Raw genomic sequence first — 53,389 nt, 5'->3', positions numbered from 1 at the left:
TTGGCGGCCGCGACGATGCGCCGTGCCGCGCGCCACCGCAGGTAGGCGGTGCGCAGTGGGCGTGCGTCGGTGCTCATGCCGGGTTCTCCGCTTGCTCCCGGGCGGCGCACTCGGCCGCCAGCGCGACGTAACCGACGTCGTCGACGTAGTCGTCCGCGTGGTAGGCGCCCTGAGCCGCGCGGGATTTTTTGAGCAGGCTTTGCAGCTCCCACCCGTGGGTCTCGCTGAGCGGCGGCAGGCCCGACATGAGGCGGTGCTCGATCTGGCCGTGGTACAGGGCGTTGAACGCCCGCACCGCGCCGGCCATCGAGCGCTCGCCCTCGGGGGTGTCGCGCTGCTTGGCGCGGGAATCCATCTCGAATGCGGCGGCCTGCAGGTAGTCGATGGCGTTCATCGGAGGTGTTTTCTTCGCTTCCGCGCGAAGTCCACCCAGATGACCGTCGGGCGGCGTCCAGCCGGCCTGCTGCAGGGCGTGCAGTAGGGCAGCGGCATCCACATTCGGCTCGCCCATGTCAGCCAGCAGCTGGATAACGCCAGCGAGGCGCGCACTGCGTTGTTGGTCGCGTGTGTCCATGTGGTGATCAGCTCCTTATCCGTTGACCAGGGCAGCATTGAGGTCGAGCATCTTGTGGATGCCCCTGGTGGTGGGGTTGTCGATCTCGATCAGCTGGCCGTCTACCCACAGCAGCAGGCAGCCCTCGTGGCTGACGGCGAGGCGGTCGATGCCGTTGGTGACCGGCTCGACGCGGGCCGGTGGCATCGCGGCGTTGAGTTCGCGCTGCTGGTCGGCGGTCAGCGGTGCGAAGGCGGCTACGTCCGCGATCTCCTCCCGCTCCTGGACGGCCTCGTCATCGAGGTATTGATCTCGGGCGGCGCGCGGTGTCTTCCGGCTGCGGTCGTCGGGCTGCGCCTCGGTCGCTTCTGCAAGCTGGCCCGTGGCGTCGCAGGTTGGGCACGGCACGCACGCACCGGCGAGCGAGCGCGGGGCCTCGCCCTCACCCTTGCAATCAGGGCAGGTGCGTTCCGCTTCCGTGGGTTTCTCGTCGGCGGGCGGGCTATCCGCGGCCGGTGCGGCGGCATCCCGGTTCACCGGGTTCACGCCGCGCGTTTCGGCGAGGCGCGCGCTCAGGTAGCGAAGCCCATTGTTGAACACGGTTTGCGTCACCACGGTGCCGTCGGCCCGCAGCTGCGCGAGGGCGTTGTCGACGGTCTTCGCGTGGGCCGCGTTTAACTCCGTAACCAGCTCGCCCCGGCTGTAGGCCTTCGTGTCGACCTTCTGCACGATCAGCGCGCGCCGATCGGTTGGGCTCAGTGCTTCAAGGGTGCCTTTCTTCGCCATGTCGTCCTCATAGCTATGCGGCATGTGGCTGTGATCGCTGCCCGGGCGGATGTAGGGCTGCGGCGGCTTGTAGTCGCCCGGCGGGTGTCGCCACCGCGCGGGTTTGGCTTCGTAGTCGCCCATCAGTACGGGAAAACCGCCTGGGGCATGCCGGTGTAGTCGCTGCGCCGGTCCAGGTGGACGAATGCGGCGTGCAGCCCCACAGACCAACCGGTGTCGAGCGCCAGGCGGATAAGCCGGGCCCGATACGCGGCGTCCCGCGTGCCAATATCGATCGCGCAGCAGCCTCCGGTCTCCCAGTGGGACTCGTCATACACGTGCAGGCTGCGGGGGTGGCCGCCGACCGCTCGGTTGCGCGCGGCGCTGCGGCAGCAGCTGTTTACGATCATTGGCTCATCAAGCTGTAGCCGCAGCAAAAGCAACCGCTGCGCGAAGTTCGGCGCGAGCGCCACCAGGCCACTGCCCTTGCACTTGAGTTCGTCTTCGGAGAAAAGAACCTGTCCATCGGGGCCATAAATCATGTGCGTTCAGCCTCCCGTCGAATGCGTGTTGCGCGCACCGCCTCGATGATCTGGCGCGCATACTCGGCGTAGGGCCCGGTGATAGCGTGGCCGGTCAGCCGGGCGGTTGTCTCAATCTGCTGGTGTGCGCCCCGGTTGCGGCTGTAGCGCTCGCGTATCAGCGTCTTGTAGGCCGCCCTGTCGCCCTGCCAGTGCTCAGGCGGTGCAAACGGGCCATCGGCGCCGGGCGTGGTGTCGATCACAAGCACGTCGAAAACCCCTTGCCAGTGCCCCAGGCTCACGCCACGTCGTCAGGTCCGCGGCCACCAATGCGGCCGAAATAGCCGACCTTCGAACGACGTGCCGTTACCGGCAGGCGCACCACGTTGCGCTCACCACTCGCCCGCCGCGGCGCTTCGCGAGGGATGAACCGAAAGTGGTGCTCTGCGTGATTCACGGAGCGGATCAGGCAGCCAATGGCCTCGGCCATCGCGTGCAGGTCAACCAGGCGCGGGTCGTGCCCATCGGGCAGATCAATCGTGATGCGGGGCATGGCGCCCTCCTGTACGTGGCTGGTGGTCACGGGCTGGGGTGGTCGGCGTCGGTGGCAGTGAGCCGCCGCGGCGCAGCGTGTCAACCGCCCGACGAATCGCAATCTGCGGCGTAGATCCGCCAGCGACTGGATATCCGTCGTCCTCTGTGATCACGGCGTATCGGTGAGCAATCAATCCGCCGCGAAGAACCTTCGTGTCCGGAAAGTGACTTTTAAGGGTGGCAAGATCGGAGTCACTCATCGTTGGGCCTCCGTGGAGTTCTTGGCCGAGAGAAACGGGGCAGGCCGGGGTTCCGCCCCGACCGCCCCAACACCCTCAGCGTGGGTTTGGTACCGCGCCACCAGGTGCGGGATGACCGTTGCCATCAGCACCTCGCGGATGTGCCGCAGTTGGCGTTCGCCGTCTTGTCTGCTCATGCCGCGAGCTCCCTGCGGCGAGCCGCGGCGGCGAGGCTGTTCATCGTGTCAGCCAGATATCCAAGCCACGCAACGTCATCAGGGCAATTGCTGGCCTGTATCGCGGCACCGTGCAGGCACCAGAAGAGGCGAATGTATTCCTCAGCAACCCAGCATCCATCGCGGCCCAAAAGCAGGGGCTGCCAAAACACCTTCCCCGTTATGCGCGCAGCGTCACTCACCCCGTCCGGTGCGGCGTGTTCAACCGGCACCCAGGATGTGACTTTGTGGGTCTGGATCTCTGAAAGGCCTGGCATGGCGTTCTCCTTCATGACGATGCCAAGCTAGCAAAAAGCTATTCACTGCACAAGAGCAAAATGCTATCCATGCTTGTCGCTGCTCGGTGACGGTCTCGGCTACGTTAATGACTTGTCGTGCAGCTGGCAGAAGGCAGGTGGTGAAGATTGAGTTCTATCCGAGTTTTACCTGGGCGGTTCCCGTTGCGTATCGCCGGGCGTTGGCGTGTTGTTCGTTCGAGCAGGGAGACGTGCTCTACGCAGACGCCAACCCTTATGGCCTTTGGCCGAGAGCGGGTTACTCGCCGGACCGCATAGAGGTTTATCTGCCGGAAAGGAAGCGGGGGGTCATCGAGGGGGATACAAACAAGCTCTTCGAATCTGGTTGGGAGCAGCAAGTTCAATACCGCAGGTGGACCAACGGGAAGCCGGTGACGGATTATCCGCAGTGGACTCGACAGGGGAGGCTATATCGCTTTTTGTGGTTGGGAGATTCGAACGAGTTACAGGATGAGCCGCCGGAGACGCTGCCGCCGCTTACCGTCGGCGATCTCCGGTTGAAGCGCAACCACAGCAGGTATTCGGATGTGGTGATATCTGGCAGCGCTCGCAGCGGCACCGGATGCACCTTTGCGGCCGCGATCGATTTGACCAGTGACAGGTCGTTGGGGAAGGTCCGGAATATAGAGCTGGCTGGAAAATTGGACCTTGAAGAGCGGGCCATCATGATCGAAGCAAACACTTTATGGCCTGAAGAACCGGGAAAGTTCTTGCCGACGGTCCAGCTGGCGGTGTTCAGATTTAACGTTGATCGAAAAGCGGCCACCGCCATCTTAAAGCAGGCGCTCTATAAGCCGTCGCCTGGCTCACAAGGGGAGGGGTTTCGCGTGGCGGCCCATGGTGCCTTTATTTGACCGGCTTCGATGGTGCCACGTAGTCGATGAGCGAGCCAACGAACGTGGCGATGGTGCGCAGGTGGTCCTTGTAGCCGCTTTGTGATGTCGAGCTGCTTACCCACTGGAACCGCGCTTCCTCGGAGTATCGAAGCCAGAGTTGGGGACGCTTGTGCAGTTTCCCGTTCTTGAACGCTTTGTACATCTCGATGTGAGTCGGTTTCAGCACCGTGCGCAGGCTAGTGGCCGCGATCTCCCTCGCCTTTCTGCGCGCAACCCAGAGTATGATTTCACGGTGTGCGTGGCGGCCGTAAACGCGCAGCTCGTCGAGATCATCAAAGCTCAGCGGCTCATAGGTCCACGTTTCGTCTCGACCAGGATCTGGCAATGTCACCCCGAGTACGTCCTGCAGCGTCCCGACTGCACCGCTTTCGGCGTCTATGATCTCTGAGGCAATTCGCTCGACGCGAAACTCTCGGTAGGCCTTTCTCAGGCTCGATATTCCTGATAGGTACAGGTGTCCGTTCTTCTCATAGATGCTACGGGCCAAAACTTCACGGGTTGTGAGCTGGCCCTTGCTGTCGCGGTAGTTGAACTGCAGCCACGTCTCGCCCGTCCAAAACTCCTCTCGCATAACCCACCACCCTTAACGCTTCTATCTGCGCAACTTTCTCCTGTGCTCTACCACTGGGCCAATTATCTGGGCCGGATTGTCCGCGTCGACGACGACAGTGGCGTAATCATCGTTCAGAGGCACCAGTTCGAAGATCGGTTCACCGTTGGTGTCGTTACCTCTTGCGCGATACTTTTTCAGCGTGGCTGCTTCATCCGCCTCCAGCTTGGCAACCACGATATCGCCAGGTCTTAAAGCAGCGCTCGGGTCTACGATAATCCGATCTCCTGGCTTGAATTCGTCTGCCATGCTGAGGCCTTCGACGATCAGGGCAAAGGCATGTGGCCCCAACGCTTCAGCCAGCTCATCATCGACGGAGAGGTACTCGAACCCGTTCCCGGGCTCGTGGTCATCAAGAACTTCTTTCGGTGAGCCAGCCTGGATGTAGCTGATAACGGGAACCTTCCTGGGCGATGGCTTCGCCCGCCTAAGTGTCGCCGATCCCTGGGCATACAGTCCCGGATCGTCCTTGGAGGTCCCTGCGGAGTTTGTGTTCAGGCCATCCAGGTGGCCCGTAGGTAAGCCTAGCCGCTGCTCGATCTTTCGCGCCGTCTTGTTCCCGATGTTCCTTTTCCCATTGAGCATCTGCCAGACATAGGAGGGCGCAAGGTCGAGCGTCTCGGCCAGCTCGGCTTGAGTCATGCCCTCGGCGAGCCGCGAAAAGCGCTCCCGCCGGACTTCTGAAATCGTTGTCGCCATATTAGTTCGACAGTAGCAACGTGCTATTGCACGTGGCGACTAGCGTTTAGCTCTTGTGTTGTGAATAGCAAATAGCTAGTCTCTTGCTTCATGTACGCCATCAAACACTACTGGGGCAACCTCAGCCCTGTTGAGAAGAAGGATCTCGCCAGTAAGTGCGAGACGTCGGTCGCCTATCTCTCGCAGGTGTTCAACGGGCATCGGCAGGCCGGGCCACGTTTCGCACAGCGGCTCGCGCGAGAGTCCGGCGGCAGCGTGACCGCGGCTCAGCTTCGCCCAGACCTGGCGGATCTGTTTGCAGAGGACGCTGCGTGACATGAAGGCGGTGCTCCCTGTTTTGAATCGACTGGCTACCACTCGTGGTTCGGCCTTTTTTTTATGCCTGATTCGGGACCGGAAACTTCAGGAAACTCCGTTCCCGTCAGTTTCCGAGGGCCTGGTTTATGGCTGAGAAGCAGATGGAGCTGTCCTTCGAGGGCGGGCTTTTGGATCAGTTCCCGCAATACCGAGACGTGGTTAGGGCTGCAGTCTACGGGTGTGGTCGGCAATTCAAGGCCATTGCGGCAGATCTGGACATGTCGCCCAGTCTGCTGTCGCGCATGCTGGCGGATAACCCTGACGACAACAGGAACTTCCCTCTGGATCGCCTTCCGGAACTCATTGGTGCGACACAGGATCGGCGCCCAGTCTACTGGCTCGTTGAGAGATTCCTTGAGGACCCAAAACGGAGGAAGCGGCAGGCAGCAGACACATTGTGCGAGTTGCTTCCTCGAATAGAGCAGGCACTGAAGGAGCTGGAGCGATGACGCCGGCCTTTCACGCAGCACTACACCAGGCGCGCCGCATCGCTGATGCCGATGCCAAGAGCAAACGCCGCGCCGTCCATGCCTGGGCCGTACTGGTCCGTAAAGCCTTATCCACCAGCCACTCCAGGGGGAAGTAATGGCAGACGCTTGCGATATCGCGACCGACTACACCGAGCGAGAACTGGCGCGGCACCTCGAGGCGCAGCGCGCGCGGGCACGGCTCGCCACTGCCGGTGAGCATTCTGCCATGGAGTGCGTTGACTGCGGTGAGCCCATACCGAAAGCGAGACGCACCGCGCTCCCAGGCTGCCAGCGCTGCGTGCCTTGCGCGGAGATTGAAGAGAGCAGATCCAGTCTATCGGCCAGCCGCTGACATCCATGGCCTCACTATGTTTTCACCACCAGCCCCGCGCCCCCAGGGTGACCAGGTCGTGCCTGTCTGTTGCGCGAGTTGCGTGCGGCGAGCTCCACGGGCATCAACCTGCGTTGCAATCCGGTCACGGGTCCTTCCTGGACCTGGTGAACTTGCGGGGGTTAATGGCGCGAAATTCCGCTAGGGGCTGGGCTCTGGATAAAGGCAACTGCCTGGTTGGCCATGGAGTGCCGGCCTGATGTGGGAGAACCACGATGACGTGCTGGCGCAGGTCCAGTCGCTGGGGCTGCGAGTGGACTCCCTGCAGGTCAACTCCGCGAAGCCGGTCCGGTGCTATGTCGAGGGCGGCGGCCGCGAGAAGCGAGGCTGGTACTGGTTGACCGACTTCCGCCTGCCGCGCCAGGCCGGTGGGGAGGGGCTGTACATCGTCGGCTCCTTTGGCTACTGGCAGGGAAACGACCACAACAAGTACAAGGTCAAGCTTAACCGGAAGGGGCCGGCGCTCACCGATGCCGACAAGAAGGCGATCGCGGAGCGCCATCGAGAGAATGCCAGGCGGGCGAAAGCCGAGCGCGAGGCGGAGATCAAGCGCGCAGCTCGCCGAGCGGCCAACGCCTGGCGGCACTACACGCCCGAGGGCACCAGCGACTACCTGGAGCGCAAGCGCGTGGGCGCTCATGGCGTCCGCTTTGCTCCCAACGGATCGGGCACCATTGCGATCCCCGCCATGGACGCCCCGGGACGGGTGTTCTGCCTGCAGGTCATTCGCGGGAAGAACCGCGGCGGGAAGCTGGAAAAGCAGTACTGGCCAAAGGGTGCCGAGATCGCCGGCAAGTGGTTCCAGATCGGGAGTCCGACAGCTGGCGGCATCTGCCTAGTGGTGGAAGGGTTTGCCACTGGGGCGACACTGCATGAGGCGACGGGGCTGCCGGTGGCGGTGGCGTTCGCGGCGAACAATCTGCAGCCGGTGGCGGTGGAGCTGCGCCGGGCTTATCGAGGGGCGCGGATCCTCGTCTGCGCCGATGATGACTACATCCAGAAGTGCCGCGCGTGCAAGCAGCCGACCCTGGTTGACTCGACTGTGTGCGAGCACTGCGACGAACCCCACGGCCAGGTGAACCCGGGCATCACCGCGGCGAGGGCCGCGGCGGTGGCGGTGTCTGGCGCGTGGGTTGCGCCCACGTTCCCTGGTGACCGCGAGCGGAAGAAGCTCACCGACTTCAACGACCTTTATCACTTTCCGGATGGTGGCCTGGCCTCCGTCCGGGTTCAGGTGGAGGAGGCCATCCAGCGTGCAGGGTGGCAGTCAGTTGCAGGTGGCGCCACCGGCGCGGGGAACCCTCAACGGGGAGCGGGGGGGAGACGTGCGGCGCAGTCCGTGATGTCTGTCGATGATGCGGTGGAGCGATTCCTGCCGCTCGATGACGGAACGGGGAAGTTCGTCTTCGACACGTGGACGCGGAAGATCGCGCACAAGGATCAGATGCTGGCGCTGCTGCCGGCGGACTCGAAGCTCGCAGATGTGAAACGCCATCCCACCTGGATCCACCGCGGGGCGTATTACCTGGATGAGGTCGGATTCGATCCGTCGGGTAAGGATGCGGCGGTGCGGCTCAACACCTGGAAAGGCTGGGCGATGGAGCCGAAGCAGGGTAACTGCGAGACGATCCTGGCAATGCTCGAGTACCTCTGCAGCGCTGAGGAAAACTCGCAGGAAGTCTATGACTGGCTGATCTGTTGGATGGCTTACCCGCTGCAGAATCCGGGCGCGAAAATGTCCAGCGCGGTGATCATGCACGGGCCGCAGGGAACGGGGAAGTCGGCGGTGTTCCAGGCGCTGGCGCAGATCTACGGCGATTACTCGACCGTGCTGAACCAGCGAGGCCTCGAGGACAAGTTCAATCAGGACTGGGTGGAGTCGAAGCTGTTCCTGCTGGCCGAGGAGGTCGTGACCAGGCAGGAGATGTGGCACATCAAGAATGAGCTCAAGGAGCTGGTGACCGGTGACTGGGTGCGCGTGCGCCCTATGCACATGACGGCGTACCGACAGCGAAACCAGATCAACATTGCGTACCTGTCCAATGAAGGCCAGCCGCTGCCCATCGAGAATGATGATCGTCGCCACCTGGTCGTCTGGACACCGCCGCAGCTCAAGGAAGAGTGGTACGACGAGCTCTGGCTTGAGATCGAGAACGGCGGCGTGCCAGCGCTCTATAACTACCTGCTGAACGTCAACCTGGAAGGGTGGCACCCCAAAAAGCGGCCACCGATGACGCAATCGAAACGCGACCTCATCCAGCTCAGCAAGCCGAGCGAGGATCGCTTCCTCGATGAGTGGACCGCCGGCGAGCTGGATCACCCCATCGGCCCATGCGGCAGCAAACACCTCTACACCGCCTACCAGCGATGGTGCCGCGCGAACGGCGTGCGCTTCCCGCGTGAGTCGAACCAGTTCCTGGGGCGCCTCAAAAAGCTGAATGGGTGGAGTAGTGCGCCGAAGTACATCTATGAGGATCTGCACTACGCCGGCTCGCCGCGCAAGCAGCGCATGGTGATACCGCCGCCGGAGGTGCTGGAGAAGGCGCGCAAGGCCAAACCGGCGGATGAAACGCTGCAGGTGTGGCTCACGGACTGTTTTTTCGCCTTCCAGCGCAGCCTGGAAGAGCCGGGGCCGGACTGATGCGACCAGCGATGGAACACATGGAACAGCGGATGGAACAGGGGCAGTCACTTGCAACTGATTGATTCGAAAGCAATGGAACAGATGGAACAGATGGAACACCCCCGCGCGCACGTGCGTACATGTAGAAAACGCGTACACACGTGCGCATGTGTGCCTCGCGTATGCGCGCCCCCCCTGTTCCATGTGTTCCATCTGTTCCATTTTAGAAAAATCAGGGAGTTAGAAAGGCAAAGGGTGTTCCATACCCTGTTCCATGCTGTTCCATCGGCCTCCGGCCTGGTTTTTCTTTGGGGGTTGGCATGAGCAGGGCGGTGTCGCAGAAAGCATTCGCCGACATGCTCGGCGTGAACAAGTCCACGGTCACGCGGGCCAAGCAGGCCGGTCGCCTGGTGCTGGATGGCCATGGGCGCGTGTTGGTCGACGAGAGCCTGGCCCGCTATCACGGCACGGCTGGGGGCAGGGTAGACGTCGCTGAGCGTCATGCTGAGGCCCGCGGTGCGGCGTTGCCAGCGGCGACGGTGACCGGGTTGCAGGGGACGCAACCCCACGGGCAACCGCCCGCAATCGCTGACGACGGGCAGAGCGAGCTGCGGCGGCAGCATAAGCGCGCCCAGCTGTACTACGACAACCAGCTTGCCAAGCTCGAGGGCGCTCTGCGGCGGCACAAGCGCTATCGCGTGCAGGACGTCCAGCGCGAGGCGCTGACCATCGGCAGCGCTCTCAGGGCTGCCCTGGAGCGCCTGGTGGACGAGACCGCGCCGCGGCTCTGCCTGGCGGACAGTGAGGCCCGTGCGGCGATCCTGGCCAAGCAGGTGCGGCGCGTGACCCGCGCGCACAAAGCCGAGCGGCTGCGTGCGGTGCGGCGGCTGCGCGAGCGGGGTGGCGCGCGATGAGTGCCGCAGAGCAGTACACACTCACCGACCTGCAGGCCGAACGCGAACGCCTGAAGGCGGAGCAGGCCCAGGAGGAGTACGAAGCCGCGGTGGCCGAGACCTGCCTGGCTGACGAGCTGTACGCCGCCGAGGCCGCCGCCCACCACGCACTGCTGCAGGGGCTCGCCAACCTGGACGACCGCCTGGTGACCGCGATCGCGGGCATGGAAGACGAAACAGCCATCCACCATGCGCTGTCCGAGGTTATCCATGACGTGCTGCGCGAGGTGGGGGAGAGCGTCAGTGCCGCCACGCAGGACGTGCTGCCCCTGGTCGGCGAGGCAGTGCAGAAGGGCGTGAAGCCGCGCGGGCTGCTCACCGTCAGCCAGTGGGCGGACCGGCACCGCTGGCTTGAGAGCGGCACGAACGCACCAGGGCAGTGGGACACAGACCGCAACCCGCTGCTGCGCGAAATCATGGACAGCCTGAGCGAACACAGCCCTGTGCGGGAGGTGACGTTCAAAAAGCCGTCGGGTATCGGCGGGACCGAGGTGCTGTACAACTGGATCGGCTACATCATGCACCACCTGCAGAACAAGGATCTGCTGCTGGTGGTGCCGACGCTGGAGCTGCGCGATCGGGAGTTCAATCCGCGGCTGCGCAAGGTCATCAACGAAACCACGGTTTTGAAAGATCTGGTGAGCACCGCCAGCCGCAACAAGACCAACCGCGACGACCTGCTGGAGTACGGCGCTCGGGCGCGGATCATCAAGGCCGGCGCCAACAGCGCAGACAGCCTGCGCAGCTCCCACATTCCCTACGTGGCGAAAGACGAGGCCAGCGCGTTTCCCTGGGACGTCGGCGGCGAGGGTGACCCCGATCGCCTCATCGCCAACCGCCAGCGCACCTTCACGCGGGCGAAAACCTACAACTGCTCAACGCCCACCATCGAGGGCGCCTGCCGCATCGACCGCGGCTACCAGCGATCCGACCAGCGCACGCCACACGTTGCCTGCCCGCACTGTGATCACAGCTTCTACATGCAGCGGAAGAAGCACCTCAACTGGAAGACGGCGCCGCCGCGCGAGGGCGACAGCGGTCAGGCCGAGCTAGTCACCGATGCCTGGGTGAATTGCCCCGAATGTGGCGGAGAGATCCGCGAGGCAGAGAAGCCGCCGCTGTTGGCCAACGCCAGATGGGTGCCGAAGCGCCCGCACATCAAGCATCACCGTGGCTACACGGCCAACTCGCTGTATACGCCGCTTGGCCTCGGCCTGACCTGGAAGCAGATCGCCCAGGATGCCCTCGATGCCGAGGGCGACGATGCGGCCATGCAGACCATCGTCAACACCTACGACGGCGAGGTCTGGACAGAGCAGGGTGACAGCATCGACGACCTGCAGCTGATGACGCGGCTGGAGAATTACCAGCGTGACGAGCTGCCCATTGTGCTGGTGACCGCCGGTGTCGACGTGCAGAAGGACCGACTGGAGGTCACCATCACCGGCTTTGGCGCAGGCGAGGAGGCCTGGCTGCTGGATCACCTTATCCTGCCCGGCGAGACCGCGGAGTACGGCGAGGGCGCGTGGCTGGAACTCGACCCCGCGCTGGAAGACAACGGCGTGCAGTACTACTGCGTGGACAGCGGCTACAACGCCGACGCCGTCTATGCCGCGGTGGATGGTAGGCCTTACGCGTGGGCCATCAAAGGCATCTTCGGCATGAACCGCCCCCTGGTCGAAGACGAGCGCCGGCGACGGCAGCGCCGGCGGTACCGTCGCAAGCGTGGCGTGCCAATCGAGCCCATCGGTGTCGACACCGCGAAAAGCATCCTCTACGCCCGCCTGAAGTTGCCCGCAGCGCAGGGCGCGTGCCCGGGTTACATCCATTTCGCCAACCACCCTGCATTCGATGACGAGTACTTCGCGCAGCTCGGCGCCGAGAAGCTGGTCCCACGCCGCCAGCGCGGGCGCACCGTGCTGGAGTGGCGGAAGTTTCGCGCCCGCAACGAGGCCCTCGATTGTCTGATCTACGCGCTTGCGGCCTGCCGGCTGAGCGGCGTGGACCTCGATGCCGAGGCGAAGGCAGGGCGGTTCGTCACGCTGTCGGCGGGCGAGTACCAGCGGGTGAAGCAGGAGGCGGCCAACTCGTCGGCCAAAGCTGAGAAGCCTGCCCGGCAGGATGACACTACCACCTTCTACGACGCGGAGGACCCATGGCTGACCTGAAGCAGGAGCGTCTGCTGCGCGAGCTGCGGTCGGAGATCGTGGCGAATGCCGTGCGGCTGGGGGTGTCGCCCGATGTGGCCAAGCTGCTCGCCGGCAGCGTGCAGACGCGGCTGGACCTGATGCACGGCGGCCTGGACCGCAAGGCGGCGCGGAACCGCCAGGTCCGGCGGGAGTTCGATGGGCGGAACCACCGCGAGGTGTGTAGGCGGTGGGGGATTAGCCGTAGTACGTTGTATCGGATCTTGTCGACGTGAAATCGCTGTCCAAGGCAAAGCAAAACGCGCTATCGGAATCCTTCCAATAGCGCGTCGGTTCACGAAGACAGGGCTTTCAGTACATGCTCAGGGTCTTTGGCGATTGCCTTCAGTAACGCCTTTGCTGGCCCAGTGGGCTCCCGCCTTCCTTGTTCCCAGTTTCGAAGCGTCCCTACCTCGACTTGTATGACGCGTGCGAACCGCTGCTGAGAAAGTCTCGTGCTTTTGCGTATGTTCTTCACAGCTAGGGCATCAACAGTGAACTCTCTCGACGGTTCTCGTTCACCTCGACTGATCTCATTCATTTGCTGCATGCTCTCGACGAGATTGTCGAACAGCTCTTTATCCAAAGTGGCTTCCTCCTGATCCGGCCTGATTACCTCCACTCTTCGTTCAATTGGCGGATTATTTTTTTCTGATCTTCTGTCAAGTTTTCTTGGCTGGCTTTAGCGTAAGCCAAAAGCAGCCGAATCTGATTGGCTGCGGCAAAGTGATAGTAGATAACGCGAATACCTCCGCGTGTACCTTTCCCGATACCCCGCCATCTTGTTTTTCGAAGCCCGCCGGTACCGGGAATGACCGGACCCACCTCCGGCGTTTCTGCTAGACGTTGCTGAAGCGCCAAATATTCGTCATGGCTCAACAGCCGATCTATTTGCCTCGTGAAAATGATGGTCTCTACAAAGATCATGGACGGCCATGGTACGTCCGTGGCGTACATGCGTCAATGGCGTACCATAAAATCCCATTCCCTGCCGAAATGAGACACCGCCCCCGCTACCGTCCCACAGGTAAGCCCCGCAAACCTGTGACCAGCGGAGGGCGCCATGCCTGTCACCCTGCAACGAATCCTTGCCAGCATGGCCCTGGTGGTTGTGCTGCTAGCGCTTGCCGGCTGCGCCGCGCTCAACACCGTGGCCGAGCGCCTCGATCGCGATTCCCTCGGCCTGCAGCTCCTCGCCTCGCAATCCTCGGCGCGCTTTGTCGACGCCGGCAGCGACCAGGCGGTCCGCGCAGCTGAAACGATCGGTGCCATCGAACGCCTGCGTGATTACGTCGATGCCGCCGACACGCTCACGATGGATGAGCTGATTGCGGAGGCCGATCGGCAAATTCCCTGGCATCGCCTCTCGCCCGCCGACGAGCAGCTGATCCGCGACCTTTACCTGCTGTTCCGCGAGGACATCGAGCGAGCCCGCGCGGCTGGTGAGCTGAGCGATGATGCCGTGGCCAACGTCCATGCGCTGCTCGATAGCTTCGCCCGCGGCGCTCGGCCCTACTTGCGGTAGCCGCGCATGAGCGTGCCTGTCGTCCTGATCCCCGGTATTCGCGCTTGGCACCGTGGCGAGCGCCAGCTGGGTGGGCTGCGGGATGCGCTGCGCTGGCATGGGCTGGACGCCCACATCGCCGGTTACTCGATCCTGCTGCCGCTCAGCAACCGCACGGCCATCAACACCGTCATGGCAGTAGTCGATGCGCTGGGCGGGCCGGTCGACCTGGTGGGCTTTTCCAACGGTGGCGTCACGGCCATCCAGGTCGCGGAGCTGGGCGCGCCGGTGCGCAATCTGCACCTGATCTCAGTGCCGCTCAACGGCCGCCACGAAATCCCTGGGCAAGTGCAGAAGGCCACCGTCTACCACGACCGCAGCGACCGGGCCATCACCGCCGGGCGCTGCTACGGCGCGGTCACCAGGCTCGCCCCGTGGCGCTGGCGGCGGCCGCACCTGTACTGGCGCGCCGACATGGGCCGCCACGGCTACCAGGGCGACGACCCCCGCGTGCGCAACGTCGAGCTGCGCGGCGTCGGCCACGCCTGGTATGACCACGCCGACAAGGTTTCGCGCATCGCATCCCGCATTGCACGGCAACACGCCGCCACCACACAGCCCCTGGAGGCCACCGCATGATGGGTATTCTGTATCGCATTTTGATCGCCGCCTGCTTCGCCTTCGCGGCGATCGCTTTGGCGCATGCCGGCCAGCCCACCGACTGGGAGCCGCCTGTCATCCCCATCGCGTGGGATGGCCCCGACACGCGGATGGACGGCACGCCGCTCGACCGCGCCACCGAGGTGAGCCATTACACGCTGCTCTGTGGCACGGAGGAGGGCGGCCCGTATGACGCCGCCAGCTACCAGATCCCCGGCCTCTCCGACGAAGGCGAGCACGATGCCGACCTGGTGGAGTTCCTTCCCGAGCCCGGCACGTACTACTGCCGCATGACGGCAACGGACACAGACGGGCTCACGAGCAACTACAGCGCGGAAGAACTAGAGCTCACCCGCGAGCAGGCCCCGCCCGGCAGCCCGACGAACGTCGTGACGTTCCGGCTGGAGGATTGATGCCGGTCTACCGACTCACAGTGATGGCCGAGTTCGAGTCCCAGGCGCAGGCCGAGGACGCCATGGCACAGATGCAGGCGCGGGCGACCAATACGCGTGTGTCTGGCATGGGCGGCGATTGTACGCAGCGGGGGGTCTAGCCCATGCCATTTATCGATTTATTTGATCGCCCGGATAGCAGCACAGTCGGTAACGATTGGGTCGATAACCTCGGCAATATATTCAGTATCGAGGCCGCCCGCCTGCGCTCTGCGAACACGAGCAGCACTCCTAGTGGATTCTCACAGGCCCGGTCGCATTTTCTGTTTCGTCCGGCAGCCGAGCAATCGCTTGATCAGGACTATGAATTTGTTCTAAAAGCCACGAGCGACGATAGCGTTAATTTTGGAGTGGCTGCACGGCATCAAGCTACTGACTTGATCAACACTGGCAAGGAGGATGAGAACAGTTTCTGGCTAATAGGGTTTTCGTACGCAGGCGACACCGAGTTGCGTTGCGACTGGTGGCGCACGGTAGAAAACAGCTCCACCAACGTATCCATTGACAATGTCACCTTGCCGAGCAGAATCGATCTGCGCATCCGCATCCGCATACGCGGCGCCAACCCCACAGTATTCACGGCGGACATCTTCCGGGCGGACAACAACGAATTCATAGCGCAGCGCACCCGTGAGGATTCGGCGGGGGTGCAGGTGGCAGGACGCTACGCCATGGTCGTGTGGGGCGTTAGCAGCACCATTGGCAATACGTTCGTTGATTACGTGAGCTACGCCCCGGACCTTGGGCCTGTTGGCGACCCGGTTGACGACCCCGACCCGGACCCCGAGCCAACGGTTAAAAGCGTCTACGTGTTGGGCTCTTCTACTGCGGACGGCAACTCTGTCGCTACCGGGGAGTCCTGGCCCGAATTGTTGGCGGCGGAAGAGGAATATGCTGTAACGAACTTCGCGAGCAGCGGGGAGACAATTACTTACTCGGCCCCGGACGGCTATTCAGTGCTGTCTGGCTGGTCGGCAGTTAACACGACCGCAAACGTCACGGCGGCTATTGCTGCGGGTGCAGACCTGATTGTTGTCAACTTCCCCAGCAACTGGGCTAACCCCAGCGGAGCCGATGGCACGGTCGAGCAGTACATGGACGTCGCACGCGCCATCCGGGACGCGTGCGTGGCTGCGGAAGTCGATTACCGGTTTTTTGAAACGCAACCACGTAACTTCAACCAGGAAGCGCGGGACAAGCTGGCGGCCGGGGCCGTGGCAATCAGCACAGAGTTCGGCCCGCGTGCGGTGCAGATCTACGACGAGCTGGCGGACACAGACGGCACGTTCAAGTCTGAGTATGACTCCGGTGATGGTGTGCATCCGAACGCGGCTGGTCACCAGTTCTTGTTTGATCAGCTACTGGCTAGCCTGGAATCCCCTCCGAGAATCAAGACTCTCAGGACGCTGCAACACCCAGACTGGATAACAAAGCCGTCCGAAGATGTGCCGGAAAACCGGCTTGCAGCGGAAGAGGTGGACGACAATTTCCTTGCGCTCTGGGAGCACATCGAAGCCCTTAGGTTGCGAGTTGAGCAGCTGGAGGGCGGTTGATGCCTGCGTATGTGGAAAGCTATTACGTTGATGGCTTTTACGTGCAGACGGGCGCCGAAGAGGTGCTTGCACTCAGCGTCGCCTCAGCCGCCCACGGCCAGACCAGCGAAGCCGCCGCGCTCACACAAGCCAGCCAGCTCCAGCCGGGCAGCACCGACCACGCGCAGACGAGCCAGGCCGTCGACCTCACGCAGGCCGTTGTGCTCACCGCAGCCAGCACGGCACACGCGAAGTCAGCCACCGCACCGGCGCTGACGCAGGCCGCCGTCCTGGCTGTCAACGACACCGCCCACGCGCAGGCCTCCACGGTCGCATCGCTCTCGCAAGCCGCGCAGCTCGCCGTTGCCGATGCAGTGCAGACGCACACCGCCCTGGGCGTGCCGCTCACGCAGAGCTACGTCCTCGGCGTCGACGATGGCGACCACGGTCACTACGCGACAGCGGTCACCCTGGGTGTTGCCGGCATCATCAACGTAGCCGATGCGGTGCACGCGCAAGCCGCCGAGGCGGCACCACTGACGCAGGCGCACGTCATCGCAGTCCATGACACCGCGCATGGGGTGAGCAGCACAGAGCCCGCGCTGTCGCTATCCGTCGTGCTGCAGCCGCTGGATGCTGCGCACGGGCAGGCAAGCACCGCGCCCATGCTCACCGGTGCCGACGTGCTGGCGGTGCGCGATGCGCTGCATCAGCACGGCAGCCTGTCGCCGGATCTCATCGCGGACGCCGTACTGGTTGTCAGCGATGCACTGCATGCGCACCTGGCGCAGCAGGTGCCATTCCCCGACGGCGTATTCCGCGCCGGTCGGCTCATGATCGTCCAGGGCCACGAGCGGCTGATGGTGGTGATGCCATCTGCGCGGATCGTGGCCGTGAAGCACTAGGAGGGGCCAATGGCCGACGACGTAGCAGACAAGTTCACGGTGAAGATCGACTTTCGGGCTGATCACCGCCAGTACGAAGACGGCAACACCCACAGCCGGGCGAAGCTCGGCATTTCCGGCGACAGGGTGCTGCGCTGGCGGGAAGCTGGCTGGGTGGATGTCGACGGCATGGAGCCGGGGCCGGAGGCCAAGCCCGGGCCGGTGAAGATCCAGCCGCGGGATATCGAGATCGGTAGCAACAACGTCAAGCGGGGTAAAAGCTGATGGCGCGCAAGGCAGATGACTATTACCTGGATGGCACGCTGGACCGTGTGGCCGAGACGGTGCGTGTCACTGTATGTGCGGGCGAGCCCACCAACCTGGCCGATCTCAGCAACGTCGCACTGGCGGATGGCACGCTCACGGCCGGGGACTGGGCCAAAAGCAACGCCAGCCCCGATGGTCGGCGGGTTGATATGGACCAGCAGCCGGACCTGGCAATCGATGCCAGCGGCGAGGCTGATCACGTCGTGGTCGATGAGGGTGACAACATCTACGTCACCGTCTGCGACCCGCAGATGCTCACCGCCGGCGGCACCGTCACCGTGGGCACCTGGGGCGTGCGCGTCGCCGCACCGGCTGCGCCGTAATGTCGGCGCTGATTCACGAGGGCAGGGAAGCCCCGCAGGACCCGGTGCGGTGGGATCCGGACAACCGCGAGTGGGTGAGCATCAGCTGGGCGGAGTCTGTGGCCCGCCATGGTGCCATTCAGGCCAGCGAGTGGCGGTTGCCCGACGGCTGGACGGCACACGACACACGCACGGATGTGACCGTGTACGATGTGGACCAAACGGAGTACGCCCACGCGAACCAGGTTGAGGTGTCAGCGGAGTCCGCCGAGGAGGCCCTAGCCGCGCGCTTGGTGCTGTTCACCAACCGCGTGACCTTCGCCGACGGCACCCAGCTGGACCGCAGCGCGCGGTTCTGGGTGGCGGAGCAGTAGGTTTGTAGTGCCACTCCTCCATTGCCCGCCCTGGTGGCGGGTTATTTTTGCCGTGATCTGCAGCGAGGAATCTAGCGATTAATCTCAGACAAAGACTCAAAAGCGGCACAAATTACTACTAGGGAACCTCCGCCAAATACCGCTGTAAAAGAAAACTGTTGGTCCAATAACCATCTCATCACGGAAGCGACTCCGTGCCAGTTCTCCGCGGTGTACGGCCATGAAAAAGTGATATCAAAATAAAGAAACACCTCGTCGTTCGATATTGGTATCCAATAGCCTTGCTGCAGCCAGAGATAGGATTGGTAAAACAAGGCGCAGAGTCCAGCTACTGCGATGCCAAAACCGATATTTTCTATAAAATCAGACATGGTCCCAAGCCTTCAAAAAAGCGATACTAGTCGGTAAACCGTAACTCACTGCCTGTGTGTCAAACATGAGAACATCGTCACGCATACTTTGGGCACCATCCCCGCTATTGCCCCAAATGTAACTCCCTACGGCAACGAGGTGGAGGTGTCCGCAGCGTTGGCTGAGGAAGGTGCAGCGGCGCTCAGGTGCTGTTCGCCAATCGCCTGATGTTCGCCGACTGCACCCAACTGGACTGGAGCGCGCGGTTTCGAGTGGCAGAGGAGTTGGGCCACCAATGGTCTACGAGGTTTCTATGCAATTTTTTCCCGTATGCGAACAGCCATGAGTCGTTTAAGCGGCGTCTTCCAGAACCTCCGCGAAAAATCCGGCGACGAGCCCTGCGGCGGCCACAGCAACCATCAGCGGAATGCTCAGGATCCAACGACCAACCGCCGCGAGGCCATGCCAATCGGCTGGGTCGTTGGCGCCTGGGTAGCTGTAGCCAAAGTACGCCAGCCCGTCTCCGAGTGTCGGCATAGGGAAATAGCCTGAACGCATCCAGATGTAGAACTTGCCTGCGACAAGCGCGAGAAAAATGCCTGCGCCAGCCCAGTACACCGCGTTTGAAAACATTGTATTTGGGGCCTCTCCATCAACTGGATCCATCGCCTTCCGAGCGCTCAAGATTTTGCCGCTAGCGTTTTCTTCGCGACGACTTTTCAGCCCGGCTTTTCAACTCGGATTTGAGATACTCCTCAACAACTACTGTTGTAACAGCAGCGCCGACGCTGTCTTTGCCCCCGAAAAGAAACCTCACCAACGGGTAGAGACCCAGGCACGGAGCGATCGTCATTACAAGCAACCCGCCAAACATGATTGCCTCGGATATCAAATAGACTCCGAGAGCGAGAGTAAGGGCAGCTGAGAAGTAGAATACCGAAGATCGAACTCGAGTTACGCAGTTGCCGGAAATGGAAAGGACCGTCTCATAAGGCCACGGCGTATACTTATCATTTGACAATGAATTCGCGCCGGCTGCACCAGCAAAGGGATCTTCGGGTTTCAGATTAGTAGCAGCCTTCTCCCTAGCATCGGCCAATCGATCCCTGATTCGCCGATGAACGTCACTTACCGCCGCGCGGCGCGCGGCATAGTCCTCCGCATTTGATGTCTCCCAATTGGCGTCCTTTAACTGCGAGTTGGCGCCAACGTCGAGGAGTCGCTCGACCTCCTGCAGATCGCCTTTCATGGCGGCCCTCATGAGTGGCGTATGTCCATTTTCGTCGTAAGCATTCGGGTCCATGCGCTTGCCCGTCGCCTGAGATCGTGGTGCCCTCAACATCCTGCTTCTGGAGCCATGCGAACTGCACTGGCTTGCAGCGCACATTTTCCCATTCCCTGCCGAACTGAGACTACCGCGTCGGCACCCTGTATGCCATGGATGCAAGCGCGCTGGCCAAGTTGCCGATGGAAACCCTGGCGTCTCGCCTTATCGAGGTCAATAAGGCCTGCATCATCTGGCCGCCGGCGCGCGAGAGCAATACAGGTGTTCCATTGCACGCCTTGGTGGTGGGTTATCTTTTAAGGCTCTTCAGCCGCGGTAGCTGCAGTCGTTCTCAAATCCGGAATGCAGCAGGCTGCGGAGATCGTCACCCGTGTAAGTCTTCGTGGAGTCATCCATCAGCGTGACCTGCACTTCGTCCAGCTCGAAACAAACGATGGAGTTGTTGTAGAGCGCTCTGTCCCATGTCTGCCATCGTTCTCTGGCATCGGGATGAACTGGCCCAGTTAGGCGAAGGAGCGCGTAGTCTCGACGACTTAATTCGTCTCTGACCTGATCACCCACCGCGTTGTAGGGAGATACGGCGAAGCGAATGTATTTGAGCTCTGGGCCAGTTGCCGGACTTCGAAACCCGACGCGAATGCCTACCCCACCAGCGGTGTCAGGGCCTTTCGGCACAATACCGGTGACAACTAACTCATCGTCCCGATGATTCGAGAATTCGTCGATCTCTGGTGGAAGATCTGTTGCAACATGGGGACTCGCAAATCCATCTCGCCTGGTGGGCAAGTAGGCAGGCTTTCCATCGATTTCAACCTGCCACCACTGCCAATTGCCGGCGTCCGAAACCCCGAAGACCTGTATCGCTTTCGGTTCATGGCGACTCGCACGGATGCGGGGCAACGCAGGAGAGGACAGCGTTGGCCGAAGGTGTGGGTTCTCAGAGCTGATAAGCACGATGTATTCGTTGCCGTCATCTGGGACAGTTTCGTTAGGGAAGCTCTCGCGTTCGACGCTCGTTGGAGTAGCGGTTGCAGTGGCTGCCGCGCGGTCCTCGGTGGGGGACGTTGCGAGGCATCCCGAGAGGAATACCATTGCTGCGATCAGGAGAGCCAGCGTGACTCTCCGACCACGTAGGCCGTCATCCTTTAATTCGAAGACAGGCACAGTTCTGATTCCTGCGCACGCGACGATGTTATCGTCGCGGCGGTTCCAGGCGTGGTCCCGAGGCAAGCCTCTTCCATTCAGCGGAGGGCTCCATGCGGTGCTGCAGCTCCCACTCTCCGTAGTAGCACCAATCGTCGTGATTAAGGTCATGCCGTACGGCTCCGTCATGCAGGGCGATAAGACGGTTGTTGTTCTGAGCGAGAACGGGATCCCGCCACGAAAGAAACACTCCGTCCGGATGGAAAACCAACATTCCTCTGGGGACGACTAGCCAGGAATCTGCCGCCATCAAGCTGTCGGGTGAAGTTAAGGCGAATCGTGTTTCACCCCCCAGTGCCGCCCACGTGTCGTTCAGGTTTTCCGCTCTGCGAGTGACGAACTGATTATCCAGTGATACTGCTCTTCTCCAATCGGCTTGATGCTCCCGCGGGTCAGTCCACGGAAGAAGCAGAGTATAGGTGAGCGCTCGCTGCTCCCCGTCGCGCGCTCCAGGGAAGAGCCCGAAGTAAACTTCGCCGTGCGTCGTGTCGGTGAGCCGAACGGCCCGTGTAAAGGGTGAGGTTTGGTGTAGCGGCATCCAATATTCTCCAACTTTTCCCATTCCCTACCGAAATGAGACTACCGCGTCGGCACGCTGTATGCCATGGATGCAAGCGCGCTGGCCAAGTTGCCGATGGAAACCCTGGAGTCTCGCCTGACCGAGGCTCATGAGGCGCTGCACCGCCTCGCGGTGGGTGACCGCGAGGTGCAGGTGTCGTGGCGCGACGGGCGCCGCAGCCAGTGGTCGGAGATCACGCCCGAGTATCTCAACCGCTACATCGCGGCGCTGGACAGCGCCATCACCGCCAAGCGCACCAGGCGCCCGGCCCGCGCGCCGGTTTACCTGGAGTTCTGACCATGGACGGGCTCACGTACAAACGCGGCAAGCCGGTGGTTCGCATGCAGGGCGGCGAGCTGGTGCCGGTTGAGGCTACGTCCCACGTGGCTGCCGATCGCAGCGACCGCACCATGGCGAGCTGGGATCCACCCGCGCTCTCCGCCGACGCGGATCTGCTCCACGAGCTGGAGCCCATGGTCTCGCGTTCGCGGGACTTGCACCGCAACAACGGCATCGCCGCCGGCGGGCTGCAGACCTACAAAGACAACATCATCGGCCACACGCTCAAGCTGGCCAGCAAGCCGCACTACAAACTGTTGGGCTGGGAGAAGGAAGCAGCCGACGCCTGGGCGCGCGACACCGAGGCCGAGTTCGAGACCTGGGGCAAGACGCCGGAGTGTGATGCGGAAGGGCAGGAGAACCTGCTCGGCCTCACAATCATGGCGCTGAGCGACGGGATGGTAAATGGCGCAGCGCTAGCCATCCCAATGTGGATCCCCCGCCCCGGCGCGCGCTGGAACACGCGCATCATGATGGTGGAGGCGGATCGCCTCAGCACACCGCCCTGGTTGCGCCACCGCCCGGATATCCGCGGTGGTATTCAGCGCGACGCCTACGGCATGCCGACGTACTACTGGGTGCAGAAAGAGCACCCCGGCGACTACCTGGCCCTGGGCTACGGCCTGCGCAGTGCCGTGCAGGAGTGGGAGCGCATTCCCGCATTCACGCCTACTGGGCTGCCGCGCGTCATTCACCTGCACGACAAGGGCCGCACCGGCGCCAGCCGTGGCAAGCCCATTGTGTCGTCGGTGATGCGTGAGTTCCGCATGGCCGGCAAGTACCAGACCACGGAGCTGCAGGCGGCGGTGGCCAACAGCCTAATCGCCGCGTTCATCGAGGCCGATATGGGCACCGACGGTGTGGCCGAGCTGCTTGGCGGCCAGCACCGTACGATGGCAGGCGCCAGCGGTGCCTGGCGCGAGGCCATCAGCGAGTACCGTGCGCCGCTGAAAGGTGGTGCGGTGATTCCGCTGCCGCCGGGCGCGAAGCTCTCGCCGTACACGCCCAACCGGCCTGGCGCGGGATTCGGCGCGTTCATGGAGTCCTCACTGCGGCACATCGCAGCCGGCATGAACATGCCCTACGAATTGCTGATGAAGGACTTCAGCAAGACCAACTACAGCAGTGCTCGCGCGGCGCTCCTAGAGGCCTGGCGCTTTTTCCTCGGCCGTCGCCGCTGGATCAAGGACCACTGGCTGAACCCGCTCTACACGATCTGGATGGATGAAGCCGTCGCGCGGGATCGATTGTCCGCTCCTGATTTCCTTGAAAACCGCTACGCGTACACCCGCTGCAACTGGGTGTTTGCCGGACGCGGCTGGGTCGACCCGGTGAAAGAGGCCAACGCCGCGAAGATCCGGATGGGGGCTGATCTCTCAACGCTCGAAATCGAGTGCGCCGAGCAGGGCCTGGACTGGGAAGAGGTCATCGAACAACGGGCTCTGGAGCGCAAGCGCATGCGTGAAGCAGGGCTGCTCGAAGAGGCCGAGCGCGACACCAGCGCCATGGATACACCCAGCGATGACGAGCGCCCGGGGCAACCGCAGGAGCAATCCGCATGACGCGTTACCCGCACATCGCCTCTCGGCTTTTCAACGTGCCGCTGATGGTGCACCCCGCCAAGCTGGACGACATCATCGCCGGCCTGGCGCCGCGCCTGGGGCTGTCGACAACGGACGTGCTGCGGGGTGACCTCTACGACACCCTGCCGAGCGAGAAGCGCGAGCCGGGCTACCGCGTGCATGACGGCATCGCGGTGATCGACGTGTTCGGTGCGCTCACCCATCGCGGCCGCATGGAAGCCGACTCCACCTACCTCATGGGTTACGGCGACGTGCAGCGCCGCATTGACCACGCCCTGGCGGATGCCGGCGTGCGCGGCATGGTGCTCAACATCGACAGTCCCGGCGGCGAAGTGGAGGGCGCGTTTCAGCTTGCGCACGCCGTGCGCCGGGCCAACGCCATCAAGCCCACCTGGGCCGTGGCCGAAGGCGCAGCCGCCTCGGCCGCCTACCTGCTCGGCGGCGCCGCCGGCCGGGTGATTGCAACAGAAACCTCGATGGTCGGTTCCATTGGCGTTGTGATGCGCCATGCCGATTTTTCCGTGGCGCTGGAGAAGGAAGGCATTGCCATCACGCCCATCTACGCCGGCAGCCACAAGGTGGACGGCAACCCCTGGGAGCCGCTGCCCGAGACGGTGCAGGCCAAGCTGCAGGCCGACGTTAACGCGCTGTATTCGCGCTTTGTCGATGTGGTGGCGGCCTATCGCGACAAGGATCCGGACAAGATTCGAGCCACCGAGGCGCAGACCTACCTCGCCGCCGATGCCCTGGACCAGGGCCTGATTGATTCCATCGGCACGCTGCACCAGGCGGTGGAAGAACTGCAGCAAGAGACCCGATCCGGGGGCCGCGGCTCCCTGCAAGCAACTGCCAGCGGAGGTAACACCATGGCAAAAGAGAACGAGCCGCTGTTCACCAAAGCGGAAGTCGACAAGGCCCGCGCCGAGGGCGAGGCGGAAGCCGAGGCGAAGCACGCCGAGGCGCTGGCATCGGCCAAGGCCGAGGGCCGCGATGAAGAGCGCGCCCGCGTCACGGCCATCTTCAACCACGAGCACGCGCAGGGCCGCACGGGGCTTGCCATCAAGGCCATCACCACCGGCTTGAGCGTTGAGCAGGCCGGCGAGTTGCTCGGCGCTGCGCCGCAGGAACGGGCCGCCCACATGTCGAGCCTGCAGGCCGTCGGCAACCCCGACATCCGCCCGGACGCCCAGGACGACGCGGAGCCCGAAAGCCCGCATCGCGTGGCGGCCTCCTGGGATCACGCTTTCGGTCGGGCATGAGCCGGCTCACCAGACGTAGGAGAACGCAGCAATGACCGTACTGACGGAAGGCAAGCACCGGGCGGAGTTCATCGCCAGCGAGGCGAATGGAACCCGCAGCCGGGACGTCGTGACCCTGGCCGAGGGCCAGAATCTTGGCCCGGGCACCGTGCTCGGCCGCATCACCGCAAGCGGCCTGTTCACGCAGCTCGACCCGGAGGCCGAGACCGGCGCCGAGGTTGCCAGCGCCATTCTCTATGACCACGTGGACGCCAGCGACGCTGACACCTCAGCGACGGTCATCGCCCGGGATGCCGAGGTGGCCGATCACAGCCTGGTCTGGCCGGAGGGCATCAGCGCCGGCGACAAGGCCGATGCCATCGCCGCCCTGGCTGACACCTACGCCAACGGCTTCGGCCGCATCATCGTTCTCGACTAGGAGGCCTGACATGGCAACTCTGGACGTCTTCAAGCAGCGGGCCTTCCACATGGTGGAGCTGACGGCCGCGCTCAACAAACAGCCGTACCTGCCGCAGCTTCTCGGCAGCCTAAACCTCTTCGAGACCCGGCCGGTGCGCACCACCACCGTGGCCATCGAGCAGAAAAACGGCAACCTCAACATCATCGCCACCTCGCCGCGCGGCGCACCCCTGCAGCGTAACGAGCAGGAGAAGCGGGATATCCGCGACTTCCGTACTGTGCGCATCGCCCAGGGCGACCGCATCACGGCGGACGAGATCCAGGACATCCGCGCCTTCGGCTCGGAAACCGAGATGATGCAGGTGCAGCAGGAGGTGGCCGATCGCCTGCGCCAGCTGCGCCGCAATGTCGAGATCACCCACGAGCGCATGCGCCTTGGCGCCATCAAGGGCCAGGTGCTGGACAAGGACGACACCGTCATCAAGAACTGGTTTACGGAGTGGGGCGTCTCCCAGCCGGCAGAGGTGGACTTCGCCCTGGGCACGGAAGGAACCGATGTGCGCGGCAAGTGCAGCCAGATCGTCCGCGCCATGGCCAAGGCTGCTCAGGGCCTGTGGACACCGGCCACGGAAGTGCACGCCGTGGTGGGCCATGAGTTCTACGATGCCCTGTCGAACCACCCCCGTGTGCGGGAGACCTTCCTCAACTGGTCTGCTGCGGCAGACCTGCGCGAGGGTGCGGCGTTCAGCGCCTTCCCGTTCGGCGGCATCATGTGGCACGACTACCGCGGCAGCGACGACGGCAGCAAGGTAGCCGTAGCCGCTGACAAGGCGCACTTCTTCCCGGTGAACGCGCCGGGGGCCTTCCAGGTGGCCTTGAGCCCTGCGGAAACCTTCGACTTCGCGAACACGCGGGGCCAGGAGGTCTACGCCATGGTCATCCCCGACGAGAAGCGCAACGCCTTCGTTGACGTGGAGGTGTACAGCTACCCGCTGCACATCTGCACGCGGCCGAAGATGCTGCAGCGCGCCGGCGCGTAGGCCCCATGCAAGCCGCCCTCGACCGCACCAATCGCGCAACGCTCCGCCGCTTCGGCGTGCCGGTCACCGTGTACACCACGGCCGGCACGCTGGAGCTGCTGGGCATTGTCGATGACAGTGCCGAGGGCGGCACGCTGCAGCGGGGCGTGCCGGTGAAGCGCGGCAGCGTCAGCGTGTGGTTCGCCGCGGATCACCTGCCCGAGGGCGAGCTGCCGCGTGGCACGCGGCTGCTGGTGGAGGGCAAAACGCGGGAGGTGACCGGCCCGCCGGAGACTGACGGCGGCATGGTCGGCCATCCGGTGCGGGAGGTGCGCGAGTGATCCGCATTGCCATCACCGGTGCGCGCCAGGCGCAGCGCTCTGCCGAGAGGGCAGGGCGTGAATATGCGTCGGCCCAGGTGCGCACCCTGCGCAAGACCACCGACTGGGCGCGCTCGCAGATCCAGCGCGGCCTGGCGCGGGAGCATCGCATCCCGGTGAAGGCGCTCACCCGCGGCGGCCGGGGCAACCGTGGCCGCGTGCGCACCAGCATCCGCCGCGAGGACAACAGCGCCTACCTTTGGTTTGGCGTGCGCCCGGTGGCGCTTCGCTACGTCGGCAAGCTCTCGCAAAACCGTGTGGGCGTGAAGGCGGGCCGGCAGGCGCGCCGCGCCGGTGCCTTTATCGCCACCATGGGCAGCGGCTACACCAGCGCGTTCAGCCGCAAGGCCGGCGCGCAGCCCATTGCCCCTGGCGCCCGCAAGCCCGGCGGCGGCATCAACGCCACCGACCAGTACACCACGCTGCCGATCGCCGAGGAGACGGTGGCGCTGGAGCGCGCCGACGACGTGGGCGCAGACGTGCAGGCCCGTGTGCCTGAGCGCTACCGGGAACTGGCCAGGCAGGAGCTACGGTTTGCGAACACACGAATTGCCCGACGGTGAAGCGGGCCGACATAACGCAGAGCGCCATGGGCAGACAGACGACCGGCACAAAGGCGACGGGATGCAGCCAGTGGACAAATTCACAGCATTCGTCCTGAAGGTCTCCGGCACGCTCACTGCCATCGGCATTCTCTCGACGGCGGGGCTGATCTACAGCATCGGCCAGCAACTCGCCGTGCTGCAGGACCAGATGGCCCGACTCGACCAGCGCACCGCCGGGCTGTACACCGAGCGCCGTGCCGAGCGCGAATTCGGCGACGTGCGCCGTGAGCTGGAGCGCCTTGGCATGCGCATTGACGAGAACTCGCGGCGGCTCGACACGTTCAGCAACCGCATGCGCGAGCTGGAAAATGAATAGCCCGGACGCCTTTGCGGCCGTGGCGCCGGTGGTTGAGCGGCTGAAGGCCCGCTTCAGCAACACGGTGACGGTGGACTGGGCCAGCGAGGTGAGCGCGCTGGGTGACATCCGCCCCCTGTGCCCGGCGGCGTTCGTGCAGGCCGGTGGACTGCAGCCCCGCGACCGTCTGGCTGATGCCGCCCTGGTGCACGGCCTGCAGGAGGTGATCGTCACCGTCTGCATCGAGCGGCGCGACGAGGCGCCTATCGAGCAGCAGGCGCAGAGCGTGATGGCCGAGGTGTTCGCGGCGCTGAACGGCTGGCGACACCCCGCAAGCACGGGCCGCCCGCTGCGCTGGGTCGAGGCCCTGGAGCCCTATTTCGAGGCGGGATACGGCGAGTTCCCGCAGGTTTTCGCGTACCCCGTGACAGTCGGAGGCAGCACATGAGCAAGCAGAATCAGGCACTGGTCGAGGTGACCCTCAAGAAGGCTGGCCACAGCCACAAGGGCAAGCCCGTGGCCGAGGGCGGCAAGATCAAGGTGAGCCCCGCGCAGCGGGACTGGATGGCAAAGCGCGACCTCATCGTGGGTGCCGCGCCCAAGGCGGAGGGCTAAGCAATGCCGCAGAAAGTATTCCATTACCTGGGTAGTGGCCGGGTGTACGTGGGCCGCCGGCGCGTGGGCGTGGTGAGCGACCTGCAGCTGCAGGTTGAGGAGAACACCATCGACCTGATCGACAGCGAAAACCCGGGCGGCGGCACGGCCAACAGCGTGTCGCGGGTGACCGCGGTGAACATGACCATGTCGCTGCGCGACTTTCGCCCCGAGAACCTGGCGCTAGCCCTGCGCGGGCGCGTCCGCAACGTGGCGGCCGGCACCGTCACGGGTGAGGAGCACAGCGTGGTGGTCGACCGCCTCGTGCGCTTTGAACACATTGACGCCACCGAAGTGGAAGTGACCGACGGCGACACCACCACCTATGTGGCCGGCACCGACTACGAACTGACCGCTTCCGGCTTGATTCCGCTGTCCGGTGGGGCCTTCGCCAACGCCACCGAAGAAGAGCCGATGGCGATCGAGGTGGACTACGAATTCGGTGCCGAGGCCATCGCCGAGGCCCTGGTGGAAGCTGGCCAGGAGTTCGAGGTGGTGTTCGATGGCGTGAACGAGGCCGACAGCGGCGCACCCATGGTGGTGGATGTCTACCGCTTCCGCCCCAGCCCGGCCGAGGCGCTGGCGCTGATCAGCGCCGATGACTTTGCCGCGCTTGAGGTCAGCGGTCGCGTGCTGGTGGACACCAGCAAGGGCGCAGGGCTGAGCGGCTACTTCCGCGCCGTGCAGAAGGCCGCCTGATGGCAAGCCCCATCGACGGCCGCGTGGAGCTCGTGAACGGCGAGTACTGGGACGTATCGCCGTTCACCCTGCAGCAGAGCATGCGCCTGCAACGCGACCCCGACGCGAAGGCATTTATTGCCAGCGTGGCAGAGCGCGCGCCGCACTTCCTGCAGCTGCGCCAGTGGGTGGGCTCGCAAAGCGAAGCGCTGCGGGGCGAGGCGGTGGAGGCCCTGTGCAACGCCATGGAGGGGCACGACCGCTGCCTGCTGGCGCTCACCGCCCTGGCCACGGGCCGGTCGGTGCAGGCCATTCAGGCCCTGGGCGAGGTGGACCAGGCCGTGCTGGTGCTCGGCATGATCGTGGAGAACGAGAGTTTTTTTGGCCGCCGGCTGGCGAGCCACATGGAGGAGACGGCCAGCTGGAAGACCTCCTCCTCGAACTCGCTGGCCGAGGCATCCGCGGCGAAGCACTGAGCCTGGGGCAGCTCACCGCCTACGCCGGCGCGCTGCGCCGCGTGAAGGCCCGGGAGCAGGCCGAGCGCATTACCGCCGCCACGATAGGCGCCCGGGGCAAGAACCCGAGCGAAGCGATTAACCGCCTGTTAAGGGACGCCCGTGTCGACAATCGCTGACGCCATCCGCTTCACGCTGAGCGCCGACACCCGGCAGCTTGAGCGCGGCTTCAACCGCGCGGGCCGCACGGTGACCACGCGCAGCCAGGAGATGGATCGCTCGCTGCAGCAGGTGCAGCGCACGGCGCGGCGGCTCACCGGCATTATCGCCGGCCTGGCTGGTGCAGCCGGCCTGCAGGCGCTGATTCGCCAGAGCATCAACGCGGCGGATGAGATCGGCAAGCTCGGCCAGCGCACCGGCGAGACGGCAGAGTTTCTCAGCACCCTGGCCTTCGCCGCCGAGCAGAATGATGCCAGCCTGCGCGGTGTTTCCACAGGCCTGCGCAATCTCGCCAGCCAGCTCGACGCCGCCGCCCAGGGCGGCACCGCGCAGCTTGAGCTTTTCCGACGGCTGGGCGTCGAGGCCACCAACACGGATGGCAGCGTGCGCGGCGTCGGCGAAACGCTGTTCGACGTGGCCGATGCCTTCCAGCAACTGGAGAGCCCCACCCAGCGGGCCGCCCTGGCGCAGGAGCTATTCGGGCGCAGCGGCGAGGAACTGATTCCCCTGCTGCTGCAGGGCTCCGAAGGCATCCAGCAGCTGCAGGCCGATGCCGCCCGCTACGGCCGGGAGATCAGCGGCCGCCTTGCCCAGCGCGCGGAGCGCTTCAACGACCAGCTCAACATCCTGCGCAGCCGCGCCCAGGGTGCCGGGCTGACGCTGGCGGATGCGGTGTTGCCGGTGCTGATCGCCGTCACCGAAGAATTCGACAACGCTGCGGAGAACGGCACCGGCTTCCAGACGGCCATCGATGGCTTGTCGTTGGGCCTTCGCACCCTGGTGCTGGGTGCGCGGGGTGCGATCTTCGGCCTGGAGGTGCTGGGTTCCACTATTGCTGCCGTGGCGGCAGCGGCGACGGAGCTGGCGCAGGGCAACTTCGGCAGCGCCCGGGACATTCTCTGGTTCGAGCTGGATCGCGATGTGGCCGAGCGGTTCGACAACTTTCAGGACTTCTATGATCGCCTGTTCCGCGCCGAGGAGGACCTGGCCGACGAGATCAAGGGCCGGCAGCGATTGCGCGACGCGGAGACCACCCTGCAGGCGGCCGCCACCGATGCCGCTGAGGAGCAGGAAGCCCAGGAGCGGCGCATCACCGATGCCATTCGCGATCGCGGCCGCGAGCTCGATGAGGCCAAGCGCCGCGCCGAGGATGCCCGCCGCGAAACGGAGGAGCTGGAAAAACTGTTCGCCGGCCTGCGCGGCGAGGCCGAGCGCGAAGGCCGGCCCGAAACGGTGCTGGACGTGCAGCGCCTGCGCGCCGAAGCGGACCGCCAGCTGCGCGATGGGGACCTGGACGGCGCCATCGAGAGCGCCCGCGAGGCGGCGCGCATCATCGAGGCCCTGCAGCGTGATGACGAGCTTGAGAACGCCGGTGCCGCCACGGTGCGAGAGATCGAGCGCATTGCGCTGGAAGCGGCCCGCGCCCGTGAAGCCGCTGCACAGGATGAAGTGCAGACCATCGAGCAGCAGATCGAGGCCCTGCAGGGCCAGCTGGACGGGCTGAAGGGCACCATCACCCTGGATGACGACGAGCTGGCCCGCGAGGCCCAGCGCGCCCGCGACTTCCTGGAGCAGCTGTTCCTGCGAAACCCGCTGCAGATCCCGGTGATTGCGACGGGCGAGGGCGGTGACGGCGCCGGCCTGCCCGTGCGCCACAGCGGCGGCGTGCTGCCCGGCAGTGGGGAGAGCGTGTTCGTGGGCCTGGGCGGCGAGGGTGTGGTTAACCGGCAGGTGATGTCCGCCATCGGCGAAAGCGGGCTGAACGACCTCAACCGCATGCGCCTGCCCGAGGGGCTGGCCGGCCAGCAGGGCGGTGGGCGTGCCGTACACCTGCACATGGGTGGTCGTGATTATCCCATGACTGCGGAGGCCGACGTTGCAGACCAGGTAGAGCGGTTTATTCGCCGTGAAGCGCTTAAACGTGGAGGCCCGCGATGATCCCCCTGGTCGTCGGCTCTGTGATCATCCCGCAGGACGGGCAGGTGGCCCTGGAGCAGCGCTACGTGCCGGTGTTCGGCGGATCCCGGGTGCGCCTCAGCGACGGGTCGCTGGAGCAGTACACCCGCTGGCGGCGGCTACGCACGGAGATTACCGGGCGCGGCTGGGTGCCGCTGGGGCTGGACCTGCTGGACTATGACGACACGGTGCTCATTGATTGCGTCGCGCCCCGCAGCACCATTACCACGGCCACATCGGTGACGCTGCCTGGCGTGCGTCGGCCCGATGCCGACGTGGTTGCCCACGCCCGCCTGGGGCAGCAGGACTGGGTGCGGACGGACGTCAGCGTGAGCGGTGAGACCGCCACCATCATGGCCGTGACCGACGCACTGCAGTACCAGGTGCGCTGGTACCCGCGGCTGACCTGCTGGCTGGCTCCGCCGGATGAGGGGCTGGATGTGCCCGGCGCGGACTGGGACTGGCGGCTGGTCGGGGAGGAGGCGTAGGTGCGCTGGAACGGCCGGGTGATTGTCGATGGCACCGACCTCACCGCGAGGGTGACCGGTCTCCTCACCATCCAACAGGAGGAATCTGCGGCGACGAGTGCCGATGTGCGGCTTGTGCCGACAGTGACGCCGATTGCGCTCAGTGAGTGGGTTGGCCTGCCGGTCACCATCGACTACCTGGACCTGGACGCCGCCGGCAACGAGGTGGACAGCTATCGGCTGTTCACCGGCGTGGTGGATGAGCCCGAATATGACCCGGTGACCCGGGAAGTGCTGCTCACCTGTTCGGACGACCGCCAGCAGCGCCTCGAAGCCCAGAGCCGCGAGGCCCTGGATGTGCTGATCGGTGGTTATTACAGCGACGACGTCACCGGCGAGATCACCACCAACCTGGAGTACGCGGAAACGCTGCTGCAAACGGTGCCCGCCGCGCTGGATATCCGCCCCGACACCAACGCCTTCACGCTCACGGACTGGGCCGCGAAGGCAACCCCCGATCACACCATCACGCGCGTGATCGACAGCACCATGCAGGTCACCGTGGCCAGCCGCCGCGAGCTGGTAAACAGCGTGCGCATCGAGCTGGACTACCGCTTCACCCGCTTTCGCGAGCGCGCCCATGAGTGGATCTGGGTCTGGAATGGGAGCGGCGATTTCTGCAATTGGTTCGACGACACGACCGAGCTGCCGAACCTGCCGATGGTCGAGCAGGCCAGCGCCGGCACGAACTGGGTGCGTACCGACCCGGTTACGTATACGGCCCTGCCGCCATCCGCCGCAGACCCCTGCAATACCGGCGCGAACTGGGTGAACCCCCAGGCATGGGACCCGCTGCTGCTCGAAGCCGAGTGGGTGGCCTACCAGTGGGGCACCCAGGTAGCCACCGAGCGCTATGCGCTAACGGTGGAGAGCCCTACATCCATCGCCCAGGTCGGCGAGGTGCTCGACCGCGACCGGGCCGGCATCACCACTGAAGCCGATACGGACGACTGGCCCGACCGGATCCCCGAGCTTGGCGCGCCGGTGGTGGATGCCCTGGGCGACAACGTGTGGGACCAGGCCGACCGCGACGCCCTGGGCGACGCTGGGGAGGTGCTGCTGCGCCGTGCCCGCAATCGCGTGCTGGACAGCCACCGCCGCAACCTGGTGCGTTTTTCGGTGCCGTTGCTGCCCACCGTAGACCTGCCGGATACCGTGGCCGTGGACGCCGAAGGCGTGGTGGCCCGTGGCAAAGTCTGGCGGCTGGTGCACACCATGGATTTCAGCGAAGACGGCCAGGTGCCGCAGACGCAGATCACTCTCGCGGTGTCGCGGGCCGGTGGCGACGGCGTAACCGAGCCCGCGTGGGAGCTGCCGACGCCGCCCGATACGCAAGCCCCTGGAGACCCGCCGGACGCGTTGACCCTGCTGCCCACGCAGCTCGGTGGCAAGGCCAGCTCCCCGCCGTATGACGAAGACCAGGCTGGCTTCGCCGGTAACTATTCGGTGATCGAGTTGGGCACCGAGACTTACCCCCGGCGCTTCACGGTGGCGAGCCCGGAGGTGGACGCCGGCGCCCGCGACCCCGTCGAAGCAGAGGCGACAGCGATCTATTCCGTCGCCGTGCCCCATGAGCCGCTGGAGCTGACGCTATGAGCAGTGGTAGCGATCGCTCAATTCTGCGCGACCTGCGCACCTTGCTGCCCGGCACGAAGCCGCCGCGACTGGGGCCATCAGCGCCGCGCGGGCCGCTGCCATCCCAGAGCCGTGAGGCCCTGCCGGAGGAACGCCCGGCGCTTTCCCCTAGTGGCGGCGGTGACGGTATTGCCAGCCCGCTCACGGAGACGGACATTGCGCTGCGGCAATTCCATGACACTGCCGTTTTCACCAGTGCCGACGGCGTGTTCACCATTGAAGTGCAGGCGATCAAGCGCATCGTGATGGAAGACGCCAACAGCCAGGAGGTGGTGTTCGAGTATGCCGACCCCGATCCCGGCGACCCTGAATGATCTCTTCGACCGCGTGGTCACCGCCGGCGTGCCCCTGCACGGCCTGGTGCGCAACGGTACGCTGACGCTCCCCAACGACGATACCCGCAGCTGGCCCCAGGGCACCGCCGTGCAGGAGGGCGACACCCTGCTGTTTCGCGGGCGCAACAGCTACACGCCCGAGCGGGACACCGAGGCCCAGGCACGTGACGCGGCCAACGGCTGGACGTGGCCGGATGCCGCGATCATCGGTGGCCATGGGCGCTACCTGCACGGGCAGGCCCTGGGTGAGCACTGCTGGCTGTACAGTGACCCGGCTGGGCGCAGCTGGAAGGTCGACCCGCAGCTAAGCATTAGCTACAACCATCTCGACCCGCTCACGATCACCCTGGCGGTCACCGCCTTTGGACAGTTCCAGCGCGAGCCCGACACCACGGAGTACACCGAGGAACTCACGCTCTCAGATTGGGGGCAGGCCGAGCCAGTCATCAGCGCGGCGAACTTTCCGCAGATTCGCCTGGAGGCGATCACGCAGCACGGTGACCGGGCGGCCATGGCGGCCTATGTGAGCGTGGGCGGGAACGAGGCCTACAATCACGGCGACAGCTTCGATGATAGCCAGATCCTGCATGCGTATGTGGGCGTGCTGGAGATCACCCTCATGGGCACCCCGGGTGTCGATCTTGCGGCGACGATGGCGGTAGTTGTGGACCGCGACACCGCACTGGGCGTGTTTAGCCAGCAGCAGACCAGTACGGCCACCTCACCCTGGTATTTCTGGGAAGCGGAAAGCGTCCAAACTGAGGGCGAGCCCCCTGAGTGCGACGGCTTCGAGCGGCGTACGATCAGTGCCGTGGTCAGCGCCACAGACAGCTCCCCCTCAGGGTCGACGTCGCGGCAAGTGCTAAACAGCCACAGCGCGTTCGAGCTGCACGAAGACCGGCTGGTGGGCTGTTACTACGCGGCGGACGAAACGCTGCGGCTTTGGACCATGGACTGGCACTGCCAGCGCCAGCACACCGTCAACAACCCAACCGCGGTGGTGACCCCGCGCATCGTCCGCAGGGACCACACCGGCAACGTCTCATTCGGCGTCTGTGAGCTGGGCAGCGAAGTGGTGGAGCAGGAGGGGGAGTGCTATGTGCGTACCGACGCGACATTGGATGAGGACCTCACCGTGCGGCTCAAACGTGATGGCCTGGTGGTGCGGGAGGTCACGGCGGAGTGGCAGGGCAGCGCGACGCGCTACTGGAATGCGCCTCCGACCATCATCCCTCGGAGATCTGGGACGACGACGGAGTGGTCAGACGAGTACCAGTACACGCAGAGTGTCCCTGGCATGGACCCCGCCTCAAACCAGTCATTCAATAATTTCAACACCGGAGCTATTCTGCCACCGCTGAGCCCGGCGTTCTTCCCGAACCTGAACATCACGGGCAGCGACAACGCGAGTGACCGCTACACCGTGATCAGCCGCCGGTTCATCCTCGCGAACGATTTCTCCACCTACAACGTCCTCATGACCGTCAGCTACCTGAGCAACGCGCTGAAGACCATCAACGCTACCCAGTTCGACGATTTCAACATCCTCAACGTGGGCCGGATGTACGGCTGGGCGAGCCCGGAGGGAGCCGATCCCGCCGAGTTCAACGCGCCGCCGTTCGGTGGGCGATACCATGGATCGTGGAACCCGATCAGCAACCAGGTAGAGGTTTTCCAGACGGACGTGGTGACGTGGACGTAGCTGGAAGGGCTATCTGCGGTTGAGCCGCGCGGCCGCCTGTGCACGTTCGCGCCTCGATGGCGCTGCGGTTTCCAGATCGTTGGCGCGGTCGTGCTCCTGGAACTCTGCAGCCAGCTTGCGGCCACGCGGGGTGTTCAGCGGCACCAGGTTATCGCTGCCGCACTCCGGGCAGGTAGCCCGGTAGGTGCTCTGGCGCCAGATGCTGTAGATCAGCCCCGGGATGATGAACAGCAGCCAGAGGATGATCTCCACCCCCATGCTGCCGCGCGGCTTGCGTTTCGGGTTGGCGACCGTCGCGCAGTCCGCGCACACGCGCTGCCGGCCGTGCTTGCGGTTCTGGCTGGTCATGAGCCCGTAGGCGATGGCGGTGATGATGATGACGGAGAAGAGAAGAAGTCCGAATCCACCTTCCATGGCCCACCTCACTGTCTGTTCTTATGGAGTGCCCGCGCGCCGCATGCGGCTGACTTCCCTGCCGGTGCCTGGCCTTCCAGGTGCATCGCCTTCCTGGCGACGGCGGGCGCCATTTACGCTATCGCGAGTGGAATATTTGGTCAATTTCGGAAAAAAGGCTCACCTGGATTGGTGGTAATGCGGTGCTTTGTTCGGCTTCGGTTTCAGGGCAATCGACGATGCTCCAATACCACATGTAGTGGTAAAGCAGTGCGCAAACATCAAGCTGTAGCCCTCTGTCGAGTGTTGACTTGCATGCTTTCCGCTCTAATATGAGCAGCTGATACCCGCCGTGGAGACGGCTCTTTATGCCCATGCCTTACATAAAATTGAGCGAGGAGATGATTGCTGGCAAGGGGCCTGCAAGGGTCGGCACCCTTTCGGTGTCGCTTTTAAGGAGGGCTATCTATGAAAATAGAGGGCCAAATACACTGGAAGTTGAAAGTGGAGACCGGCGCAGACGTCCGACGAATATTTGCGATTGCAGTCGCGAAATTCGTCTTAGTGGTCGCCAGCACCGGCCTCCTTCCGTAGGCAGAGCCGTCACTGCGGCGGGTATCTCTTTTTATAACCGTTCGACCTTTCGAATGAGGCCTCTTCGAGCCTGTGACGATATGACTTATTGGCCACGGAAGCAACCCAATGGTGGTGGAGATTACTACTGTTGTACTGTCCCATAAGCACCAGAGTGGTCTATGACAGCGCAAGCTTTCCGGCGCTACTCTGCTGGCCTGTTTGGGACAGCGGAAGCGACTTAAAGGCTTATATTTTGGGGGCTTTTCAGAGGCAGTGTGCCCCGCTACGAACCAGGTGCTCGGGGGAGGGGAGTCCTGTCGGGCGCACCGACCCTTCATGCGGCACAGATATCTCTCAAGGCGCAAACATGGGCCCGATTTGCGGCCCGAACGCTGTCTAATTGGAAGGGAAGCGAACAAGGGAAACAATGCGTTGCAGAAGCCTTGAACTGAATGATGTATTAGACTTCTCTCGAAAAAATAACATATAAAACAGTGGTTTATTGTTATTTGTGGCGATAATGCTGCATCATGGGCGTGTGTTGCTGACCGGAGGCAGCCACGTCTATCGAACTCCTGGGCAGGCGAGGGCGTTGGGGCGCTATGCTAGTTTGACCCTGTAGCCCCTGCAAGCGAGCAAGTAATGAGCGATTCACCGTTGTATGCGCTGGCCGTCCGGGTCGGCCATTGTCTAAAGGCCACAGGCCGAACGCTTGCCACCGCCGAATCCTGCACCGGTGGCTGGATCAGCAAGCTGGTCACGGACAGGGCAGGCAGTTCCGATTGGTTCGACCGGGGCTTCGTGACCTATTCCAATGCCGCCAAGGTCGAGATGCTGGGTGTGCCGGCGGAGTTGATCCAACGCCATGGTGCGGTGAGCCGCGAAGTGGTGGAGGCCATGGCCAGTGGTGCCCTGGAGCGGAGTCAGGCATCGGTTTCGGTGGCAGTCAGCGGCGTTGCCGGGCCCGGTGGCGGCAGCGCCGGGAAGCCCGTGGGGCTGGTCTGGTTCGCCTGGCGGGTGGATGACGATGTGTCGTCCGAATCGCTGATACTCCCTGGCGATCGTGATGCTGTGCGACGGGACGCGGCCTGGCATGCGCTCGAGGGTGTCCTGGCGCGGCTCGTCGATGAGTGATCAGCGTCGATTGTTCTTCGGGCTGCGGCCTTCCGCCACCAGGCGCGGCGAGCTGGAGCACAGCGTGAATGACTGGCAATTGGGCGGCAGGCCGGTTGCCGCCGGCAACTACCACATCACGCTGGTTTTTCTCGGCAGCTGTGACGCCCCGTCCATGGAGCGGGCGAAGAAGGCGGCCGGCGCAGTGCACGCTCGTCCGCTGACGCTGGTGCTCTCCCGGGTCGAATACTGGCACCGGCCGCGCATTGCGGCGCTGGTGCCCCGTGTCGTGCCCCCAGCGCTGGAGCGCTTGCAGCGTGAACTGGCGCTGGCCCTGCGCACAGCGGATTTCGAGTTGGAGGATCGGGTCTACCGTCCGCACCTGACGCTTGCAAGAAAAGCGGTGCAGCGGGAGCCGTTTGACGTTGCCCCGCAACGCTTCCGCTTTGCCCGGTTCGGTCTGTTCGAGAGCCGCTCGGGGCTTGGTGGCGTGCGCTATATCGAACTGGACACCTGGTCGCTGAAAGGAGCGCCCGGGGGTGTGAGCGATATGGCCGATATGGAATAATGGCCGCTTGATTTTCCAGCGCTGACAATCGCAGAGGGGAAAGAATGGACGACAATCGCAAGAAGGCCCTGGGGGCCGCCCTGAGCCAGATCGAGAAGCAGTTCGGCAAGGGTGCGGTCATGCGCATGGGTGATGCCCGGGCCGTGCGTGACGTGGATGCCATCTCCACCGGGTCGCTGACCCTGGACATGGCACTGGGCATCGGAGGCCTGCCCCGTGGACGTGTCGTGGAAATCTACGGCCCGGAATCGTCGGGCAAGACCACGCTGACCCTGCAGGTCATCGCCGAAGCGCAGAAGGCCGGCGGCACCGCCGCCTTCGTCGACGCCGAGCATGCCCTGGACCCGGGTTATGCCGAGAAGCTGGGCGTCAATGTTGACGAACTGCTGGTGTCGCAGCCGGATACCGGCGAGCAGGCGCTGGAGATCGCCGACATGCTGGTGCGCTCCGGCGCCGTTGATGTGGTGGTGGTCGACTCCGTGGCCGCGTTGACGCCGAAAGCGGAGATCGAGGGTGAGATGGGTGACTCCCACGTGGGCCTGCAGGCGCGGCTCATGTCCCAGGCGCTGCGCAAGCTCACCGCCAACATCAAGCGTACCGGTACCCTGGTGGTCTTCATCAACCAGATCCGCATGAAGATCGGCGTGATGTTCGGCAGCCCGGAAACCACCACCGGCGGTAACGCTCTCAAGTTCTATTCTTCGGTACGCCTTGATATTCGCCGCATCGGTGCCATCAAGAAGGGTGACGAGGTGGTGGGTAACGAAACCCGCGTCAAGGTGGTGAAGAACAAGATGGCGCCGCCGTTCAAGCAGGCCGAGTTCGAGATCATCTATGGCGAAGGCATTTCCCGCGAGGGAGAGCTGATCGAGCTTGGCGTGAAGCACAGCCTGGTGGACAAGGCCGGCGCCTGGTACAGCTACAACGGTGATCGCATTGGCCAGGGCAAGGACAACGTTCGCCAGTTTCTGAAGGACAATCCGGACACCGCTGCCACGATCGAGGCGAAGTTGCGGGAGATCCTGCTACCCAAGCCGCCGGAGCGTTCCGAGGAGGCCTCCCAGGCTGAAGCCTGAGGGCGGTGACTGACGAATCGGAAGCCGTCGACCAGGCGGTGGAGGCTGGCGTCAGGCTGTTGGCCCGGCGCGAGCATGCATCGTCGGAGTTGCGCCTCAAGCTCATGCAGCGAGGTTACGCCGACGATGTGATCCGGCAGGCGCTGGCTCAGCTTATCGATCGTGACTACCTCAGCGATCAGCGCTTCGTGGAAGTGTTTCTTCGCCATCGCTGCGAGCAGGGCTATGGCCCGATCAGACTGGTCGCGGACATGCAGGCCCGGGGTGTGGACGATGCCATCTACCGTCCGTTTCTCGACGCCCTGGAGGTGGATTGGATCGCCCTGGCCCGCGACCAGAAGCGGCGGCGATTCGGCCCCGGCAAACCGCCCAACCGCAAGGAGTGGGCGCGGCAGGGCCGATTCCTGGCCGGGCGGGGTTTTACCGCCGAACAGGTATACACGGTCCTCGGCGAAGAGGACGATCTGTCAGACTGATGTACACCCTGACGCCGGTGGCACAGTGCCGGCAAGCGACCAACGGAATTCAGATTGCCATGACCAGCAGCGCCGAACTTCGCAGCAAGTTTCTGGAATACTTCCGCAGCAAGGGCCATACCGTGGTCCCCAGTGCCCCGCTGGTGCCCGGCAACGATCCCACATTGCTGTTCACCAATGCGGGCATGGTGCCGTTCAAGGATGTCTTCCTCGGGCAGGAGCATCGCGACTATGTGCGCGCCACCAGCTCCCAGCGCTGTGTTCGCGCCGGTGGCAAGCACAATGATCTGGAAAACGTCGGCTACACCGCGCGGCACCACACCTTCTTCGAGATGCTCGGTAATTTCAGCTTTGGCGACTACTTCAAGCGCGAGGCGATCCAGTATGCCTGGGAGTTCCTCACCGAGGTGATCGGACTGCCGCCGGAGCGTCTCTGGGTCACGGTGTTCGAAGAGGATGACGAGGCTGCCGAAATCTGGCTGAAAGAGATCGGTGTGCCCGCCGATCGTCTTTCCCGCATCGGTGCCAAGGACAACTTCTGGGCCATGGGCGATACCGGGCCCTGCGGCCCCTGCTCGGAAGTGTTCTACGACCACGGGCCCGAGGTGGCTGGCGGCCCGCCCGGTACGCCGGAGGAAGACGGTGACCGCTACATCGAGATCTGGAATCTCGTGTTCATGCAGTTTGACCGCTCCGCCGACGGCACCCTGACCCCGCTGCCCAAGCCGAGCATTGATACCGGTATGGGGCTCGAGCGGCTCGCCGCCATCCTCCAGGGCGTGCACAGCAATTTCGAGATCGACCTGTTCCGCAAGCTCATTGCCGCTGCGGGGGAGGCGACGGCTACCCGTGACCTCGAGCATGATTCCCTCAAGGTCATTGCCGACCATATTCGTGCCTGCGCCTTCCTGATCACCGACGGTGTCATGCCGTCCAACGAGGGGCGGGGCTACGTACTGCGCCGAATCATCCGTCGCGCGGTCCGTCATGGCTACAAGTTGGGCCAGCCGGAAGTCTTCTTCCATCGCCTGGTGGCGCCGCTGGTGCAGGAGATGGGCGAGGCCTACCCGGAGTTGGCGGAAGCCCAGGCCCAGGTAGAACGCACCCTGCGCCGTGAGGAAGAGCAGTTCCGGGAAACCCTGGATCTGGGGCTCGGTCTGTTGGAGGGCGTGCTGGACGAGCTCGCCGGGGATGAAATACCCGGCGAGACCATCTTCAAGCTCTATGACACCTTCGGTTTCCCCGTTGATCTGACCAACGATATCGCCCGTGAGCGGAATCTCCGGCTCGACATGGTAGGCTTCGACCGGGAAATGGACAAGCAGCGTGAGCGTGCCCGTGCCGCCAGTCAGTTCAAGACTGCCCATGCTGGCGGCGTTCAGGTAGAGGGCGCGTCGGATTTCACCGGCTATGACCATCTGCGCGATCAGGGCGTGGTGACTGGCTTGTTCACGGAAGGTCGTAGCGTCCAGCAGCTTGAGGCCGGCCAGACCGGTATGGTCGTCATGGATCGCACGCCGTTCTACGCGGAGTCCGGCGGCCAGGTCGGCGATGCGGGCGAACTGATCGCCGATGGCGCCCACTTTATCGTCGAGGACACCCAGAAGCAGGGTCAGGCCCATGGCCACCTGGGGCGTGTCGAGCAGGGTGTGATCCGCGTCGGTGACAGCCTGCAGGCGCTGGTAGACGCCGCGCGGCGTCAGGCCGTGGTGCTGAACCATTCGGCGACACATCTGCTGCATGCGGCGCTGCGCGAGGTGCTGGGCAAGCATGTCACCCAGAAAGGCTCGCTGGTGGCACCGGATCGCCTGCGTTTCGATTTTTCCCACCCCGAGCCCGTGACTGCGGAACAGCAGGAACGTATCGAGCGCATGGTCAACGCGCAGATTCGGGCCAACGCGGCGGCTGATATTCGCCATATGGGCTATGACGAGGCCATCGATTTCGGCGCCATGGCCCTGTTTGGCGAGAAGTACGGCGACGAGGTGCGCGTCCTCAGGTTCGGCGATTTTTCCACGGAACTGTGCGGCGGCACCCATGTGCAGCGCACCGGGGATATCGGGTTCTTCAAGATCATCGTCGAGACCAGCGTGGCCTCGGGGATACGCCGCATCGAGGCCGTGACCGGTGAACGGGCGGTTAGCTGGGCCGAAGAACAGGCTGCGCGCATCGCCGATATCGGCGGCTTGCTGCGGGCGAGTCCCGACAATATCCGCGTCAAGGTCGAGCAACTGCTGGAGCGCAACCGGCAAGCGGAACGTGATCTGGAGCGCCTGAAACAGAAGCTGGCCAGCCAGAGCGGTGGCGATCTCGCCAGCCAGGCTGTCGACGTCAATGGCATCAAGGTGGTTGCCTCCCTGATGGAGGGCGCGGATGCAAAAACCCTGCGGGATGCCGTGGATCAGCTCAAGAACACGCTGGGGTCCGCCGCCATTCTGTTGGCAACGGTAGAGGATGGAAAGGTTCGCCTGGTTGCCGGTGTAACCAAGGACCTGACCTGCCGCATCAAGGCGGGAGACCTGGTGAACTCGGTGGCTGGCCAGGTCGGTGGCAAGGGCGGTGGCCGCCCGGATCTCGCCCAGGCTGGTGGTACCGATCCGTCCGCGCTTCCCCAGGCCATCGCCGGGGTCTCCGATTGGGTTCGCAACAGCCTGCAATAGTTCGCACGAGGCCGGCCAGTCCGGCCTTGTTTGCGATAAAGGCATGAAAATCATTGGCGTTTCGTGTTTAATAACGGCCCCCTGAGCAGACGGTAACCAATTCAATGGCTCTGATAGTGCAGAAATACGGGGGGACATCGGTCGGTACGCCCGAACGTATCGAGCATGTCGCCGAGAAAGTCATCAAGACCCGGGAAGCCGGCAACGACGTCGTCGTGGTGGTCTCCGCCATGAGCGGCGAAACCAACCGGTTGATCGAACTTGCCAAGGCCATCCATAGCCGTCCGCCGGCGCGGGAGCTCGACTTGCTGGTTTCCACCGGCGAGCAGGTCACCATCGCCCTGTTGGGCATGGCGCTGGAAAAGCGCGGCCATGCCGCCCGTTGCTATACCGGTGCGCAGGTGAAGATTCTCACCGATAGCGCCCACAGCAAGGCACGCATTCAGGAAATTGATGCCAAGGTCGTCACCGAAGACCTCAAGCAGGGGCGCATTGTCGTGGTGGCGGGCTTCCAGGGCGTCGATTCCACCGGGGCGATTACTACGCTGGGTCGGGGCGGCTCCGATACCACGGCGGTGGCGCTCGCGGCTGCCCTGAAGGCCGAAGAATGCCAGATCTACACTGACGTCGATGGCGTGTACACCACCGATCCGCGGGTCTGCAGCAAGGCACGGCGCCTGAATCGCATCACCTTCGAGGAAATGCTCGAGATGGCGAGCCTGGGCTCGAAGATCCTGCAAATTCGTGCCGTGGAGTTCGCCGGCAAATACCATGTGCCACTGCGTGTCCTCTCTACCTTTGATGAGGGCCCGGGCACACTGATCAGTTTCGAGGACGATACGATGGAAGAACCACTGATTTCCGGCATCGCCTTCAATCGGGACGAAGCCAAGCTGACCGTGCTGAACACCCCCGACCGCCCCGGCATTGCCGGCATGATCCTGGGGCCGATTTCCGATGCGAATATCGAGATCGACATGATCGTGCAGAACGTGAGCAAGTCCGGGGCAACGGACTTCACCTTCACCGTCCACCGCAATGATCATGACCGCGCCCTGGAGATCCTGCAGAGAACTGTGGAGGAGATGGGCGAGGGCGAAGTGTATAGTGATACCAAGATCGTGAAGCTCTCCCTCGTAGGGGTGGGCATGCGCTCTCACGCCGGGGTCGCCACGACCATGTTCAAGGCCCTGGCGTCGGAAGGCATCAACATCCAGATGATCTCCACGTCCGAAATCAAGATTTCCGTAGTGGTCGAGGAGAAGTATCTGGAGCTGGGCGTGCGCGCACTGCATAGCGCCTTCGGTCTGGATGATGACGACGCAACGGTTCGCGTCGAAGGCAAGGAGGCAGGGTAGGGAAGCCACACGGGCATGGAATGGATTCCACGCCTATGCTGGTCTGTATCGTAGTCACATAGCTGAAGGGTTGACGGCAATGAGTCGTCAGTAATGAATCTGCGTCGATGATTGCCACGCCATGAAGGGCAGGTGCGCTTGCGGCCGACCAGGGTGGGGTAGGCAGGATGGGAGCCCTCTCGCTCCCGGCGACGCGTTTCCAGGATCTTGAGGAGAAGGGAAATGCTGATTTTAACCAGACGCGTTGGTGAAACGCTGATGATCGGCGACGAGGTAACGGTGACCGTCCTGGGCGTCAAGGGCAACCAGGTTCGCATTGGTGTGAATGCGCCGAAGCATGTTTCCGTGCATCGTGAAGAGATCTACGAGCGTATTCGGCAGGAGAAAGAGGGGGAAGACGAGGCCGACATCGGCAATCGAGGTTAATCGTCACCCGCAGCGTTGCGCGGGAGAGCCAGTCCACGCGCCGGTTCAGCCCGGCGCCGGGGTTTACGCTTTCGGGCAATTCCCGTATCCTTGCGCGCTCTGATGTTCAGGAGAGGTGGCCGAGCGGCTGAAGGCGCTCCCCTGCTAAGGGAGTATGGGTCAAAAGCCCATCGAGGGTTCGAATCCCTCCCTCTCCGCCATGCAAACAAAAACGGCTCCCAATGGGAGCCGTTTTTGTTTGTATCGACCAGCGGTGATTCGAACTCTCGGAACAATCAAGTCTCTGGGCGCGCCACGTGCGTGTTCTCCGGCGCACCGACATCATCCGTTTGGCGGGGCAACCTGCATTCTTCGCCGAGCTGTCGGATCCCGGATGCTCCCAAACATGGACTCAAAGCGCTGGATCAGGACCGACACGATCCTGCTGACGGCAGGGCTTCTTCTGATCGGCTACCTCCTTGGGGATTTACTGTTACTTGTGTTCGCGGCCGTGCTTCTTGCGGTTGGGCTCGACGGGCTTTCGCGGTCGATCGCGGGGTGGCTACCTGTCTCCCGCGGGTGGGCGCTTCTGGGTGTCACGATTGGCATCGCAGCGGTCATTATCGGTTCGTTGGGGATGTCGGCTGCAGGCCTCGTGCAGCAGTTCCGGGAAGTAAGTGAGACGGTGCTCGATTTTGCCGAGCGGGTGCACGCCTGGCTCACCGAACTCGGCATGATGACAATGATGGAGGACATGAATGTCGAGAATGGCGTCCTGTCCGGAGCCGCGGGCGAGACGGCGGCGCATATAATGACCGCGTTCGGTGCCGTCGCAAGCCTTATCATCCTTGTCGTTCTTACGCTTTTCCTTGCAGCGAAGCCGGGACTCTACCGACAGGGGGCAATACGCCTCGTGCCACCAGACAAACGCGAGCTGGTGGATAACACTCTGTCAGCGGTTGCCCACGCACTGCGCTGGTGGTTTCTCGGACAATTCGTGTCTATGGCTCTCCTTGGGGGAACGGTTGCGCTTGGGCTCTTCGCGCTCGGCATCGATCTCTGGTTTGCGCTTGGGGTGTTGACGGCGCTGCTCACCTTCATCCCGTTCATCGGCCCGATTATGGCGGCCGTACCAATCGTCGCGGTGGGATTTACCGAGGGAATGCAGACAGGGCTCATTGTGCTGGTCGGCTACTTCGTTATTCAGAACATCGAGGGCAACGTCGTCGTGCCCATGATCCAGCACAAGGCCGTCAACCTCGCGCCAGCGCTGCTGATCTCCGTTCAGGTACTCTTCGGGCTCGTCTTTGGCGCGGTTGGGTTGATCCTCGCCGCACCGCTCACGATCGTGGCAATGGTCTCTGTACAGAAGCTCTGGGTGGAACACACCCTGGGGGATAAGCTGACGTAGCGCGCAGCGTTACGAGGTTTGCGCTCTCACCCAACCAACGGGCTTCCTTTGCTTCATCGACCGTTGGTCATACCGGGGTGTGTTCACCGACGCACCGACGACAGCCGTTTCTCAAGTCAACCTGACTGCTTCGCCGATGGCTGCCGGTTTGTATCGGCCAGAACCGGAGGCGCACTGGTCGTCAGAGAGTCACCGAATGAGTGTAGAAACGTCGAGTGTCGACAGGGCAGGCGACCCGCAGGCGTGGCGCCGCCTGCTGGTTCGCTACCGTGAACCCCGCATCATGCGAAGCCTTGCGGAGATCGTTGTTACGGCCGTCCCATTCGCGTTCCTTTGGACGCTGACCTGGATTGCCGTAAGCGCAGGCTACTGGGTTGGGCTGGTGCTTGCGTTGCCCGCCGCCGGTTTCCTCGTGCGCCTGTTTATGATTCAGCATGATTGCAGCCACGGGTCGTTTTTCCGTTCTCGGCCTGCCAACAACTGGGTTGGGCGGGTCATCGGGGTGTTGACCCTGACGCCTTACGATCTGTGGCGACACAGCCATGCAATCCATCATGCCAGTTCCGGCCACCTGGACCGACCCAGTGTCGGTGGTATCGATACGTTGACCGTTCGGGAGTACCAGGGCCTCTCGTGGCATCACAGGCTGCGTTATCGCTTGTATCGTCATCCTCTGGTTTTGTTCGGAATCGGCCCGGCGTATATCTTCTTGCTGGATCATCGGTTGCCGGTGGGTTTCATGCGGTCGGGGTGGATGCCCTGGGTGAGCACCATGAGCACGAATATGGCCATCATTGTTGTGGCCGCTGGCGTGATCTGGCTCGTGGGTGTTGGGGATTTCCTGCTCGTGCAGCTACCCATTACGCTGCTCGCCTCGGTGATGGGCGTATGGCTGTTCTATGTCCAGCACCAGTTCGAGGAAACCTACTGGGAACACGAGGACCAGTGGGAATTCCATGAGGCGGCCTTTCGCGGGAGTTCGCACTATGCATTGCCGGGCATGCTGCGCTGGTTCAGCGCCAACATCGGCGTGCACCATGTCCATCACCTGTGCAGTCGGATCCCGTCATACCGGCTCGGCGAAGTGCTGCGGGACTATCCGGAACTTCGGGGTGTCGGTCGCATCACGCTCCGCCAGAGTCTGGCGGCCGTATCGCTTGCCCTCTGGGATGAACGCCAACGGCGCCTGATCTCTTTCAGAGAGAGAAACGAAACCCAGAGCGCCACGCTATCCATCGCCGCGCGCGCACCAGCAGTCGGTCAACCAGAGTGGCAACAGGGCCGCCGATGCGACTGAAGCCTGGGTCGGCTCATCAGGCTACGGCTGCCGCTGGTGTGCACCACCGGCCAAGGCACAATCCCCGCTGAGCGCCGATTGCCCTTGATGCACCCTGCCGACCGGGCGATTTCCAGGTCGCTCCGGTGGTGAGAGACCACTGAGACTCAACATGAGCGAACTGTACATCGCAATCACCGTTGTCGGATTGTCCGTGCTCTTGCTGGCTCTTGTTTCCCGTCCTATCGAGAGAACGCCTCTGGCTCCTCCACTTCTCATGATGCTCATGGGGATAGCGCTCAGCCCTGTGGGTCTGGATCTGCTCAGCCCAGCTCGCTGGGGTAACCCCGAATTGATCATGGAGGAAGCTTTTCGCATCACGTTGGCGATTGCCGTGATGGGAATCTCGCTGAGACTGCCTCGGGCATTCATCCGCCGGGAGTGGAGGACGTTGGCCATCCTCTTGGGTGTGCTGATGCCCTTGACGGCGCTGGTATCCGGGGCCATTGCCTTCGGCGTATTGGAACTATCTCTGCTTGCAGCCCTGCTGTTTGGTGCCACTGTTACCCCCACGGATCCCGTGGTGGCGTCCTCAATCGTGAACGGCAGCGCCGCGAAGAAAAACCTCTCTCCCAATGTCCGCTACCTGATTTCGGCGGAAGCCGGAAGCAATGACGGACTGGCTTACTTGCTGGTGATGCTCCCGGTGTTATTCATGACCCGATCAGGGGACTCGGCGGTGGGCGTCTGGCTTTTAGACATCTTCCTCTGGAAGATATTGGGTGCAATTGTGCTTGGCGTGATCATTGGCGCCGTGGCCGGGCGGCTGCTCCATCACGCGGAAGATCGACACAGCATTGAAAAGAGCTCCTTTCTCGCCTACACGCTGGCTTTGACGCTGCTCGTGTTGGGTGGGGCCATGCTGATTGGCGTTGAGGAAATTCTCGCCGTGTTCGTGGCCGGCGTGGCCTTTGACCAGTTTGTCGGCGCGCAGGAACGTGCGGCGGAGAAAAACGTCCAGGAAGCCGTCAACAGCTTCTTCACGTTGCCAGCCTTTACCTTGTTCGGGCTTGTGATCCCCTGGGACGAGTGGTTGCGGTTAGGCTGGACCGGGTTGCTCGTCGTTGTGGCCGTGCTGCTCTTTCGACGCCTTCCCGTGCTGCTTCTGTTGTATCGTCTGTCCCCGTCTCTCGGATGGCGAGACGCCTGGCTGATAGGATGGTTCGGGCCATTGGGGATTGGAGCCCTGTTCTATACAACGTTGGTCGTTGGATACATCGACGAGGGAGCGCTGATCTGGACGCTCACCAGCATGGTGGTTTTCGCTTCCGTCCTGGTGCACGGCCTGACGGCAAGCCCCCTCGCACGAAGATACGGGAGAGCCGTCGCTTAACGGACCTGCTGCTTCGCCATGTGCCGAAGCCCCGGGTGATCCCGAAAATCGATCCCATTCTCGCCGCGACCCCTGTTACCGGAGCAGCGCCGTGTGCGGTGCCGTACGGTATCAACCCAAATACACGTGAAGACTGCAGTAACCCCAAATGGAGCCGCTTAGCTCCTCGGCGCGAAGTCGAATCATCCGAGATCCGGGAAATCTATGCGCAAGCTGCTTCCATTACTGATCGCGATCGCTGCACCCATGTCAATGACGGCAGGCGCCGTAGACTATCAATTGGAGGTGCTGGCCGAGCCGCTCGAGCATCCCTGGTCGATCACGTTCCTGCCGGACGGTGCCATATTGGTCACGGAGCGGCCAGGTCGGTTGCGCATTGTGACGTCTGATGGGCTCCAGCCGACTCCCGTCGCAGGGCTGCCCGAGGTGTTCTCGTCGGGCCAGGCGGGGTTGCACGATGTGCTTTTGGCCGAAGATTTCGCAGACTCCGGAATTCTGTTCCTGTCGTTCGCGTACGGGAATGACGACGAGAACCATACGCGTGTTGTCCGTGCCCGATTCGACGGGCAAGCCCTGTTCGACGTAACGCCCATCTTCACGGCACAGCCTCCAAAGAGTGGCGATGCACACTATGGCGGCCGCATGGCCTGGATGGACGACGGCACGCTGTTGATCGGCACTGGTGATGGCTTCTACTTTCGCGAGGAATCGCAGAATCTCGGCAGCCACCTGGGCAAGATCATTCGCATTCGGGATGACGGCACCGTGCCCGACGATAATCCTTTCGTGGACACAGCTAACGCAAGGCCAGAAATCTACAGCTACGGCCATCGCAATGTGCAGGCCATCGTGAACGACCGTGACCAGGGCGTGATCTACGCCCATGAACACGGCCCGCGGGGCGGCGATGAACTCAACGTCATTCTTCCAGGCAGGAACTACGGCTGGCCGATTATCAGTCATGGCAAGGACTACAGCCGCGCACTAATCACACCGTTCACGTCCTATGACGGCATGGAGCAGCCGCTGCTGCACTGGACACCGTCAATTGCCCCGTCCGGCATGACCCTGTACGACGGGGAGTTGTTTCCGCAGTGGCGAGGGAGCCTGTTCGTCGCGGCACTGGCGGAGGAATCTGTTCGGCGGGTGCCGATGCTGGACGGGGGCGAGCCGGGCGCCCAGGACACTCTGTTCGAGGAACTCGAGCAGCGAATCCGGGATATACGGACTGGTCCCGACGGTGCGCTTTACCTGATCACCGACGAGCCCGAAGGGCAGTTGATACGGGTGGCGCCGGTACGCTGATCAAGCGCAGGAGAGTGATTCATGCACCCAAGAAACACGCTTATGAGTTCCCAGTCGCTGCTGCGCCTGCTCCTTGGCTTCCTGGCCGCAGTCGTTCTGACCGTTCTATGGGGTTCGATTGTCCAGACCCAGTACAATCTCGCTGCCCTGACGGCAATCGGTGCAGACATCGGCCCGGGCATCAACCTGAGAGCCACTCTCGCCGACATCTTCTCTGGTTTCAGCCTGATGTACGGGGGGTACGTGGTGCTGCCGGCGTTGTTGGTGGCCTTTGTCGTTGCCTGGTTGGTGGTTTGGCGGTTCGGAAACCCATTGCCGTGGTTTGGGCTTGCCGGTGGCCTGGCCATCCTGGTTGGGATTCCGCTGGTCAATTGGCTGTCGCCGTTGGCCCTTCTGATCGGTGCCACCAGGGATGTGTCATGCACCATTCTGATGGCCTTGGGCGGCGTAGCCGCCGGCGTCCTGTTCGCCTGGGTGGCACGACTACAGCCGCCCAGTGAATCCAGGACAGACAAAACGCCGGCGAGGCCCGTTGGTCAATCAACCGATGGACAGCCCATCCGGACATATTGATTTCGGATCAGGCGCTTCCCTTGCCATTCGCACTGGCACGGACCAGCGTCGTGAGTCTCTCCTTGACACGCACCGCCCTCGGAATGATCCACCCGAGTATGTAAAGTCGGAACGAGATCGACAGGATCGCTCCGATCATGCCCGCGCGTCGAGCGGCGCCAAGCGCGACACCGTATTTCTTTTCCTTGATCCGGTGGGACGTGCCGTATACCAGTTCGAACCCCATACCCTTCTCGAACTGCTTTGAGGTGTAGTTCAGGACGATCTCGATCTCGAAGCCATCGACGCCGTTCGCCGGGATGGCTTCCCATAGACGACGCGTCAAGGCGCGGTCGCCGCCGATGATCGGGAAATATCGCAGCGCCCGGTTAAGCATCAGTGTCGAGCGGGCGCGCAAGCCCACGTTCATTTCGAAGCGACCCTCGATGACCGGTTGCATGATTTGGGACAAGGTTTGTTGGGTATGCCCGGTGACGTCAGCGTCAAGAAATAACAGGATGTCGGCCTTCGCCGAACGCACGCCTGCATCCAATGCAGCAGTCTTGCCCGCATTTCGATCCAGACGGATGACTCGGGCACCCGCTGCCTCTGCCACCTGGGTTGTCGCATCCCCTGAACCGTCATCCACCACAATGACTTCCTCAACACGAGGGTGCTGTCGGGCACTGGCAATGACGCCGGCAATGGTGTCGACCTCATTGAACGCCGGTATGACTACCGAGACCATTTGCTTCTCAACAGGCGGCTCACCAGATAGTTGGTGGCCACGGCAATCACGACGAACAGCAGGAATGCGATCTCCAGGCGCTCAAAAATGTCGCCAAGCTGCCGGGACGACCCGACGATTGAATAGGCGATTGCAACGAGAGCGGCAGAAAGTGCCAGGACACCGAGAAAGTTGACGACGATATAGGTGCGGAAGGCCATGTCGTGGACACCCGCAAGGACTTGGGTGATCGTTCTCGTGCCATACACGAACTTGGAAAGAAACAGGATTTGCGCGCCCTTGCGACTGAACATACGTTCAAGACCACGAACGACATTGTTACTGTGCCGCCCGGGAATCCGCGCGAGTGCCGTTGCCGGGAATTTTCGGCCGAGTCCATACCAGGCGAGATCGGACAGGACAGTGGCCAGGATCGCGAGCGAGATCACTGCTGCAAGGTCAAGATGCCCTGTAACAGCCAGGAATATGGCCGGTAACAGGACGGTCTCTCCGGCGAAGAGCATGCCGACAAAAATAAACAGGAATGGGTAAGCCTGAAGCAGGCTTATCAACGGCTGCAGGAATTCAAACAACATAGCCTGCCGATTTGTTTATCAACCACATTGGCGGTGTGCTTGAAGCGAGGAATGTGGGCAAGTTGCGCATAGTGAACGCTCCAGCTTGTTTCCGGAGTGTTACATCTGCGAGGGGAAATGGATGTTCGTTATCGCACTATTCTGGTCAAGCCAAAAAATGCCAGGAAACCGGTAAGCGACCGCCGAAAACCGGACGTGAGCGCGGCGGCGTGAATATTTCAGCGCTTCCCTGGTGTCCCGAAACAGACGTTCGCTCAGTCCGACATCGCACAGACGCGGTTTCCACTGTCCTCAAGAGTAATGGTCGCCGTTCGCGCAAGGGAAGCGCTTTAGCGGCTTAATCCCATTGCCGTGGAGTAGAACGCATCATGAATATCGTGCAAGGAAATACCGTCCACAACGTCGCGCTTTCCGTCGTGATGTTGGTCGGGCTGGCCGGCTGTGACGGAACTGAGCAGGTCGACAACTCGGCCGAGACTCAAGAATCTGTCGAGCAGTCGGCTGGGGATCAGCAGCCGCTGGGACATGTCGTCGAATTTGATGATTTTACTGTCCAGGCTAATGTCGTCCGTGCCCATGTTCTGCCCGAGGCCATGACGCAGCGTTACGGCATCGAACCCGAATCGGATCTGGTCCTGCTCAACCTCGTCGTTCTCGACAATCGACAGGATCAGGCAGCCGTTCCGGCAGACTTGACTGTGAAACACGAGAATCTGAGCGGTCACGGCGAAACCATCGACATGCGCGCAGTCGAAGCCGACGGCCATGTCTCGTACTTCGGCACCGTGGACGCCAGCGGTCAGCGGAATTTTGAGTTCATCATCGAGGCGCAGCCTGAAGGCGCCGACGAGCCACTGCACATGACCTTCAACGTGCAACTAGAGGCATTCGAGTTGGATGAAGACTAGCCGATATGTGTCACGCAGTCGTGCCGTTGCCATCGACGAGATGAACTACGTGGGTAGGCATACAGACCTCGCTTGCGACGACCGTTAGTGTGTCTTAACAGGTCGGCCGCGTAGGCCCTGAGCAACTTGGCCGGGCTGTGCGCCCCGTCTGCTGCAGTCCCCCTGAAATTGCGGCAATTCCGCATTGTCACAGTCACCGCCTGGAGCGCGCCGACTGCGCCAGTCGGTTTCTGTCGCTATGGGAAATTTGCGAATTAGCGAGATTTTATGATGCGTACTGAAAGCAATATTGCAACTGAACCGAACCCCATGCCCCTGCAGGATCTGGGCGCTCGCTTTCTGGAGTTTCTCGGTGGCGTTACCTATCCGTGCGTGGGCGCCAAGTCAGCGTTGGCCCGTGGCTCCATCGAAACGCAGGAGTTTGGGCGATTGGGTGACCGCGCCAATGACCGGCTGCTGATAGAGGGGCTATCGCACTTCGTCTCCATGATCGAATCAAGTTCCGCCGATGAAGATATCGTGCACTCCTACGTCGCCATATTCCGCGAGCCCACCGACTTGAACGAACTTCAATTCGAGTCGTTGATGTGGTCGCAGCTATGGCGCATTCACCGGCTTGATGTTCTGGCGGGAAATCTTCCTGCGGAGGACGTCAGTGATGACACCGAAAGCCCGCACTTCAGCCTGAGCATTTCCGGCCATCCGTTTTTCCTGATTGGGCTCCACGCGAAGGCGTCGCGACTCGCCAGGCGGTTTAGACATCCGGCCTTGGTGTTCAATTCTCACCGCCAGTT

At 63.0% G+C, this 53,389-nt stretch carries 67 protein-coding genes and 1 tRNA gene (2 of these 68 only partly in view); 49 read left to right on the top strand and 19 right to left on the bottom strand.

Going from position 1 to position 53,389, the window contains the following annotated elements:
* From J2T57_RS13045 to J2T57_RS13010, 8 genes are all read right to left on the bottom strand, one after another.
* Window positions 1-77, bottom strand: the 5' end (the start) of a protein-coding gene (locus J2T57_RS13045; RefSeq protein WP_253478987.1) for a hypothetical protein. The gene continues 172 nt to the left of window position 1, outside the view; the window shows 77 of its 249 coding nt (coding positions 1-77); its start codon is at window positions 75-77; its stop codon lies beyond the left edge, outside the window.
* Window positions 74-574 carry a DUF6378 domain-containing protein gene (locus J2T57_RS13040; RefSeq protein ID WP_253478985.1) on the bottom strand — a complete coding sequence of 167 codons (501 nt, stop codon included), beginning with the start codon at window positions 572-574 and terminating at the stop codon, window positions 74-76. The genes J2T57_RS13045 and J2T57_RS13040 overlap by 4 nt, the downstream gene beginning before the upstream one ends.
* A gap of 15 nt (window positions 575-589) precedes the next feature.
* A complete protein-coding gene (locus J2T57_RS13035) occupies window positions 590-1,462 on the bottom strand; it encodes a hypothetical protein (RefSeq protein WP_253478983.1) in 873 nt (290 codons plus the stop codon).
* On the bottom strand, window positions 1,462-1,860 hold the full coding sequence (locus tag J2T57_RS13030; RefSeq protein ID WP_253478981.1) for a D-Ala-D-Ala carboxypeptidase family metallohydrolase: 399 nt from the start codon (window positions 1,858-1,860) through the stop codon (window positions 1,462-1,464). The genes J2T57_RS13035 and J2T57_RS13030 overlap by 1 nt, the downstream gene beginning before the upstream one ends.
* Window positions 1,857-2,141: a hypothetical protein gene (locus tag J2T57_RS13025; protein ID WP_253478980.1), complete on the bottom strand. Its 285-nt coding sequence runs from the start codon at window positions 2,139-2,141 to the stop codon at window positions 1,857-1,859. Before J2T57_RS13025 ends, J2T57_RS13030 begins: the two co-directional genes overlap by 4 nt.
* Window positions 2,138-2,392: a hypothetical protein gene (locus tag J2T57_RS13020; protein WP_253478978.1), complete on the bottom strand. Its 255-nt coding sequence runs from the start codon at window positions 2,390-2,392 to the stop codon at window positions 2,138-2,140. Before J2T57_RS13020 ends, J2T57_RS13025 begins: the two co-directional genes overlap by 4 nt.
* Before the next feature lie 237 nt (window positions 2,393-2,629).
* Window positions 2,630-2,809 (bottom strand): hypothetical protein, encoded by a 180-nt coding sequence (locus J2T57_RS13015; protein WP_253478976.1) that lies wholly within the window; start codon window positions 2,807-2,809, stop codon window positions 2,630-2,632.
* Entirely contained in the window at window positions 2,806-3,120 is a 315-nt protein-coding gene (locus J2T57_RS13010) for a hypothetical protein (protein WP_253478974.1), read from the bottom strand. The genes J2T57_RS13015 and J2T57_RS13010 overlap by 4 nt, the downstream gene beginning before the upstream one ends.
* Before the next feature lie 125 nt (window positions 3,121-3,245).
* On the opposite strand from J2T57_RS13010, the gene J2T57_RS13005 reads away from it, so the two are divergent.
* The gene (locus tag J2T57_RS13005) at window positions 3,246-3,998 is read left to right on the top strand and encodes a hypothetical protein (protein ID WP_253478972.1); all 753 of its coding nucleotides are present in this window, start codon (window positions 3,246-3,248) and stop codon (window positions 3,996-3,998) included.
* On the opposite strand, the gene J2T57_RS13000 is transcribed toward J2T57_RS13005, so the two are convergent.
* Together J2T57_RS13000 and J2T57_RS12995 are read right to left on the bottom strand one after the other, a co-directional pair.
* A complete protein-coding gene (locus tag J2T57_RS13000; protein WP_253478970.1) occupies window positions 3,991-4,611 on the bottom strand; it encodes a WYL domain-containing protein in 621 nt (206 codons plus the stop codon). The two genes, J2T57_RS13005 and J2T57_RS13000, sit on opposite strands and share 8 nt — an antisense overlap.
* Window positions 4,612-4,632: 21 nt before the next feature.
* Entirely contained in the window at window positions 4,633-5,349 is a 717-nt protein-coding gene (locus J2T57_RS12995) for a LexA family protein (RefSeq protein WP_253478969.1), read from the bottom strand.
* Window positions 5,350-5,439: 90 nt separating this feature from the next.
* On the opposite strand from J2T57_RS12995, the gene J2T57_RS12990 reads away from it, so the two are divergent.
* The 7 genes from J2T57_RS12990 (at window position 5,440) to J2T57_RS12960 (ending at window position 12,565) form a co-directional block, all read left to right on the top strand.
* The gene (locus J2T57_RS12990) at window positions 5,440-5,664 is read left to right on the top strand and encodes a helix-turn-helix domain-containing protein (RefSeq protein ID WP_253478967.1); all 225 of its coding nucleotides are present in this window, start codon (window positions 5,440-5,442) and stop codon (window positions 5,662-5,664) included.
* A gap of 128 nt (window positions 5,665-5,792) precedes the next feature.
* Entirely contained in the window at window positions 5,793-6,155 is a 363-nt protein-coding gene (locus J2T57_RS12985) for a phage regulatory CII family protein (RefSeq protein WP_253478965.1), read from the top strand.
* A gap of 136 nt (window positions 6,156-6,291) precedes the next feature.
* Window positions 6,292-6,528, top strand: coding sequence for a TraR/DksA C4-type zinc finger protein (locus J2T57_RS12980; RefSeq protein ID WP_253478963.1), 237 nt, complete (start codon window positions 6,292-6,294; stop codon window positions 6,526-6,528).
* Window positions 6,529-6,766: 238 nt separating this feature from the next.
* Window positions 6,767-9,208: a DUF5906 domain-containing protein gene (locus J2T57_RS12975; RefSeq protein ID WP_253478961.1), complete on the top strand. Its 2,442-nt coding sequence runs from the start codon at window positions 6,767-6,769 to the stop codon at window positions 9,206-9,208.
* A 302-nt stretch (window positions 9,209-9,510) separates the two neighbouring features.
* Entirely contained in the window at window positions 9,511-10,104 is a 594-nt protein-coding gene (locus tag J2T57_RS12970; protein ID WP_253478959.1) for a hypothetical protein, read from the top strand.
* Window positions 10,101-12,311, top strand: a complete 2,211-nt coding sequence (locus J2T57_RS12965) for a phage terminase large subunit family protein (RefSeq protein ID WP_253478957.1) — start codon at window positions 10,101-10,103, stop codon at window positions 12,309-12,311. The genes J2T57_RS12970 and J2T57_RS12965 overlap by 4 nt, the downstream gene beginning before the upstream one ends.
* Window positions 12,299-12,565, top strand: a complete 267-nt coding sequence (locus J2T57_RS12960; RefSeq protein ID WP_253478954.1) for a Mor transcription activator family protein — start codon at window positions 12,299-12,301, stop codon at window positions 12,563-12,565. The genes J2T57_RS12965 and J2T57_RS12960 overlap by 13 nt, the downstream gene beginning before the upstream one ends.
* A gap of 59 nt (window positions 12,566-12,624) precedes the next feature.
* On the opposite strand, the gene nadS is transcribed toward J2T57_RS12960, so the two are convergent.
* Together nadS and J2T57_RS12950 are read right to left on the bottom strand one after the other, a co-directional pair.
* Window positions 12,625-12,915, bottom strand: coding sequence for a NadS family protein (nadS, locus tag J2T57_RS12955; RefSeq protein ID WP_253478952.1), 291 nt, complete (start codon window positions 12,913-12,915; stop codon window positions 12,625-12,627).
* Between the two features lie 26 nt (window positions 12,916-12,941).
* A complete protein-coding gene (locus J2T57_RS12950; RefSeq protein ID WP_253478950.1) occupies window positions 12,942-13,256 on the bottom strand; it encodes a type II toxin-antitoxin system RelE/ParE family toxin in 315 nt (104 codons plus the stop codon).
* Window positions 13,257-13,392: 136 nt separating this feature from the next.
* Between J2T57_RS12950 and J2T57_RS12945 the strand changes: the two genes are divergently transcribed.
* The 9 genes from J2T57_RS12945 to J2T57_RS12905 are packed head-to-tail and all read left to right on the top strand — an operon-like array spanning window position 13,393 to window position 18,364.
* Window positions 13,393-13,854, top strand: coding sequence for a hypothetical protein (locus tag J2T57_RS12945; protein WP_253478948.1), 462 nt, complete (start codon window positions 13,393-13,395; stop codon window positions 13,852-13,854).
* A 6-nt stretch (window positions 13,855-13,860) separates the two neighbouring features.
* On the top strand, window positions 13,861-14,472 hold the full coding sequence (locus J2T57_RS12940) for an alpha/beta fold hydrolase (protein WP_253478946.1): 612 nt from the start codon (window positions 13,861-13,863) through the stop codon (window positions 14,470-14,472).
* Complete coding sequence (locus tag J2T57_RS12935) at window positions 14,469-14,906, top strand: hypothetical protein (RefSeq protein ID WP_253478944.1); 438 nt, start codon at window positions 14,469-14,471, stop codon at window positions 14,904-14,906. The genes J2T57_RS12940 and J2T57_RS12935 overlap by 4 nt, the downstream gene beginning before the upstream one ends.
* Window positions 14,906-15,046: a hypothetical protein gene (locus J2T57_RS12930; RefSeq protein WP_253478942.1), complete on the top strand. Its 141-nt coding sequence runs from the start codon at window positions 14,906-14,908 to the stop codon at window positions 15,044-15,046. The genes J2T57_RS12935 and J2T57_RS12930 overlap by 1 nt, the downstream gene beginning before the upstream one ends.
* A gap of 3 nt (window positions 15,047-15,049) precedes the next feature.
* Entirely contained in the window at window positions 15,050-16,498 is a 1,449-nt protein-coding gene (locus tag J2T57_RS12925; RefSeq protein ID WP_253478940.1) for an SGNH/GDSL hydrolase family protein, read from the top strand.
* Window positions 16,498-17,382, top strand: coding sequence for a hypothetical protein (locus J2T57_RS12920; RefSeq protein WP_253478938.1), 885 nt, complete (start codon window positions 16,498-16,500; stop codon window positions 17,380-17,382). Before J2T57_RS12925 ends, J2T57_RS12920 begins: the two co-directional genes overlap by 1 nt.
* 9 nt (window positions 17,383-17,391) lie before the next feature.
* Window positions 17,392-17,646, top strand: coding sequence for a hypothetical protein (locus J2T57_RS12915; protein WP_253478936.1), 255 nt, complete (start codon window positions 17,392-17,394; stop codon window positions 17,644-17,646).
* A complete protein-coding gene (locus J2T57_RS12910) occupies window positions 17,646-18,011 on the top strand; it encodes a hypothetical protein (protein WP_253478934.1) in 366 nt (121 codons plus the stop codon). Before J2T57_RS12915 ends, J2T57_RS12910 begins: the two co-directional genes overlap by 1 nt.
* Complete coding sequence (locus tag J2T57_RS12905; protein ID WP_253478932.1) at window positions 18,011-18,364, top strand: hypothetical protein; 354 nt, start codon at window positions 18,011-18,013, stop codon at window positions 18,362-18,364. The genes J2T57_RS12910 and J2T57_RS12905 overlap by 1 nt, the downstream gene beginning before the upstream one ends.
* Before the next feature lie 71 nt (window positions 18,365-18,435).
* Here the strand turns inward: J2T57_RS12905 and J2T57_RS12900 are convergent, their stop codons facing one another.
* The 4 genes from J2T57_RS12900 to J2T57_RS12885 all read right to left on the bottom strand — a co-directional run bounded on the left by J2T57_RS12900 (window position 18,436) and on the right by J2T57_RS12885 (window position 21,164).
* A complete protein-coding gene (locus J2T57_RS12900) occupies window positions 18,436-18,735 on the bottom strand; it encodes a hypothetical protein (RefSeq protein ID WP_253478930.1) in 300 nt (99 codons plus the stop codon).
* A 331-nt stretch (window positions 18,736-19,066) separates the two neighbouring features.
* Window positions 19,067-19,381, bottom strand: a complete 315-nt coding sequence (locus tag J2T57_RS12895; protein ID WP_253478928.1) for a hypothetical protein — start codon at window positions 19,379-19,381, stop codon at window positions 19,067-19,069.
* A gap of 28 nt (window positions 19,382-19,409) precedes the next feature.
* Complete coding sequence (locus J2T57_RS12890) at window positions 19,410-20,018, bottom strand: ankyrin repeat domain-containing protein (protein ID WP_366519101.1); 609 nt, start codon at window positions 20,016-20,018, stop codon at window positions 19,410-19,412.
* Window positions 20,019-20,306: 288 nt separating this feature from the next.
* A complete protein-coding gene (locus tag J2T57_RS12885) occupies window positions 20,307-21,164 on the bottom strand; it encodes a hypothetical protein (protein ID WP_253478925.1) in 858 nt (285 codons plus the stop codon).
* Window positions 21,165-21,807: 643 nt separating this feature from the next.
* On the opposite strand from J2T57_RS12885, the gene gpW reads away from it, so the two are divergent.
* From gpW to J2T57_RS12800, 17 genes are all read left to right on the top strand, one after another.
* On the top strand, window positions 21,808-22,059 hold the full coding sequence (gene gpW, locus J2T57_RS12880) for a gpW family protein (RefSeq protein WP_253478923.1): 252 nt from the start codon (window positions 21,808-21,810) through the stop codon (window positions 22,057-22,059).
* Between the two features lie 2 nt (window positions 22,060-22,061).
* Window positions 22,062-23,663: a phage portal protein gene (locus J2T57_RS12875; RefSeq protein WP_253478922.1), complete on the top strand. Its 1,602-nt coding sequence runs from the start codon at window positions 22,062-22,064 to the stop codon at window positions 23,661-23,663.
* Window positions 23,660-24,943: a S49 family peptidase gene (locus tag J2T57_RS12870; protein WP_253478920.1), complete on the top strand. Its 1,284-nt coding sequence runs from the start codon at window positions 23,660-23,662 to the stop codon at window positions 24,941-24,943. Before J2T57_RS12875 ends, J2T57_RS12870 begins: the two co-directional genes overlap by 4 nt.
* Window positions 24,944-24,974: 31 nt before the next feature.
* Window positions 24,975-25,361 carry a head decoration protein gene (locus J2T57_RS12865; protein ID WP_253478918.1) on the top strand — a complete coding sequence of 129 codons (387 nt, stop codon included), beginning with the start codon at window positions 24,975-24,977 and terminating at the stop codon, window positions 25,359-25,361.
* A 10-nt stretch (window positions 25,362-25,371) separates the two neighbouring features.
* On the top strand, window positions 25,372-26,382 hold the full coding sequence (locus J2T57_RS12860; protein WP_253478916.1) for a major capsid protein: 1,011 nt from the start codon (window positions 25,372-25,374) through the stop codon (window positions 26,380-26,382).
* Between the two features lie 5 nt (window positions 26,383-26,387).
* The gene (locus J2T57_RS12855) at window positions 26,388-26,702 is read left to right on the top strand and encodes a head-tail joining protein (protein ID WP_253478914.1); all 315 of its coding nucleotides are present in this window, start codon (window positions 26,388-26,390) and stop codon (window positions 26,700-26,702) included.
* Window positions 26,699-27,304, top strand: a complete 606-nt coding sequence (locus J2T57_RS12850; RefSeq protein WP_253478912.1) for a hypothetical protein — start codon at window positions 26,699-26,701, stop codon at window positions 27,302-27,304. The genes J2T57_RS12855 and J2T57_RS12850 overlap by 4 nt, the downstream gene beginning before the upstream one ends.
* A gap of 70 nt (window positions 27,305-27,374) precedes the next feature.
* Entirely contained in the window at window positions 27,375-27,662 is a 288-nt protein-coding gene (locus J2T57_RS12845) for a hypothetical protein (RefSeq protein ID WP_253478910.1), read from the top strand.
* Complete coding sequence (locus J2T57_RS12840) at window positions 27,655-28,089, top strand: phage tail terminator protein (RefSeq protein WP_253478908.1); 435 nt, start codon at window positions 27,655-27,657, stop codon at window positions 28,087-28,089. Before J2T57_RS12845 ends, J2T57_RS12840 begins: the two co-directional genes overlap by 8 nt.
* The gene (locus J2T57_RS12835; protein ID WP_253478906.1) at window positions 28,086-28,256 is read left to right on the top strand and encodes a DUF7210 family protein; all 171 of its coding nucleotides are present in this window, start codon (window positions 28,086-28,088) and stop codon (window positions 28,254-28,256) included. The genes J2T57_RS12840 and J2T57_RS12835 overlap by 4 nt, the downstream gene beginning before the upstream one ends.
* A 3-nt stretch (window positions 28,257-28,259) precedes the next feature.
* Entirely contained in the window at window positions 28,260-28,994 is a 735-nt protein-coding gene (locus J2T57_RS12830; RefSeq protein ID WP_253478904.1) for a phage tail tube protein, read from the top strand.
* Entirely contained in the window at window positions 28,994-29,449 is a 456-nt protein-coding gene (locus J2T57_RS12825) for a hypothetical protein (RefSeq protein ID WP_253478902.1), read from the top strand. Before J2T57_RS12830 ends, J2T57_RS12825 begins: the two co-directional genes overlap by 1 nt.
* Before the next feature lie 141 nt (window positions 29,450-29,590).
* Window positions 29,591-31,585 (top strand): phage tail tape measure protein, encoded by a 1,995-nt coding sequence (locus J2T57_RS12820; RefSeq protein ID WP_253478900.1) that lies wholly within the window; start codon window positions 29,591-29,593, stop codon window positions 31,583-31,585.
* Window positions 31,582-32,091, top strand: coding sequence for a hypothetical protein (locus J2T57_RS12815; RefSeq protein ID WP_253478898.1), 510 nt, complete (start codon window positions 31,582-31,584; stop codon window positions 32,089-32,091). Before J2T57_RS12820 ends, J2T57_RS12815 begins: the two co-directional genes overlap by 4 nt.
* On the top strand, window positions 32,092-33,726 hold the full coding sequence (locus tag J2T57_RS12810; RefSeq protein WP_253478896.1) for a hypothetical protein: 1,635 nt from the start codon (window positions 32,092-32,094) through the stop codon (window positions 33,724-33,726). It abuts the gene before it with no gap.
* Window positions 33,723-34,079: a hypothetical protein gene (locus J2T57_RS12805; protein WP_253478894.1), complete on the top strand. Its 357-nt coding sequence runs from the start codon at window positions 33,723-33,725 to the stop codon at window positions 34,077-34,079. The genes J2T57_RS12810 and J2T57_RS12805 overlap by 4 nt, the downstream gene beginning before the upstream one ends.
* Window positions 34,048-35,802, top strand: a complete 1,755-nt coding sequence (locus tag J2T57_RS12800; protein ID WP_253478892.1) for a hypothetical protein — start codon at window positions 34,048-34,050, stop codon at window positions 35,800-35,802. The genes J2T57_RS12805 and J2T57_RS12800 overlap by 32 nt, the downstream gene beginning before the upstream one ends.
* A 9-nt stretch (window positions 35,803-35,811) precedes the next feature.
* Here the strand turns inward: J2T57_RS12800 and J2T57_RS12795 are convergent, their stop codons facing one another.
* On the bottom strand, window positions 35,812-36,216 hold the full coding sequence (locus J2T57_RS12795; protein WP_253478890.1) for a hypothetical protein: 405 nt from the start codon (window positions 36,214-36,216) through the stop codon (window positions 35,812-35,814).
* A gap of 1,197 nt (window positions 36,217-37,413) precedes the next feature.
* Between J2T57_RS12795 and J2T57_RS12790 the strand changes: the two genes are divergently transcribed.
* The 13 genes from J2T57_RS12790 (at window position 37,414) to J2T57_RS12730 (ending at window position 50,385) form a co-directional block, all read left to right on the top strand.
* Window positions 37,414-37,905, top strand: a complete 492-nt coding sequence (locus tag J2T57_RS12790) for a CinA family protein (RefSeq protein WP_253478888.1) — start codon at window positions 37,414-37,416, stop codon at window positions 37,903-37,905.
* Window positions 37,898-38,452 (top strand): RNA 2',3'-cyclic phosphodiesterase, encoded by a 555-nt coding sequence (gene thpR / locus J2T57_RS12785; RefSeq protein ID WP_253478886.1) that lies wholly within the window; start codon window positions 37,898-37,900, stop codon window positions 38,450-38,452. The genes J2T57_RS12790 and thpR overlap by 8 nt, the downstream gene beginning before the upstream one ends.
* Window positions 38,453-38,496: 44 nt before the next feature.
* Window positions 38,497-39,528: a recombinase RecA gene (recA, locus tag J2T57_RS12780; protein ID WP_253478885.1), complete on the top strand. Its 1,032-nt coding sequence runs from the start codon at window positions 38,497-38,499 to the stop codon at window positions 39,526-39,528.
* 5 nt (window positions 39,529-39,533) lie between these two features.
* A complete protein-coding gene (locus J2T57_RS12775) occupies window positions 39,534-40,004 on the top strand; it encodes a regulatory protein RecX (protein ID WP_253478883.1) in 471 nt (156 codons plus the stop codon).
* A 59-nt stretch (window positions 40,005-40,063) separates the two neighbouring features.
* Window positions 40,064-42,664, top strand: a complete 2,601-nt coding sequence (alaS, locus tag J2T57_RS12770; RefSeq protein ID WP_253479359.1) for an alanine--tRNA ligase — start codon at window positions 40,064-40,066, stop codon at window positions 42,662-42,664.
* A 104-nt stretch (window positions 42,665-42,768) separates the two neighbouring features.
* Window positions 42,769-44,022, top strand: coding sequence for an aspartate kinase (locus J2T57_RS12765; protein ID WP_253478882.1), 1,254 nt, complete (start codon window positions 42,769-42,771; stop codon window positions 44,020-44,022).
* A gap of 222 nt (window positions 44,023-44,244) precedes the next feature.
* On the top strand, window positions 44,245-44,448 hold the full coding sequence (csrA, locus tag J2T57_RS12760; protein ID WP_253478880.1) for a carbon storage regulator CsrA: 204 nt from the start codon (window positions 44,245-44,247) through the stop codon (window positions 44,446-44,448).
* Between the two features lie 109 nt (window positions 44,449-44,557).
* Window positions 44,558-44,648: transfer RNA gene (locus J2T57_RS12755), tRNA-Ser, on the top strand.
* A gap of 185 nt (window positions 44,649-44,833) precedes the next feature.
* Complete coding sequence (locus J2T57_RS12750; protein ID WP_253478878.1) at window positions 44,834-45,838, top strand: AI-2E family transporter; 1,005 nt, start codon at window positions 44,834-44,836, stop codon at window positions 45,836-45,838.
* A gap of 196 nt (window positions 45,839-46,034) precedes the next feature.
* Window positions 46,035-47,135 (top strand): fatty acid desaturase, encoded by a 1,101-nt coding sequence (locus J2T57_RS12745; RefSeq protein ID WP_253478876.1) that lies wholly within the window; start codon window positions 46,035-46,037, stop codon window positions 47,133-47,135.
* A 151-nt stretch (window positions 47,136-47,286) separates the two neighbouring features.
* Complete coding sequence (locus tag J2T57_RS12740) at window positions 47,287-48,507, top strand: cation:proton antiporter (RefSeq protein ID WP_253478874.1); 1,221 nt, start codon at window positions 47,287-47,289, stop codon at window positions 48,505-48,507.
* Between the two features lie 246 nt (window positions 48,508-48,753).
* Window positions 48,754-49,812 (top strand): PQQ-dependent sugar dehydrogenase, encoded by a 1,059-nt coding sequence (locus tag J2T57_RS12735; protein WP_253478872.1) that lies wholly within the window; start codon window positions 48,754-48,756, stop codon window positions 49,810-49,812.
* Between the two features lie 21 nt (window positions 49,813-49,833).
* Window positions 49,834-50,385 (top strand): hypothetical protein, encoded by a 552-nt coding sequence (locus J2T57_RS12730; protein ID WP_253478870.1) that lies wholly within the window; start codon window positions 49,834-49,836, stop codon window positions 50,383-50,385.
* A 7-nt stretch (window positions 50,386-50,392) separates the two neighbouring features.
* Here the strand turns inward: J2T57_RS12730 and J2T57_RS12725 are convergent, their stop codons facing one another.
* Entirely contained in the window at window positions 50,393-51,112 is a 720-nt protein-coding gene (locus J2T57_RS12725; RefSeq protein ID WP_253478868.1) for a glycosyltransferase family 2 protein, read from the bottom strand.
* Window positions 51,100-51,687: a DedA family protein gene (locus tag J2T57_RS12720; RefSeq protein ID WP_253478866.1), complete on the bottom strand. Its 588-nt coding sequence runs from the start codon at window positions 51,685-51,687 to the stop codon at window positions 51,100-51,102. Before J2T57_RS12720 ends, J2T57_RS12725 begins: the two co-directional genes overlap by 13 nt.
* 368 nt (window positions 51,688-52,055) lie before the next feature.
* Between J2T57_RS12720 and J2T57_RS12715 the strand changes: the two genes are divergently transcribed.
* Complete coding sequence (locus tag J2T57_RS12715; RefSeq protein WP_253478864.1) at window positions 52,056-52,595, top strand: DUF4426 domain-containing protein; 540 nt, start codon at window positions 52,056-52,058, stop codon at window positions 52,593-52,595.
* Window positions 52,596-52,862: 267 nt separating this feature from the next.
* On the top strand, window positions 52,863-53,389 hold the 5' portion of the coding sequence (gene gntA, locus J2T57_RS12710; RefSeq protein WP_253478862.1) for a guanitoxin biosynthesis heme-dependent pre-guanitoxin N-hydroxylase GntA. 190 nt of this gene lie beyond the right edge of the window; the window shows 527 of its 717 coding nt (coding positions 1-527); the start codon lies at window positions 52,863-52,865; the stop codon falls past the right edge of the window.

This window comes from Natronocella acetinitrilica, assembly GCF_024170285.1.
GTDB lineage: Bacteria > Pseudomonadota > Gammaproteobacteria > Nitrococcales > Aquisalimonadaceae > Natronocella > Natronocella acetinitrilica.
The sequence above is the reverse complement of the archived record's forward strand: the minus strand, read 5'-3'. Positions and strand labels throughout refer to the sequence as shown.

Bases quoted from the DNA above. Each gene is read 5' to 3' on its own strand.
- J2T57_RS13040 (WP_253478985.1), bottom strand. From the start codon at position 574: ATGGACACACGCGACCAACAACGCAGTGCGCGCCTCGCTGGCGTTATC.
- J2T57_RS13035 (WP_253478983.1), bottom strand. From the start codon at position 1,462: ATGGGCGACTACGAAGCCAAACCCGCGCGGTGGCGACACCCGCCGGGC.
- J2T57_RS13030 (WP_253478981.1), bottom strand. From the start codon at position 1,860: ATGATTTATGGCCCCGATGGACAGGTTCTTTTCTCCGAAGACGAACTC.
- J2T57_RS13020 (WP_253478978.1), bottom strand. From the start codon at position 2,392: ATGCCCCGCATCACGATTGATCTGCCCGATGGGCACGACCCGCGCCTG.
- J2T57_RS13015 (WP_253478976.1), bottom strand. From the start codon at position 2,809: ATGAGCAGACAAGACGGCGAACGCCAACTGCGGCACATCCGCGAGGTG.
- J2T57_RS13010 (WP_253478974.1), bottom strand. From the start codon at position 3,120: ATGAAGGAGAACGCCATGCCAGGCCTTTCAGAGATCCAGACCCACAAA.
- J2T57_RS13000 (WP_253478970.1), bottom strand. From the start codon at position 4,611: ATGCGAGAGGAGTTTTGGACGGGCGAGACGTGGCTGCAGTTCAACTAC.
- J2T57_RS12995 (WP_253478969.1), bottom strand. From the start codon at position 5,349: ATGGCGACAACGATTTCAGAAGTCCGGCGGGAGCGCTTTTCGCGGCTC.
- J2T57_RS12990 (WP_253478967.1), top strand. From the start codon at position 5,440: ATGTACGCCATCAAACACTACTGGGGCAACCTCAGCCCTGTTGAGAAG.
- J2T57_RS12985 (WP_253478965.1), top strand. From the start codon at position 5,793: ATGGCTGAGAAGCAGATGGAGCTGTCCTTCGAGGGCGGGCTTTTGGAT.
- J2T57_RS12980 (WP_253478963.1), top strand. From the start codon at position 6,292: ATGGCAGACGCTTGCGATATCGCGACCGACTACACCGAGCGAGAACTG.
- J2T57_RS12975 (WP_253478961.1), top strand. From the start codon at position 6,767: ATGTGGGAGAACCACGATGACGTGCTGGCGCAGGTCCAGTCGCTGGGG.
- J2T57_RS12970 (WP_253478959.1), top strand. From the start codon at position 9,511: ATGAGCAGGGCGGTGTCGCAGAAAGCATTCGCCGACATGCTCGGCGTG.
- J2T57_RS12965 (WP_253478957.1), top strand. From the start codon at position 10,101: ATGAGTGCCGCAGAGCAGTACACACTCACCGACCTGCAGGCCGAACGC.
- J2T57_RS12960 (WP_253478954.1), top strand. From the start codon at position 12,299: ATGGCTGACCTGAAGCAGGAGCGTCTGCTGCGCGAGCTGCGGTCGGAG.
- J2T57_RS12950 (WP_253478950.1), bottom strand. From the start codon at position 13,256: ATGATCTTTGTAGAGACCATCATTTTCACGAGGCAAATAGATCGGCTG.
- J2T57_RS12945 (WP_253478948.1), top strand. From the start codon at position 13,393: ATGCCTGTCACCCTGCAACGAATCCTTGCCAGCATGGCCCTGGTGGTT.
- J2T57_RS12940 (WP_253478946.1), top strand. From the start codon at position 13,861: ATGAGCGTGCCTGTCGTCCTGATCCCCGGTATTCGCGCTTGGCACCGT.
- J2T57_RS12935 (WP_253478944.1), top strand. From the start codon at position 14,469: ATGATGGGTATTCTGTATCGCATTTTGATCGCCGCCTGCTTCGCCTTC.
- J2T57_RS12930 (WP_253478942.1), top strand. From the start codon at position 14,906: ATGCCGGTCTACCGACTCACAGTGATGGCCGAGTTCGAGTCCCAGGCG.
- J2T57_RS12925 (WP_253478940.1), top strand. From the start codon at position 15,050: ATGCCATTTATCGATTTATTTGATCGCCCGGATAGCAGCACAGTCGGT.
- J2T57_RS12920 (WP_253478938.1), top strand. From the start codon at position 16,498: ATGCCTGCGTATGTGGAAAGCTATTACGTTGATGGCTTTTACGTGCAG.
- J2T57_RS12915 (WP_253478936.1), top strand. From the start codon at position 17,392: ATGGCCGACGACGTAGCAGACAAGTTCACGGTGAAGATCGACTTTCGG.
- J2T57_RS12910 (WP_253478934.1), top strand. From the start codon at position 17,646: ATGGCGCGCAAGGCAGATGACTATTACCTGGATGGCACGCTGGACCGT.
- J2T57_RS12905 (WP_253478932.1), top strand. From the start codon at position 18,011: ATGTCGGCGCTGATTCACGAGGGCAGGGAAGCCCCGCAGGACCCGGTG.
- J2T57_RS12900 (WP_253478930.1), bottom strand. From the start codon at position 18,735: ATGTCTGATTTTATAGAAAATATCGGTTTTGGCATCGCAGTAGCTGGA.
- J2T57_RS12895 (WP_253478928.1), bottom strand. From the start codon at position 19,381: ATGGATCCAGTTGATGGAGAGGCCCCAAATACAATGTTTTCAAACGCG.
- J2T57_RS12890 (WP_366519101.1), bottom strand. From the start codon at position 20,018: ATGGACCCGAATGCTTACGACGAAAATGGACATACGCCACTCATGAGG.
- gpW (WP_253478923.1), top strand. From the start codon at position 21,808: ATGGATGCAAGCGCGCTGGCCAAGTTGCCGATGGAAACCCTGGAGTCT.
- J2T57_RS12875 (WP_253478922.1), top strand. From the start codon at position 22,062: ATGGACGGGCTCACGTACAAACGCGGCAAGCCGGTGGTTCGCATGCAG.
- J2T57_RS12870 (WP_253478920.1), top strand. From the start codon at position 23,660: ATGACGCGTTACCCGCACATCGCCTCTCGGCTTTTCAACGTGCCGCTG.
- J2T57_RS12865 (WP_253478918.1), top strand. From the start codon at position 24,975: ATGACCGTACTGACGGAAGGCAAGCACCGGGCGGAGTTCATCGCCAGC.
- J2T57_RS12860 (WP_253478916.1), top strand. From the start codon at position 25,372: ATGGCAACTCTGGACGTCTTCAAGCAGCGGGCCTTCCACATGGTGGAG.
- J2T57_RS12855 (WP_253478914.1), top strand. From the start codon at position 26,388: ATGCAAGCCGCCCTCGACCGCACCAATCGCGCAACGCTCCGCCGCTTC.
- J2T57_RS12840 (WP_253478908.1), top strand. From the start codon at position 27,655: ATGAATAGCCCGGACGCCTTTGCGGCCGTGGCGCCGGTGGTTGAGCGG.
- J2T57_RS12835 (WP_253478906.1), top strand. From the start codon at position 28,086: ATGAGCAAGCAGAATCAGGCACTGGTCGAGGTGACCCTCAAGAAGGCT.
- J2T57_RS12830 (WP_253478904.1), top strand. From the start codon at position 28,260: ATGCCGCAGAAAGTATTCCATTACCTGGGTAGTGGCCGGGTGTACGTG.
- J2T57_RS12825 (WP_253478902.1), top strand. From the start codon at position 28,994: ATGGCAAGCCCCATCGACGGCCGCGTGGAGCTCGTGAACGGCGAGTAC.
- J2T57_RS12815 (WP_253478898.1), top strand. From the start codon at position 31,582: ATGATCCCCCTGGTCGTCGGCTCTGTGATCATCCCGCAGGACGGGCAG.
- J2T57_RS12805 (WP_253478894.1), top strand. From the start codon at position 33,723: ATGAGCAGTGGTAGCGATCGCTCAATTCTGCGCGACCTGCGCACCTTG.
- J2T57_RS12800 (WP_253478892.1), top strand. From the start codon at position 34,048: ATGCCGACCCCGATCCCGGCGACCCTGAATGATCTCTTCGACCGCGTG.
- J2T57_RS12795 (WP_253478890.1), bottom strand. From the start codon at position 36,216: ATGGAAGGTGGATTCGGACTTCTTCTCTTCTCCGTCATCATCATCACC.
- J2T57_RS12790 (WP_253478888.1), top strand. From the start codon at position 37,414: ATGAGCGATTCACCGTTGTATGCGCTGGCCGTCCGGGTCGGCCATTGT.
- thpR (WP_253478886.1), top strand. From the start codon at position 37,898: ATGAGTGATCAGCGTCGATTGTTCTTCGGGCTGCGGCCTTCCGCCACC.
- recA (WP_253478885.1), top strand. From the start codon at position 38,497: ATGGACGACAATCGCAAGAAGGCCCTGGGGGCCGCCCTGAGCCAGATC.
- alaS (WP_253479359.1), top strand. From the start codon at position 40,064: ATGACCAGCAGCGCCGAACTTCGCAGCAAGTTTCTGGAATACTTCCGC.
- J2T57_RS12765 (WP_253478882.1), top strand. From the start codon at position 42,769: ATGGCTCTGATAGTGCAGAAATACGGGGGGACATCGGTCGGTACGCCC.
- csrA (WP_253478880.1), top strand. From the start codon at position 44,245: ATGCTGATTTTAACCAGACGCGTTGGTGAAACGCTGATGATCGGCGAC.
- J2T57_RS12750 (WP_253478878.1), top strand. From the start codon at position 44,834: ATGGACTCAAAGCGCTGGATCAGGACCGACACGATCCTGCTGACGGCA.
- J2T57_RS12745 (WP_253478876.1), top strand. From the start codon at position 46,035: ATGAGTGTAGAAACGTCGAGTGTCGACAGGGCAGGCGACCCGCAGGCG.
- J2T57_RS12740 (WP_253478874.1), top strand. From the start codon at position 47,287: ATGAGCGAACTGTACATCGCAATCACCGTTGTCGGATTGTCCGTGCTC.
- J2T57_RS12735 (WP_253478872.1), top strand. From the start codon at position 48,754: ATGTCAATGACGGCAGGCGCCGTAGACTATCAATTGGAGGTGCTGGCC.
- J2T57_RS12730 (WP_253478870.1), top strand. From the start codon at position 49,834: ATGCACCCAAGAAACACGCTTATGAGTTCCCAGTCGCTGCTGCGCCTG.
- J2T57_RS12725 (WP_253478868.1), bottom strand. From the start codon at position 51,112: ATGGTCTCGGTAGTCATACCGGCGTTCAATGAGGTCGACACCATTGCC.
- J2T57_RS12720 (WP_253478866.1), bottom strand. From the start codon at position 51,687: ATGTTGTTTGAATTCCTGCAGCCGTTGATAAGCCTGCTTCAGGCTTAC.
- J2T57_RS12715 (WP_253478864.1), top strand. From the start codon at position 52,056: ATGAATATCGTGCAAGGAAATACCGTCCACAACGTCGCGCTTTCCGTC.